At 69.6% G+C, this 55,095-nt stretch carries 52 protein-coding genes and 1 riboswitch (2 of these 53 running past the window's edge); of the genes, 28 read left to right on the top strand and 24 right to left on the bottom strand.

Annotated elements, in window-relative coordinates:
- A protein-coding gene (locus ACWPN5_RS26600) for an AAA family ATPase (RefSeq protein WP_137105960.1) crosses the window boundary here: on the bottom strand, positions 1–420 show its beginning. 609 nt of this gene lie to the left of the window's left edge; 420 of the gene's 1,029 nt are visible here — the first part of the coding sequence; the start codon lies at positions 418–420; its stop codon lies off the left edge, out of view.
- A 227-nt stretch (positions 421–647) separates the two neighbouring features.
- Between ACWPN5_RS26600 and ACWPN5_RS26595 the strand changes: the two genes are divergently transcribed.
- The 6 genes from ACWPN5_RS26595 to ACWPN5_RS26570 all read left to right on the top strand — a co-directional run bounded on the left by ACWPN5_RS26595 (position 648) and on the right by ACWPN5_RS26570 (position 6,335).
- The gene (locus tag ACWPN5_RS26595; RefSeq protein WP_103039471.1) at positions 648–1,283 is read left to right on the top strand and encodes a class I SAM-dependent methyltransferase; all 636 of its coding nucleotides are present in this window, start codon (positions 648–650) and stop codon (positions 1,281–1,283) included.
- Positions 1,284–1,373: 90 nt separating this feature from the next.
- A complete protein-coding gene (locus ACWPN5_RS26590; RefSeq protein WP_492298352.1) occupies positions 1,374–2,645 on the top strand; it encodes an ABC transporter substrate-binding protein in 1,272 nt (423 codons plus the stop codon).
- Positions 2,642–3,544 (top strand): carbohydrate ABC transporter permease, encoded by a 903-nt coding sequence (locus tag ACWPN5_RS26585; RefSeq protein WP_492298350.1) that lies wholly within the window; start codon positions 2,642–2,644, stop codon positions 3,542–3,544. Before ACWPN5_RS26590 ends, ACWPN5_RS26585 begins: the two co-directional genes overlap by 4 nt.
- Before the next feature lie 19 nt (positions 3,545–3,563).
- The gene (locus ACWPN5_RS26580; protein WP_492298349.1) at positions 3,564–4,382 is read left to right on the top strand and encodes a carbohydrate ABC transporter permease; all 819 of its coding nucleotides are present in this window, start codon (positions 3,564–3,566) and stop codon (positions 4,380–4,382) included.
- Positions 4,383–4,386: 4 nt separating this feature from the next.
- On the top strand, positions 4,387–5,463 hold the full coding sequence (locus ACWPN5_RS26575; protein WP_492298347.1) for an ABC transporter ATP-binding protein: 1,077 nt from the start codon (positions 4,387–4,389) through the stop codon (positions 5,461–5,463).
- Between the two features lie 74 nt (positions 5,464–5,537).
- Complete coding sequence (locus ACWPN5_RS26570) at positions 5,538–6,335, top strand: DeoR/GlpR family DNA-binding transcription regulator (protein WP_200476349.1); 798 nt, start codon at positions 5,538–5,540, stop codon at positions 6,333–6,335.
- Positions 6,336–6,338: 3 nt separating this feature from the next.
- Here ACWPN5_RS26570 and ACWPN5_RS26565 read toward each other — a convergent pair whose 3' ends face one another.
- Together ACWPN5_RS26565 and ACWPN5_RS26560 are read right to left on the bottom strand one after the other, a co-directional pair.
- A complete protein-coding gene (locus tag ACWPN5_RS26565; protein WP_492298345.1) occupies positions 6,339–7,838 on the bottom strand; it encodes an L-lactate permease in 1,500 nt (499 codons plus the stop codon).
- Between the two features lie 104 nt (positions 7,839–7,942).
- Positions 7,943–8,524 (bottom strand): NADPH-dependent FMN reductase, encoded by a 582-nt coding sequence (locus tag ACWPN5_RS26560; RefSeq protein WP_145681834.1) that lies wholly within the window; start codon positions 8,522–8,524, stop codon positions 7,943–7,945.
- 369 nt (positions 8,525–8,893) lie between these two features.
- Here ACWPN5_RS26560 and ACWPN5_RS26555 point away from each other — a divergent pair, with 369 nt between their 5' ends.
- The gene (locus tag ACWPN5_RS26555) at positions 8,894–10,891 is read left to right on the top strand and encodes a methyl-accepting chemotaxis protein (protein WP_492298343.1); all 1,998 of its coding nucleotides are present in this window, start codon (positions 8,894–8,896) and stop codon (positions 10,889–10,891) included.
- Positions 10,892–10,969: 78 nt separating this feature from the next.
- Here ACWPN5_RS26555 and ACWPN5_RS26550 read toward each other — a convergent pair whose 3' ends face one another.
- The 9 genes from ACWPN5_RS26550 to ACWPN5_RS26510 form a co-directional block, all read right to left on the bottom strand.
- Entirely contained in the window at positions 10,970–11,473 is a 504-nt protein-coding gene (locus ACWPN5_RS26550) for an L-2-amino-thiazoline-4-carboxylic acid hydrolase (RefSeq protein WP_492298341.1), read from the bottom strand.
- A gap of 24 nt (positions 11,474–11,497) precedes the next feature.
- Positions 11,498–12,223, bottom strand: a complete 726-nt coding sequence (locus tag ACWPN5_RS26545; protein ID WP_492298340.1) for an ABC transporter ATP-binding protein — start codon at positions 12,221–12,223, stop codon at positions 11,498–11,500.
- The gene (locus tag ACWPN5_RS26540; protein WP_492298339.1) at positions 12,220–12,987 is read right to left on the bottom strand and encodes an ABC transporter ATP-binding protein; all 768 of its coding nucleotides are present in this window, start codon (positions 12,985–12,987) and stop codon (positions 12,220–12,222) included. Before ACWPN5_RS26540 ends, ACWPN5_RS26545 begins: the two co-directional genes overlap by 4 nt.
- Positions 12,984–14,012: a branched-chain amino acid ABC transporter permease gene (locus ACWPN5_RS26535; RefSeq protein ID WP_247876894.1), complete on the bottom strand. Its 1,029-nt coding sequence runs from the start codon at positions 14,010–14,012 to the stop codon at positions 12,984–12,986. Before ACWPN5_RS26535 ends, ACWPN5_RS26540 begins: the two co-directional genes overlap by 4 nt.
- Positions 13,999–14,913, bottom strand: a complete 915-nt coding sequence (locus ACWPN5_RS26530; protein WP_040136279.1) for a branched-chain amino acid ABC transporter permease — start codon at positions 14,911–14,913, stop codon at positions 13,999–14,001. Before ACWPN5_RS26530 ends, ACWPN5_RS26535 begins: the two co-directional genes overlap by 14 nt.
- 54 nt (positions 14,914–14,967) lie before the next feature.
- Positions 14,968–16,098, bottom strand: coding sequence for an ABC transporter substrate-binding protein (locus tag ACWPN5_RS26525; protein WP_200476356.1), 1,131 nt, complete (start codon positions 16,096–16,098; stop codon positions 14,968–14,970).
- 82 nt (positions 16,099–16,180) lie between these two features.
- Entirely contained in the window at positions 16,181–16,693 is a 513-nt protein-coding gene (locus ACWPN5_RS26520) for an L-2-amino-thiazoline-4-carboxylic acid hydrolase (RefSeq protein ID WP_035683038.1), read from the bottom strand.
- A 2-nt stretch (positions 16,694–16,695) separates the two neighbouring features.
- Positions 16,696–18,021 carry an NAD(P)/FAD-dependent oxidoreductase gene (locus ACWPN5_RS26515; RefSeq protein ID WP_492298336.1) on the bottom strand — a complete coding sequence of 442 codons (1,326 nt, stop codon included), beginning with the start codon at positions 18,019–18,021 and terminating at the stop codon, positions 16,696–16,698.
- Positions 18,022–18,324: 303 nt separating this feature from the next.
- Positions 18,325–19,497, bottom strand: coding sequence for a M20 aminoacylase family protein (locus ACWPN5_RS26510; protein WP_492298334.1), 1,173 nt, complete (start codon positions 19,495–19,497; stop codon positions 18,325–18,327).
- Positions 19,498–19,672: 175 nt separating this feature from the next.
- Between ACWPN5_RS26510 and ACWPN5_RS26505 the strand changes: the two genes are divergently transcribed.
- Both ACWPN5_RS26505 and ACWPN5_RS26500 read left to right on the top strand, forming a co-directional pair.
- Positions 19,673–20,254 (top strand): TetR/AcrR family transcriptional regulator, encoded by a 582-nt coding sequence (locus tag ACWPN5_RS26505; protein WP_492298333.1) that lies wholly within the window; start codon positions 19,673–19,675, stop codon positions 20,252–20,254.
- A 3-nt stretch (positions 20,255–20,257) separates the two neighbouring features.
- On the top strand, positions 20,258–23,668 hold the full coding sequence (locus tag ACWPN5_RS26500) for an acyl-[ACP]--phospholipid O-acyltransferase (RefSeq protein WP_492298331.1): 3,411 nt from the start codon (positions 20,258–20,260) through the stop codon (positions 23,666–23,668).
- A 12-nt stretch (positions 23,669–23,680) separates the two neighbouring features.
- Here the strand turns inward: ACWPN5_RS26500 and ACWPN5_RS26495 are convergent, their stop codons facing one another.
- Entirely contained in the window at positions 23,681–24,274 is a 594-nt protein-coding gene (locus ACWPN5_RS26495) for an O-methyltransferase (RefSeq protein ID WP_145681821.1), read from the bottom strand.
- Between the two features lie 126 nt (positions 24,275–24,400).
- Complete coding sequence (locus tag ACWPN5_RS26490) at positions 24,401–25,222, bottom strand: tellurite resistance TerB family protein (protein ID WP_492298329.1); 822 nt, start codon at positions 25,220–25,222, stop codon at positions 24,401–24,403.
- Positions 25,223–25,490: 268 nt separating this feature from the next.
- Between ACWPN5_RS26490 and ACWPN5_RS26485 the strand changes: the two genes are divergently transcribed.
- Positions 25,491–25,685 (top strand): hypothetical protein, encoded by a 195-nt coding sequence (locus ACWPN5_RS26485; protein WP_247888194.1) that lies wholly within the window; start codon positions 25,491–25,493, stop codon positions 25,683–25,685.
- A gap of 65 nt (positions 25,686–25,750) precedes the next feature.
- Here ACWPN5_RS26485 and ACWPN5_RS26480 read toward each other — a convergent pair whose 3' ends face one another.
- Entirely contained in the window at positions 25,751–26,440 is a 690-nt protein-coding gene (locus tag ACWPN5_RS26480) for an alpha/beta fold hydrolase (RefSeq protein WP_145681814.1), read from the bottom strand.
- 279 nt (positions 26,441–26,719) lie between these two features.
- Between ACWPN5_RS26480 and ACWPN5_RS26475 the strand changes: the two genes are divergently transcribed.
- Positions 26,720–27,088 (top strand): hypothetical protein, encoded by a 369-nt coding sequence (locus tag ACWPN5_RS26475; protein WP_492298327.1) that lies wholly within the window; start codon positions 26,720–26,722, stop codon positions 27,086–27,088.
- A 59-nt stretch (positions 27,089–27,147) separates the two neighbouring features.
- A complete protein-coding gene (locus ACWPN5_RS26470; protein WP_492298325.1) occupies positions 27,148–27,573 on the top strand; it encodes a hypothetical protein in 426 nt (141 codons plus the stop codon).
- 22 nt (positions 27,574–27,595) lie between these two features.
- On the opposite strand, the gene ACWPN5_RS26465 is transcribed toward ACWPN5_RS26470, so the two are convergent.
- Positions 27,596–28,159, bottom strand: a complete 564-nt coding sequence (locus ACWPN5_RS26465; RefSeq protein ID WP_114856783.1) for a manganese efflux pump MntP — start codon at positions 28,157–28,159, stop codon at positions 27,596–27,598.
- A gap of 58 nt (positions 28,160–28,217) precedes the next feature.
- Positions 28,218–28,364, bottom strand: a riboswitch (yybP-ykoY riboswitch).
- A gap of 333 nt (positions 28,365–28,697) precedes the next feature.
- On the opposite strand from ACWPN5_RS26465, the gene ACWPN5_RS26460 reads away from it, so the two are divergent.
- The 3 genes from ACWPN5_RS26460 to ACWPN5_RS26450 all read left to right on the top strand — a co-directional run bounded on the left by ACWPN5_RS26460 (position 28,698) and on the right by ACWPN5_RS26450 (position 31,008).
- Positions 28,698–30,272, top strand: coding sequence for a methyl-accepting chemotaxis protein (locus tag ACWPN5_RS26460; protein ID WP_492298322.1), 1,575 nt, complete (start codon positions 28,698–28,700; stop codon positions 30,270–30,272).
- A gap of 16 nt (positions 30,273–30,288) precedes the next feature.
- Entirely contained in the window at positions 30,289–30,633 is a 345-nt protein-coding gene (locus ACWPN5_RS26455) for a hypothetical protein (RefSeq protein WP_492298320.1), read from the top strand.
- 78 nt (positions 30,634–30,711) lie between these two features.
- Positions 30,712–31,008, top strand: coding sequence for a DUF1289 domain-containing protein (locus tag ACWPN5_RS26450; protein ID WP_492298318.1), 297 nt, complete (start codon positions 30,712–30,714; stop codon positions 31,006–31,008).
- A gap of 44 nt (positions 31,009–31,052) precedes the next feature.
- Here ACWPN5_RS26450 and ACWPN5_RS26445 read toward each other — a convergent pair whose 3' ends face one another.
- Positions 31,053–31,235, bottom strand: coding sequence for a hypothetical protein (locus ACWPN5_RS26445; RefSeq protein ID WP_145673622.1), 183 nt, complete (start codon positions 31,233–31,235; stop codon positions 31,053–31,055).
- A 267-nt stretch (positions 31,236–31,502) separates the two neighbouring features.
- Here ACWPN5_RS26445 and ACWPN5_RS26440 point away from each other — a divergent pair, with 267 nt between their 5' ends.
- From ACWPN5_RS26440 to ACWPN5_RS26420, 5 genes are all read left to right on the top strand, one after another.
- On the top strand, positions 31,503–32,459 hold the full coding sequence (locus tag ACWPN5_RS26440) for a DMT family transporter (protein WP_247888192.1): 957 nt from the start codon (positions 31,503–31,505) through the stop codon (positions 32,457–32,459).
- A gap of 73 nt (positions 32,460–32,532) precedes the next feature.
- Positions 32,533–33,318, top strand: coding sequence for an SDR family oxidoreductase (locus tag ACWPN5_RS26435; protein WP_145681806.1), 786 nt, complete (start codon positions 32,533–32,535; stop codon positions 33,316–33,318).
- 10 nt (positions 33,319–33,328) lie between these two features.
- The gene (locus ACWPN5_RS26430) at positions 33,329–34,957 is read left to right on the top strand and encodes an alpha-amylase family glycosyl hydrolase (protein ID WP_492298316.1); all 1,629 of its coding nucleotides are present in this window, start codon (positions 33,329–33,331) and stop codon (positions 34,955–34,957) included.
- Positions 34,954–35,250, top strand: coding sequence for a GNAT family N-acetyltransferase (locus ACWPN5_RS26425; RefSeq protein WP_014242492.1), 297 nt, complete (start codon positions 34,954–34,956; stop codon positions 35,248–35,250). The genes ACWPN5_RS26430 and ACWPN5_RS26425 overlap by 4 nt, the downstream gene beginning before the upstream one ends.
- Positions 35,251–35,260: 10 nt before the next feature.
- Complete coding sequence (locus tag ACWPN5_RS26420; RefSeq protein WP_145681804.1) at positions 35,261–36,055, top strand: DUF3108 domain-containing protein; 795 nt, start codon at positions 35,261–35,263, stop codon at positions 36,053–36,055.
- A 28-nt stretch (positions 36,056–36,083) separates the two neighbouring features.
- On the opposite strand, the gene ACWPN5_RS26415 is transcribed toward ACWPN5_RS26420, so the two are convergent.
- The 5 genes from ACWPN5_RS26415 to lldP all read right to left on the bottom strand — a co-directional run bounded on the left by ACWPN5_RS26415 (position 36,084) and on the right by lldP (position 43,851).
- Positions 36,084–36,743: a LutC/YkgG family protein gene (locus ACWPN5_RS26415; RefSeq protein ID WP_492298313.1), complete on the bottom strand. Its 660-nt coding sequence runs from the start codon at positions 36,741–36,743 to the stop codon at positions 36,084–36,086.
- Entirely contained in the window at positions 36,736–38,160 is a 1,425-nt protein-coding gene (locus tag ACWPN5_RS26410; RefSeq protein WP_492298312.1) for a LutB/LldF family L-lactate oxidation iron-sulfur protein, read from the bottom strand. Before ACWPN5_RS26410 ends, ACWPN5_RS26415 begins: the two co-directional genes overlap by 8 nt.
- The gene (locus ACWPN5_RS26405) at positions 38,153–38,923 is read right to left on the bottom strand and encodes a (Fe-S)-binding protein (RefSeq protein WP_492298310.1); all 771 of its coding nucleotides are present in this window, start codon (positions 38,921–38,923) and stop codon (positions 38,153–38,155) included. The genes ACWPN5_RS26410 and ACWPN5_RS26405 overlap by 8 nt, the downstream gene beginning before the upstream one ends.
- Before the next feature lie 19 nt (positions 38,924–38,942).
- On the bottom strand, positions 38,943–41,816 hold the full coding sequence (locus ACWPN5_RS26400; protein ID WP_492298308.1) for an FAD-binding and (Fe-S)-binding domain-containing protein: 2,874 nt from the start codon (positions 41,814–41,816) through the stop codon (positions 38,943–38,945).
- 346 nt (positions 41,817–42,162) lie between these two features.
- Positions 42,163–43,851 carry an L-lactate permease gene (gene lldP, locus ACWPN5_RS26395; RefSeq protein WP_145681798.1) on the bottom strand — a complete coding sequence of 563 codons (1,689 nt, stop codon included), beginning with the start codon at positions 43,849–43,851 and terminating at the stop codon, positions 42,163–42,165.
- 372 nt (positions 43,852–44,223) lie between these two features.
- Here lldP and ACWPN5_RS26390 point away from each other — a divergent pair, with 372 nt between their 5' ends.
- Both ACWPN5_RS26390 and ACWPN5_RS26385 read left to right on the top strand, forming a co-directional pair.
- On the top strand, positions 44,224–45,033 hold the full coding sequence (locus ACWPN5_RS26390; protein WP_247888190.1) for an FCD domain-containing protein: 810 nt from the start codon (positions 44,224–44,226) through the stop codon (positions 45,031–45,033).
- Between the two features lie 74 nt (positions 45,034–45,107).
- Positions 45,108–45,926 (top strand): cytochrome c oxidase assembly protein, encoded by an 819-nt coding sequence (locus ACWPN5_RS26385; protein ID WP_492298306.1) that lies wholly within the window; start codon positions 45,108–45,110, stop codon positions 45,924–45,926.
- 5 nt (positions 45,927–45,931) lie between these two features.
- Here ACWPN5_RS26385 and ACWPN5_RS26380 read toward each other — a convergent pair whose 3' ends face one another.
- Positions 45,932–46,525 carry a class I SAM-dependent methyltransferase gene (locus ACWPN5_RS26380; RefSeq protein WP_200476391.1) on the bottom strand — a complete coding sequence of 198 codons (594 nt, stop codon included), beginning with the start codon at positions 46,523–46,525 and terminating at the stop codon, positions 45,932–45,934.
- 145 nt (positions 46,526–46,670) lie between these two features.
- Positions 46,671–49,337 (bottom strand): ATP-dependent chaperone ClpB, encoded by a 2,667-nt coding sequence (gene clpB / locus ACWPN5_RS26375; RefSeq protein ID WP_145681794.1) that lies wholly within the window; start codon positions 49,335–49,337, stop codon positions 46,671–46,673.
- A gap of 280 nt (positions 49,338–49,617) precedes the next feature.
- Here clpB and ACWPN5_RS26370 point away from each other — a divergent pair, with 280 nt between their 5' ends.
- From ACWPN5_RS26370 to ACWPN5_RS26345, 6 genes are all read left to right on the top strand, one after another.
- On the top strand, positions 49,618–50,457 hold the full coding sequence (locus ACWPN5_RS26370) for an IclR family transcriptional regulator (protein WP_040136541.1): 840 nt from the start codon (positions 49,618–49,620) through the stop codon (positions 50,455–50,457).
- On the top strand, positions 50,421–51,413 hold the full coding sequence (locus tag ACWPN5_RS26365) for a 2-dehydro-3-deoxygalactonokinase (RefSeq protein ID WP_492298303.1): 993 nt from the start codon (positions 50,421–50,423) through the stop codon (positions 51,411–51,413). Before ACWPN5_RS26370 ends, ACWPN5_RS26365 begins: the two co-directional genes overlap by 37 nt.
- 5 nt (positions 51,414–51,418) lie before the next feature.
- On the top strand, positions 51,419–52,069 hold the full coding sequence (locus tag ACWPN5_RS26360) for a 2-dehydro-3-deoxy-6-phosphogalactonate aldolase (RefSeq protein WP_492298302.1): 651 nt from the start codon (positions 51,419–51,421) through the stop codon (positions 52,067–52,069).
- 103 nt (positions 52,070–52,172) lie between these two features.
- Positions 52,173–53,138, top strand: coding sequence for a Bug family tripartite tricarboxylate transporter substrate binding protein (locus ACWPN5_RS26355; protein WP_492298300.1), 966 nt, complete (start codon positions 52,173–52,175; stop codon positions 53,136–53,138).
- Positions 53,139–53,196: 58 nt separating this feature from the next.
- On the top strand, positions 53,197–53,724 hold the full coding sequence (locus tag ACWPN5_RS26350; protein WP_137117596.1) for a tripartite tricarboxylate transporter TctB family protein: 528 nt from the start codon (positions 53,197–53,199) through the stop codon (positions 53,722–53,724).
- Between the two features lie 18 nt (positions 53,725–53,742).
- Positions 53,743–55,095, top strand: partial view of a tripartite tricarboxylate transporter permease gene (locus ACWPN5_RS26345; protein ID WP_014241796.1) — the 5' portion only. It continues 183 nt past the right edge of the window; 1,353 of the gene's 1,536 nt are visible here — the first part of the coding sequence; its start codon is at positions 53,743–53,745; its stop codon lies off the right edge, out of view.

Raw genomic sequence — 55,095 nt, 5'->3', positions numbered from 1 at the left:
GGTCAGGGTCGCCTTGGCCAGCTCCCGCTCGTGCGGATCGACGCCCAGATGCACGGTGGCGTTGGCCTGCGGGTCGCAGTCGATCAGCAGCACGCGCCGTCCCGACTGGGCGAGCAGCCACGCGACGTTGACGCAGGTGGTCGTCTTGGCGACGCCGCCCTTCTGGTTGGCGGCGCAGAACACCACCGGGGCCGCCCGCACCGCCGCCGCGGCGGGGATGCCCACCGGCTCCGTCGCGGTCTTCAGGGCGCCCGCGACGTTCTGCGGAATCCGCTCCGCCCCGGTTTCCCAGCGGGAGATCTTGGCGCGGTCGTAGCGCCGGTTCAGCCGTTCGTTCAGCCAGCCGACCAGTGCCTGCTGGTTCATGCCGCGCTGTTCGCGGTAGCGGCGCAGCTCCTCGCCGCTCATCTCGTGGGCCACGGGGGCATCCCTTATTTGGGGTGATCGCGCGGGCACCATGAGTCATGTTGATGGTGGTGTCAACCGCCGTGCTTCACATGTGATGACGCTTCGAAACGGACGGGAACGTGCGCCCAGGCGTGGAACCCGGTATGGAACAAGGAGGCGCGCTGCGGCTTTCCTGTGGTGCGAAAGGCCGCTATGGTCGCGGCCGAAAATCCTGCGCCAGGAATCGTGAGGGAGACCCAATGGACGCCGACTCCATCCGCGCCGCCTACCGGCGCTACGCGCGCTTCTACGACCCCGTCTTCGGAAACCTGCTGGCGTCCGGCCGGCACGCCGCCGTGAAGTGGATCAACCGGCGGGGGGGCTTGCGCGTTCTGGAGGTGGGCGTGGGCACGGGCATCTCCCTGTCCGACTACCGCAAGGACAACCGCGTGGTCGGCATCGACCTGTCGTCGGAGATGCTGCGCGTCGCCCAGGACCGGGTGGACCGCGAGCGCTTGGAGAATGTGGACGGCCTGCTGGAGATGGACGCCGGCAAGCTCGCCTTCGCCGACGGCAGCTTCGACCTCGTGGTCGCCATGTACGTGATGACGGTGGTCCCCGACCCGCAGGGCACGATGAACGAGCTGGAGCGCGTCTGCCGTCCCGGCGGCGACATCCTGATCGTCAACCACTTCGCCGCCGACAAGCCGGGCATCCGCCGCTCGGTGGAGAACTGGATGGCGCCCTTTTCCAAGAAGCTGGGCTGGCGGCCCGACTTCACGCTGGACACGCTGATGTCCGGCTCCCGCCTGAAGGTCGAGGAGTTGCAGACCGTTCCGCCCTTCGGCCTGTTCAGCCTGCTGCACTGCCGCCGCGAGGCCGCCACCCCCGCCTGACGGGCCGGGGGCATAAGCGTCAGGGAACTCGACCGCGGCCATTGCAGTTTCCCTTCCGGACCCGGATCGACCGGGAATGGAAGGGGCTCCATGGCGCGGCGGTGCGCGTTGCTCTTGGCGGGGATGCTGACGGCCGTCTCGGCGCTGCCCGCCGCCGGGGCGACGGTGACTCTTGCCTGCAGCGGGCTCGGCATCAGCTTCGACCTGTGCCGCGACGGCGCCCAGGAATGGGCGCGGCGCAGCGGGAATGAGGTGCGCTTCGTCTCCCCGCCCAAGGGGGCGAGCGAGCAGCTGGCGCTCTACCAGCAGCTTCTCGCCGCCGGCTCGCCGGACATCGACGTCTTTCAGATCGACGTGGTCTGGCCGGGCATCCTCGGCAACTACTTCATCGATCTGAAGGACCGCGCCGGGCCGGACGTTGTTCGCCAACATCTTCCGGCGATGGTCGAGGCGGCGACGGTCAAGGGCCGGCTGGTCGCGATGCCCTGGTTCGCCGACGCCGGGGTCCTCTATGCCCGCAAGGATCTGCTGGAGGCCCACGGGCGCCCCGTGCCGCAGACCTGGGAGGAGCTTCGGGACACCGCCGCCCTGATCCAGCGGGAGGAGCTCGCCGCCGGGCGGGACCGGATGTGGGGTTATGTCTGGCAGGGCCGCGCCTATGAGGGGCTGACCGTCAACGCGCTGGAATGGATCGCCAGCCGCAACGGCGGCACCATCGTCTCCCCCGACGGCGCCATCACCATCGACAACCCGCAGGCCGCCGAGGCGCTGGCCATGGCCCGCGGCTGGGTCGGCTCGATCAGCCCGCCCGGAGTCCTCAATTACATGGAGGAGGAGGCGCGCGGCGTCTTCCAGTCCGGCAACGCCGTTTTCATGCGCAACTGGCCCTACGCCTGGACGCTGGTCAACGCGGCGGACAGCGCGGTCGGTGGCAAGGTCGCCGTGGTGCCGCTGCCCAAGGGCGGACCGGAGGGACGCCACACCTCCACGCTGGGCGGGCAGTTGCTGGCGGTCAGCAAATTCTCCGCCCATGCGGACGAGGCCGCGGACCTGGCGCTGTACCTGACCGGTTTGGCTGAGCAGAAGCGCCGGGCTATCCACGGCGCGTCCAACCCGACCATCCCGGCGCTCTACGAGGACGCGGAGGTGCTGGCCGCCAACCCCTTCTTCGCGGCGCTGGCCGACTCCATCGCCAACGCGGTCAACCGCCCGGCCCAGGCGACGGGCATGCGCTACAATCAGGTATCGGCGGAGTTCTACGCCAACGTCCACGAGGTGCTGTCCGGACGGCAGGACGCCAAGGCGATGTTGCCCGATCTCAAGGAGGCTCTGGTCCGCATCAGTCGGGGAGGGCGCTGGTGAGCGGTCTTCCGCACTCCAGTCTGGAGCGGCAGAGACGCCGCGCGGCATGGCTGTTCCTGCTGCCGATGCTGATCGTGCTGGCGGGGGTGGCCGGGTGGCCGCTGTTCCGCACCGTCTTCTTCTCCTTCACCGACGCGACGCTCGCCACGCTGGACGGCTTCCAGGGAGTCGGGCTGGACAATTACCTGTGGCTGATGCGCGACCCCGTCTGGTGGCGGGCGGTGTGGAACACGCTGGTCTTCACCGTAGTGTCGGTGGGGATCGAAACGGCGCTGGGGCTGGGCATCGCGTTGATCCTGAACGCGCATCTGCCGGGGCGCGGGCTGCTGCGCGCCGCCGTGCTGATCCCCTGGGCGATCCCTACGGTGGTGTCGGCCCAGATGTGGGGGTGGATGTTCCACGACCTCTACGGCGTGGTGAACGCGATCCTGATGGGATTGGGGCTGATCGCCGAGCCGAGGGCCTGGACTGCCGACCCCGATCTGGCCCTGCCGGTGGTGATCGCGGTCGATGTCTGGAAGTCCACGCCCTTCATGGCGCTGCTGATCCTGGCCGCGCTCCAGATGCTGCCGCGCGACCTCTACGAGGCGGCGCGGGTGGACGGGGTGCATCCGCTGAAGGTCTTCTTCCGCATCACCCTGCCGCTGATCCGTCCGGCGCTGATGGTGGCGGTGCTGTTCCGCACGCTGGACGCGCTGCGCGTGTTCGACCTGATGTATGTGCTGACCGGCAACAGCCGCTCGACCATGTCGATGTCGGTCTATGCCCGGCAATATCTGATCGACTTCCAGGACGTGGGCTACGGCTCCGCCGCGGCGACCCTGCTCGTCCTGGTGCTGGCGGTGGCGACGGTATTGGCGGTGACGCTCGGCCGCGTCCGCGTCGACGCGGGGAGGTGAGGGGATGGACCCGAAACGCATGATTGGCCGCATAGTCTTCGGCCTGCTGGTTCTGGGGATCGTCGTCTGGGCGGTGTTCCCCTTCGCCTGGGCCATCATCACCTCGCTGAAGGCGGGCAGCGCGCTGTTCACGGTGGAGGCATGGCCGTCGCAGCCTTCGCTGGCGAACTACGCGGCGATCTTCAAGGAGCAGCCCTTCGGGCGGAACATCCTGAACTCCCTGCTGGCCGCCTCGGCGGTGGTGGCGCTGTCGCTGGGGCTGGCGGTGCTGGCCGCCTACGCGCTGGGGCGGGTGCGCTTCCGCGGGCGGGGGCTTCTGCTGTTCGTGGTGCTGGGCGTGTCGATGTTCCCGCAGGTCGCCGTGCTGTCGGGCCTGTTCGAGTTGGTGCGCTGGCTCGGCCTCTACAACCGGATCGGCTCGCTGGTGCTGTCCTACCTGATCTTCACGCTGCCCTTCACCGTGTGGGTGCTGACCACCTTCATGCGCGAGCTGCCGAAGGAGCTGGAGGAGGCCGCCATGGTGGACGGCGCCGGTCCCTTCGTGATCGTGACGCGGGTGTTCCTGCCGCTGATGGGGCCGGCGCTGGCAGCGACCGGGCTGCTCGCCTTCATCGCCGCCTGGAACGAGTTCCTGTTCGCCCTGACCTTCACCCTGACCGACGACGCGCGCACCGTGCCGGTGGCGATCGCGCTGATGTCGGGGGCCAGCCAGTACGAGCTGCCCTGGGGCCAGATCATGGCGGCGTCGGTTGTGGTGACGGTGCCGCTGATCGGGCTGGTGCTGCTGTTCCAGCGGCGGATCGTCTCCGGCCTGACCGCCGGCGCTGTGAAGGGGTAGGGCGATGGCGGGCGTCACGCTGCGCGGGGTGCGCAAGAGCTTCGGGCGGATCGAGGTCATCCACGGCGTCGATCTGGAGGTCGCAGACGGCGAGTTCGTCGCCTTCGTCGGCCCGTCCGGCTGCGGCAAGTCCACGCTGCTGCGCCTGATCGCCGGGCTGGAGGAGCCGAGTGCCGGGGACCTGTCCATCGGCGGGCAGCGGGTGAACGATCGGCCGCCGGCGGCGCGCGGCATCGCCATGGTCTTTCAGTCCTACGCGCTTTACCCGCACATGACAGCCTACGAGAACATGGCCTTCGGCCTGACGCTGTCGCGGACCGACAAGGCGGCCATCGCGGAGCGGGTGCGCGACGCCGCGCGTCTTCTTCAGATCGAGGACCTGCTCGACCGCAAGCCGCGCGACCTGTCCGGCGGTCAGCGCCAGCGCGTCGCCATCGGGCGGGCCATCGTGCGCGAGCCGCAGGTCTTCCTGTTCGACGAGCCGCTGTCCAACCTCGACGCCGGCCTGCGCGTCCAGATGCGCCTGGAAATCGCCAAGCTGAAGGCCGACCTGCGCGTCACCATGATCTACGTGACCCACGATCAGGTGGAGGCGATGACCCTGGCCGACCGCATCGTCGTGCTGAACGCCGGGCGGGTGGAGCAGGCAGGCACGCCGCTGGAACTTTACCACCGCCCGCGCAACCGCTTCGTCGCCGGCTTCATCGGCTCGCCGGCCATGAATTTCCTGGATGTGGTCTCGGAGGGGCGGACGGACGGGTCGGTGCGGGTGTGGCTGCCCGGCGGGGTGCCGCTGGACGTCGCGGTGGACGGCGCCGCGCCGCCGGCGGGCACGCCCGTGACGCTCGGCGTCCGGCCGGAGCATGTCGGTTTGGCCGACGGCGGGGTCGGGCTGCTCGCCACCATCCTGGCGGTGGAGCGGCTGGGCGGCGAGACGCATTGCCACGCCGCGCTGGAGGACGGGCAGCGGCTCCTGGTTCGTCTCGACGGCGACCGGCCGGTGGCGGCGGGGGAGCGTTTGCGCTTGAACCTGCGGGGCGAAACCGCGCATCTCTTTGGTCCGGATGGGCAAAGGCTCTGAGCGCGGGCATGGGGTGAGCCGCTCTGCTTTCGAATGAACTTGCGGGCGAAGCGGCGGTCCGCTTGAATGCCGCCATGGACATCATGACCCCCCGGCAGACCGACATCCTGGCGCTCGCCCGCACGCAGGGGCGCGTGCTGGTCGACGATCTTGCCGCCCGCTTCAACGTCACGCCGCAGACGATCCGCAAGGATCTGAACGAGCTGTGCGACCGCCGCCTGCTCCAGCGGGTCCACGGCGGCGCCGTCGCCGGATCGGGGGTCGAGAATCTCGGCTACGAGGCGCGGCGGCTGATCGCCCAGGACGAGAAGCGCGCCATCGGACGCCGCGCGGCGGAGCTGGTGCCCGACAGCTCCTCCCTCTTCATCAACATCGGCACGACGACGGAGGAGGTCGCCCGCGCCCTCCAAGGGCGCAGCGGGCTGGTGGTCATCACCAACAACATCAACGTCGCCAACCTGCTGCGCCCCGAGCCGCACATCGAGGTGATCGTGGCCGGCGGCGTGGTGCGTCGGTCGGACGGCGGCATCGTCGGCGAGGCCGCCATCGACTTCTTCAACCAGTTCATGGCCGATTTCGCGGTGATCGGCGCCTCGGCCATCGACGAGAGCGGAGCGCTGCTCGACTTCGACTACCGCGAGGTGCGGGTCTCGCAGGCGATCATGGCGAACGCCCGGCACGTCATCCTGGTCGCCGACCGGAGCAAGCTGGAGCGCACCGCCCCGGTGCGCATCGGCCACATCTCGCAGGTCCACACCTTCGTCACCGACGTCCTGCCCTCCGACCGGCTGGCCCGCATCTGCCGGGACGCGGGCGTGCGGGTGGAGGAGCTGTTCCCCGACCGCGCGACGGAGCCGGAACCCCAGGACTGACCCTTAAACCAGCCAGACCCAGGCGGTGACGACGAGGAGCAGCGACGCCGTTGAGGCGACGCCGATGGGCAGCGCCAGCCGGTAGATCGCGGATTCCGCCTTGGTCAGCCCCAGCAGGCTGGAGGCCAGCACGATCCGGCCGGGGGTGAGCAGCGTGCAGACGCTGCCGGCCACCACCTGGATCGCGGCGGCGGCGATCAGCGGCAGGCCGCTGCCCGAGGCCAGATTGACCTGGATGTGCATCATCAGGGCATTCGACGCCGTGTTGGAGCCGGTCAGCATCCCCGTCGCCGCCCCCAGCACCGGCACCGCCAGCACGGCGGCGGACCCGGCCACCGCCTGCCACGCCTGCCCGAAGGCCGCCGCCCCGCCGGAGGCGGCCATGAAGGCCGCCAGTTCCACGAAGACCAGCGTCGCCGCCATCGGCACCAGCGCCGCGCGCAGCGCGGGACCCGCCACCGCCAGGGCGCGCCCGCTCGGCAGGCCCGCCAGCATGACCAGGGCGATGGCGACCAGCCAGGTCGAGGGGTGACGCAGCAGGGGCATCGGGGCCAGCCCGCCGAACGGATCGAGCACCAGATGGTCCGCCGTCCAGCCCGACAGCGGCGGCACCAGCCGGGTCGCCATCAGCCCGCCGACCAGAACCACATAGGGCCACAGCAGGGCGAGCAGCCGCGACAGGCCGGCGGCGTCGCGCGGCAGCCGCCGCGCCTCCACCGCCAGCAGAAGCACTGCCGTCGCCAGCCCGCCGCCCAGCTCCGGCGCCACGAAACGGTTGGTCAGCCAGAGCAGCCCGGCCAGCGCCAGCATCAGGGCGAGGTCCCGGACCCGGTCGATCGGGCCGGAGGTCAGGCCGGCGCCGTGGATCAGCCGCCAGAACACCAGCAGCAGGCTGGGCAGCACGACCACCATCAGAGCGGCGCTGGCCGTCCCCAGCTCGGTGAAGGAGACGCCGATCAGCTCCGCACCGACTCGTGTGCCGACTCCCAGCGCGCCCCAGGGGGCGAGCATCTGGCTGAACAGGCCCAGCGCCGCGGCGTGGGCCGGCGGCAGGTTCAGCGGGCGCAGCAGGGCGAGCGCCACCACCAGCCCGACGCCGAACCCGGTCACCGATTCGGCGAAGGGACCGGCGAGCAGGCAGGCGACGAAGACGGCGCGGCGGCGCTCGGCCGGAGTCTTCGCCTCGCTCCGGGCCTCGGCCTTGACGGCGCGCGCCTCGAAGGCGCGGTGGAACAGCAGGCCCGCCGCGATGATCGACATGGCGTGCCACGCCAGCCACGCCCCTTCGCCGGCCTTCAGCGCCACGGTCGGGAGCAGGCCGGGCAGTTGGGCCAGCCAATCCGGAGCGGTGGCGCCGCTCGGCTGCGCCACCATCAGGGCCGCCAGGAGCACCCCGGCGGCCAGCGCCATGCCCGCGGTCCCGGCGGTCAGCATGCTGACGCGCCGCGACACGAGCAGGGCGACGGTGGCGGCGAGCGGCAGGAGATGGAGGGTCAGGGGCATGATCGACACAGGGGACCGTGGAAGAAGCGTGCTGATATACTAATATTGACACGCTTCGGCCAGCCTCATCGGTCTTTGCGCGGCTGCCCCGCTCTCCGGGAGGCTCAGGCCCCGCGCAGCAGGGCGACTTCCGCCAACAAGTCATCGATGGCGGCCAGCGCGAAGTCCAGCGCGGCTTGGTCGGTCAGCCGGCCGTCCTTGATCTTTTCATGCACCATGCCGATGACCACCTGCGGGCGGGCGATGACCCGGCCCATCATGCCGGACAGCGTCTCGCGCATCTCGTGCTGGGCGCGCACGCCGCCGGTGAAGGCGGGGGACGCCGTCATGATGAGGATCGGCTTGCCCCGCACCGGCGATTTCATGGCCGGGCGCGACGCCCAGTCCAGCGCGTTCTTCAGCACGCCCGACATGCCGTAATTGTATTCGGGGGAGATGATGACCAGCCCGTCGGCTGCGGCGATGGAGTCGCGCAGCGCGCTGGCCGGGGCCGGCGTGTTCTCCGCGTCCAGGTCGGGGTCGTAGGGCGGGATGTCGTTCAGCGGGAAGAGCGTCATCTCCGCCGTGGCGCCCGCCTTCTTGCCCAACGCGTCGGCGAGGGTGCCCAGCACCGCGGTGCAGTGGGAGTGGCGGCGGATGCTGCCGGAAAGGCCGAGAAGGCGGACGGGCTTGGCGGTGTCGGTCATCGTGCTTGTCCTGTCGCGGTTTGAGGGTGATGCCCGTTCCAACGGTGCGCGTGGAGGATGGTGCCGTCCCCGTCCCCGCGCCGCAACCCGCGGGATCGGGGACCGGACCCGCGCCTCCGCTCCGGATCGGGGCGGACTCCGTAGAATCCACAATAGGGGAAAGCAGCGCTGCGAATACGCTTAAAATGCAAGATAAATCGCTGCTTTTTCCAGCGCCTGCAAGGCTCTAGCGGGTCGGCTCCGGCTCAAGCGAGGCTGGCGACGGGCTGAGACGGTGCGACAATATGGTGATGTTTTTCGCCCATTAATACAGTAGAAGTAGCACTTAAGTAGTGTTTGTGCGTGTTCTCCGCGACGGGGTGCTGGCTTATGCGCGACAATGGACCGGTTACGAACCGCGAAATCGAAATGGCCGACGACATGCTGCTTGTGTCGCGGACCGACACCCGCGGCAAGATCACGTTCGTCAATAAAGCGTTTGTTGATATTAGCGGTTTCTCAGAAACGGAATTACTCGGCTCGCCGCATAATCTTGTGCGCCATCCGGACATGCCACCGGCGGCCTTCGCCAACCTGTGGGAAACCATCAAGGATGGCAGGCCGTGGGAAGGGCTGGTCAAGAACCGGTCCAAAAGCGGCGACCATTATTGGGTCAAGGCGAACGTCACCCCGATCACCGAGAAGGGCGTGGTGACGGAGTACATCTCGATCCGCACCAAGCCGAGCCGCGAGGCGGTGGCGGAAGCGGAGCGCATCTACGCCGAGATCCGCGCCGGGCGCGGCCAGCAGTACGGGTTGCTGGACGGCCAGATCGTCCGCCGCGGCTTCGGGGTCTGGCTGGGCAATCTGGTGTCCAGCATCGCCGGGCGCATCCTGGCGACCACGGGCCTTCTCCTGCTGACCATCATGATTCTCGGCTGGCTGAGCCTGACCGGCAGCGACAGCGTGGAGATTTTCAGCGGGCTGATGCTGTTCGGCCTGCTGGTGGCCGGCATCGGCACGCTCAGCGTTCTGGGGACGGTGCGCCGTCCGCTCGGGCTCGTCGAAACCCATCTCGACGCCATCGCCCGCGGCGACCTGATGACCAACGTCCCCAGCTCCGGCGTGGCGGAGTTCGCCCGCATCCGCTCGCAGATCCGCGCCGTGAAGGCGAAGCTGAGCTATTCCATCCAGGAGCGCGCGGAGCGTCAGCGCCAGGCCGAGGAGGAGCGCATCACCGCCCTCCAGGCCATGGCCGAGACGGTGGAGCGTGAAGCCAGCCACGCCGTGGAGCAGGTGGCCCTGCGCACCGGCGGCATGGCCCAGGACGCCGACGCCATGGCGACCTCCGCCGAGCGGGTCAGCATCAACGCCCAGAACGTCGCCGCGGCGGCCGAGGAAGCGCTGGCCAACGCCCAGACCGTGGCGGCGGCGACCGAGGAGCTGGCGGCCTCGATCCGCGAAATCTCCGCGCAGATCGCCCATTCCAGCGCGGTCACCCGCCGCGCTGTGGAGAACGGCCAGCGCACCCAGGGCACCATCCAGTCGCTGTCCGAGGCCGTCGGCCGCATCGACGAGGTGGTCAAGCTGATCACCGACATCGCCAGCCAGACCAACCTGCTGGCGCTGAACGCGACCATCGAGGCGGCGCGTGCGGGCGAGGCCGGCAAGGGCTTCGCGGTGGTGGCGCAGGAGGTGAAGAACCTCGCCAACCAGACCGCCCGCTCGACCGAGGAGATTACCCGCCTGATTGCGGAAATCCAGGGGGTGACCGGCACCGCCGTGGGTGCTGTGGCGGAGATCGGCGACACCATCGGCGAGATCGACCAGATCTCCAGCGCCATCGCCGCGGCGATGGAGGAGCAGGCCGCCGCCACCCAGGAAATCAGCCGCAACGTGGTGGAGACCTCCAACGCCGCGCAGGAGGTGTCGGTGCGCATCGCCGCCGTCTCCAGCGACGCCGACCAGACCGGATCGCAGGCCTCGGGCGTGCGGGCCGGTTCGGACGAGGTGGCGACCAGCATCGACGAGCTGCGCCGCGTGCTGGTGCGCGTCGTCCGCACCTCCACGACCGACGCCGACCGCCGCCGCAGCCCGCGCTACCGGGTGAACGAGGGGTGCATCGCGGTGGTGCACGGGCGCGACCAGTCCGGCACCCTGACCGACCTGTCGAACGGCGGCGCGATGCTGAACGGGATCGCCGGCCTCGGCGTGGGCGACCGCGGCACCCTGCGGCTCGACCGCTTCGGCCTGACCGTCGCCTTCGAGGTGCGGGCCATCGACAAGGCGGCGGTCCATGTCCGCTTCGCCGAAAGCGACGTGGCCCAGCCGCGCTTCCGCGACGTCTTTGTCCAGCTCACCCGCGGTCTTCAGCCGGTGGCCGCCTGACGAACCGCAGCCTGCCCTGAAAAAGCGACGGCCCGGCGTGCGGAACGCCGGGCCGTCGTCGTTTCGGGCCTGCCCCCGTCAGTCCTGCGGCTTGTCCACGCGGTAGCGGAAGTCGCAATGGCTGGCGCCCTGCATGATGGTCTGCGTCCGCTCCATCGTGATCGACGGGTCGTAGCCCGTGCAGAAGGCGGCGTCGCGGTTGCAGGACAGCAGATGGCCGATGTGACCCAGCCCCATCTCCCGGTACATCTCGGCGTAGCGGCAGCGGGTGACGTTGTAGTCGAACCGCGTCTCGTCCTGGTGCAGCACCTCCAGCCGCAGCGCGTCGTCCTTGGTCCACAGCGGCTGCAGGTCGGCGAAGCTCGTCAGGCTGGTGCCGTTCGGCTCGGCCGCGGCGAAGGCCGCGGCGGATTCCACCGCGGCGCGGGTGATGGCGGCGCCCAGGATCTCCTGCGCCACCGCCTCGCCCAGCCGGGCGGCCATCTCCTCATAGACCGGCTTCAGGATCGCCGCCTCGATCCCGCGGCGCTCCAGCATGCCCATCACCGGCTTGGCCGGCGGCGTGTCGGTCGGTTCGGTCATCACGGTCTCCGTCTCAAATGGCGGTCAATGCGCGTGGCCGCCGAGATAGGCTTCGGCGATGCGGGGATCGTCGCGGAGCTGGGCGGCCGGGCCGGCCAGCACGATGCGCCCGTCCTCCATCACCGCCGCGTGGTCGGCGACCCGCAGGGCGGCGCGGGCGTTCTGCTCGACCAGCAGGATCGACACGCCCTCCGCCCGGATGCGCTGCACCAGATCGAAGATCTGTGCGACCACCATCGGGGCCAGCCCCAGCGACGGCTCGTCGAGCAGGAGCAGGGCCGGGCGGCGCATCAGGGCGCGGGCGATGCACAGCATCTGCTGCTCGCCGCCCGACAGCGACCCGGCGTTCTGCCGCAGCCGCTCGCGCAGGACCGGGAACATGTCGAGCATCCGGTCGAGTTCGCCCAAGCCCACGTCGCCGCCGCCGAGCACCAGATTCTCCCGCACGCTCATGTTGGAGAAGATCTGGCGGCCTTCCGGCGCCTGCGACAGGCCGAGCTTGACGATGCGGTGGGCGGGCAGGTTGGCGATGGGCTCGCCGCGGAAGGCGATGCTGCCCCGGCTCGCCCGGTAGACGCCCGAGATCGCCCGCATCAGCGTCGTCTTGCCGACACCGTTGGAGCCCAGCACGGCGACGATGGCGCCCTGCGCCACGCTCAGGTCGATGCCGTGCAGGATCTCCTGCGGCCCCATGGTGACGTGCAGGTTCTCGATCGCGAGGATCGGCGCGTCGGCTTGCGGCTGGCTCATGCGTCCACCCCCAGATAGGCTTCCAGGACCGCTTGGTCGCGGCGGATGGCGTCGGGCGGGCCGTCGGCGATCTTGCGGCCGGAGGCGAGCACCAGGATGCGCTGGCAGATGCTCATGACCAGGGTCATGTCGTGCTCCACCAGCATGATGGTCAAGCCGGTGCCGTGCAGCCGCTTGATGAAGTCGGCCAGCGCGCGGGTCTCGGTATCGTTGAGTCCGGCGGCGGGTTCGTCGAGGATCAGGAAGCGCGGCTGCATCGCCAGGGCGCGGGCGATCTCCAGATACTTGCGCTGGCCGTAGGGCAGGTTGGCCGCCAGTTCGCCCGCCACATGGGTCAGGCCGACGGCCTCCAGCGCCTCCCAGGTGCGGCGGCTGATCTCGGCGGAGCGGGCGCCGCCCCCGGCGAGGGAGCCGAACAGGGCGCCGAACGCCCCCTGCGGCAGCGCGCCGACCGCGCCCACCGACACGTTGTCGAAGACCGACATGTTGGGAAAGACGCGCAGGTTTTGGAAGGTGCGGCTGATGCCCAGCCGGGCCACTTGGTTGGTCTTCAGCCCACTGATGGTCTTGCCGTCGAAGGAGACGGTGCCCGACGACAGCGGCGTGAAGCCGGAAATCAGGTTGAACAGGGTGGTCTTGCCGGCGCCGTTCGGGCCGATCAGCCCGACCAGCTCGCCCTCGTCCACATGGCCGGTCACGTCGTTCACCGCCAGCACGCCGCCGAAGCGGCGGCTGACGTTGCGGATGTCGAGAAGATGGGTCATCGCCAGCCGATCCCTTCGCCCTTCACGGTGTTGCGCCACGCCGCCCCCAACTGGCGCCGCGCGAGCTGGAGCGCGGAGACCTCGCCCAGCAGGCCCTTGGGCAGCAGGAGGATCGACAGGAACATCACCAGACCGACCATGATGTTGCGGAAGTCGCCGAAGGCGCGCAGCCCCTCCGGCAGCAGGATCAGCAACAGCGCGCCGATCACCGCGCCGGGCAGGCTGCCCAGGCCGCCCACCACCACCATCGCCAGGATCAGGATGGATTCGGAGAACTTGAAGTCGCCCGGCGAGATGTAGCCGGTCATGTGCGCCCACAGGCTGCCCGCCACGCCGGCGAAGAAGGCCGACAGGGTGAAGGCCTCCATCTTCAGGCGCGCCGTGCTGACGCCCATGGCGTCGGCGCACTGGTCGTCCTCTCGGATCGAGCGCAGGGCGTTGCCGTAGTAGGAGTGGCTGAGCCGCCCGATCGCCAGCACGCACAGCGCCACCACCGTCGCCACCGTGTAGTAGGTGGCCAGCCGGCCCGACAGGCTGAAGCCGAACAGCTCCAGACCCTTGGTGACGATGATGCCGTTGGGGCCCTTGGTGAACTCCACCCAGTTCAGCATGACCAGATAGAGCATCTGCCCGATGGCCAGCGTCGCCACGGCGAAATAGATGCTGACCAGCCGCATGGTCGGCAGCGCCACCAGGAAGGCGATCAGCGCCGCCACCACACCGGACAGCGGCAGCGTCACCGTGAAGCCCAGCCCGAACTTGGTCGAGAGCAGGGCGGCGGTGTAGGCGCCGACCCCGTAGAAGGCGGCGTGCCCGAGATGCAGCAGCCCGGCCACCCCGGTGACCAGATGCATGGAGGCGGACAGCAGGATGAAGATCAGCGCCAGATTGGCGATCTGGTAGAAATAGCCGCGGTCGAAGCCGGCCAGCATGGCCGGCAGCCCCACGAAGACCAGCAGGGCGAGCAGGAGCGGTATCAGCAACCCCCGCCCGCGCGGCGGCGCCGACAGGTCAGACACGTTCACGGCGCGCTCCGAACAGTCCGTTGGGGAAGAAGATCAGGGTCAGGATCAGGAAGCCGTAGGCCACCATGTCCGACCAGCCCGACGACACGAAGGTCGTCGCCATGCTCTCCGAGATGCCCAGGATCAGGGCGCAGATGACCGCCCCCGGAATCGAGGACAGCCCGCCCATCACCATGGCGACGAAGGCCTTGATGCCGGGAACGAAGCCCATGGCGGGGAAGATCGCCCCGTAATAGAGCCCGGTCAGGATGCCGGCCGCCGCCCCCATCATCGAGCCGACGACGAAGGTCATGATGATGGTGCGGTCGGTGTCGATGCCCACATACTTGGCGCCCAGCGGGTTGTTCGACACCGCCCGGATCGACAGGCCGATGCGGGTGCGGGTCAGCAGATACTGGAGGCCGATCAGCATCGCGGCGGCCACGCCGAAGATGATGAAGTCGCCGGTCACCAGGATCACCGGCCCGATGCGCACCGGCGTGTTGATGAGATATTCGAACGGGACGGAGCGCATCTGCGACCCGAACACGATCTCCAGCGCCTCGCGCACCACGATGGACACGGCGAGCGAGGAAAGCAGGGTGGATTCGCGCATCGCCCGCGACTTCAGCGACGCCTCGTCGGTGAAGCGGCGGAAGGGTTTGAAGGCGATCCGCTCCAACGAGAATCCGGCCATGGCGCCGATCGCCAGGGCGATGAAGATCACCGCGAAGATCGGCGGGGCCGTCGCGGAAATCAGCACCAGCCCGGCGAAGGCGCCCAGCGTGTAGACCTCGCCATGGGCGAAGTTGACGACGTTCAGCACGCCGAAGATCAGCGTGAAGCCGATCGCCATCAGCGCGTAGGTCATCCCCAGCGACAGCCCGATGGCGAGCTGCTGGAGGTAATAAGGGTCGATCATGCGGGCCGTTCGCTGGAGATCGTTAGGCTATCGGGTCGGTAGGGCGTGCGCCGGTCAGTCGGCGACCGGCACGAAGGCGCCGCCCTTGACCTCGACCTTCACCAGCTCCTTCTCGGCCTCGCGGTCGGCGCTGAAGCTGGTCTTGCCGGTCACGCCGGCGAAGTCCTTGGTCTCGGCCAGGGCGTCGCGCACCTTCTCGCGGGTCGGGTTCGGGTAGGCCTTCTCGACCGCGGCCAGCATGATGCGCACGGCGTCATAGGCCTGCGCCGGGAACTGGCCCGGAACCGCGCCGTTGGAGGCGGCCTTCCACTCCGTCACGAAATGCTGGATGTGCGGGGCCGGGTCGGTCGGCAGGAAGTTGGAGGTCAGGTGCACGCCTTCCGCGGCTTCGCCGGCCAGCTCGATCAGCTTCGGGCTGTAGGCGGCCGAGGTCGAGTAGACCGGGGTCTTGATGCCGAGCTGCTGCACCTGACGCAGGAACTGCGCGCCGTCCTCGTAGAAGAAGCCGGTGTAGATGGCGTCCGGCTTCGCGCGCTCCAGCTTGCTGATCAGCGAGCGGTAGTCCTTCAGGCCGCGGTTGAAGAACTCGGAGAAGACCACCGTGCCGCCGTTGGCCTTCACGCCGTCGCTGAAGCCGGAGACGACGGACTGGCCCCAGTCGGTCTGCTCGGCGATGACGGCGATGTTCTTGTAGCCCTTGGACAGCATCCACTTGGCGTTGTAGGGGCCTTCCTGCGCCTGGGTGGCGATGTTGCGGAACTGGTACTTGGAGATCTTCGTGTAGTCCGGATGCGAGGCCGTCTGCGAGAGCTGCGGCATCCCGGCATCCTTGTAGACCTGCGCCGAGGCCATCGACACGCCCGAGGTGAAGTCGCCCAGCACGCCGACGATTTCCTTGTCGTCCACGAACTTGCGGGCGATGTTGGTGCCTTCCTTGGCGTCGGAGCGGCTGTCCTCGAAGACGATCTCGGCCTTGAAGGGCTTGCCGGACGCGTTGAACTCGGTCAGCGCGATCTCGGCGGCCTTGCGGAAGTCCTGGCCGTACTGGGCGGTCTCGCCGGTCAGCGGCAGCTGGTAGCCGATCTTCACGGTGTCGGCGGCCAGGGCGGTGCCGGTGGTCAAAGCGGTGCCGGCCAGCGCGGCCGTCATGAGGGCGGCGAGGGAGGCGGTCTTCAGGGCGGTCATCGCAGGTGAACCTTTCTTGTGAAGGCCGGCTTCGAGGCCGGTGTTGGGCAGCGTCGTACGGTTGGGTGGCTTAAGCGGCGGATCAGGCGGCCTTCGGGCCGGGCAGGACCTTCAGGCGGCAACAGCCCTCGTCGCCGGGCTTCCAGGTCTCGCCGCGGAAGACAAAGCCGGCCGCCTCGAACAGGCCGCCGTCGATGGCGCCGGCCATGTTGCAGAGCAGCTCCAGATCCTCGTCGGACTTGCCCTGGGCCTGCCACGCCTCCTTCAGGGGGCAGCGGTGGAAATGAATCTCCAGCGCGTCGCCGTCGCAGCGCTTGATCTCCGGCGCGAACATGGAATCGCGGTTCGGGATGCCGTCGAGGAAGGCGTGGCACAGGCCGGCGAGGTCGTCGGGGCCGTGCGCCGCGTATTTCACGCCCATCGCCTCGCCCAGGCGGCGGGTCGCCTCGCGCCCGATGTCCAGCGCCGTCTCGGTGCCGTAGCGCTCGCGCAGCACGTCGAACATGTGGGCGTAGGACGCGGCCCGCATGGCGTAGGCGTTGCGCAGCTGCGTGGCGTGGTCCGGGGCGGCAGGCGGCTTGGTGTCTTCAGTCATCGTCAGATTTCCCGGATGTCGTTCCAGCGGTATTGCAGGAGTTTGAACGGGCCGATGCGTTGCAGCAGCTCGTTGAAGGGCAGGGGGCGCGGCTCGGTCAGCGGCAGCGCCAGCTCCGCCGGATCGCTGCCCAGCGCCGCGTGGGCCAGCTCCCGTCCCAGCGAGACGGAGAGGGCGACGCCGCGTCCGTTGCAGCCCGCCCAGGTGAAGGCGTTGGGGCCGAGCTGGTGGACCCGCGGGGTGTAGTCGGTGGTCATGGCGATCCGCCCGTTCCACACATGATCGAAGCGCAGGCCGCGCAGCGTGGGGAACATGGAGGCCAGCCGCAGGCCGACGATGCGCCGCAGCCGGTCGGCCCCGTCGACGGGGACGAGCAGCGCGCCGCCACTGACCAGCCGGTGGTCGGCGGTGTAACGCATGAAGCGCAGGTCGCCATGGGTGTCCGACATGGCCTGACGGCCGGGCAGGATGCTGCGCCGCTGCGCCTCGTCCAGCGGCTGGGTGGCCATCTGCCAGGACAGGACGGGGACGACCTCCGTGCGGATTTCGGGGAAGACGGCGGCGGTGTAGCCGTTGGTGCCGAGCACCAGGGCATGGGCGGTCACCGTGCCGTCCGGCGTGCGGGCGACCCAGCGGTCGCCGCGCCGCTCCACCGACAGGACCGGAGAATTGATGAAGACCGATGCACCGGCCTCCACCGCCTTGCCCGCCAGCCCGCGGGCGAGCGCCAGCGGGTTGATGTGGCCGCCGCTGCGGTTCATCCAGCCGCCATGGTAGGCGTCAGTGCCCAGCAGCGCCGAAATGCCGGCGCGGTCGAGCAGCTCCACCGGGGCGCCGCGGCTGCCCCACTGCTTGGCCCGCCGCTCGGCGATGGCGATGCGGCCCGGCGAATGGACCGGCTGCACCCAGCCGGTCTGCTCGGCCGCGCAGTCGATGCCCAGACGGCGAATCAGGGCGAACAGGGTCTCGGCGCTGTCGCGGATCAGCGCGACGAAGCGCTCGCCGCGCTCCGGCCCGAACTTCGCGACGAGATCCTCGGGGTCGGGGCGGGTCAGGGTCGGGATGACCTGTCCGTTGTTGCGCCCGGACGCGCCGCGCCCGATCTCCGACGCCTCCAGGACGACGGCGCGCTTGCCCGATTCGGCGGCGTGCAGGGCCGCCGACAGGCCGGTGAAGCCGCCGCCGATGACCAGCAGGTCGGTGTCCACCGCGTCTTTGAGCGCCGGAAGGGCCGGCGGCGGCGGGGCCGTGGCCTCCCACAGGGAGTCGGGCCGTTGCCAGATGCCGCCGGTTCCAGGAACACCGGTCTTCTTCTCTATCGCCTTCACCGTGCCTTGTCCCACGTCTGTCGGGTGAAATCGGCCCGATCATGGGACAAATTGCATACCCGGGCAATTACCATAGCGAGGACGCGGTAATTTTCCTGTTTCATACACAAACCATAGGGAGATAGGGATGGTTTGTACAAGGCTGCCGGAATGACGGCGGTGGCCTTTGTAAACCCTCTCCCCTCCGGGGAGAGGGTGCCCGGAGGGCCGGTGAGGGGGATGCGCTTTTGCCGGACGTATGGACACGCGCAACCCCCTCACCCTAACCCTCTCCCCAGAGGGGAGAGGGGATATCGCCCGCCATCACGCCGCGCGCGGCAGCACCGTTTCGGCCAGTCGCACCCAATAGCTGAGGCCGATGGGCAGGACCGCGTCGTTGAAGTCGTAATGCGGGCTGTGCAGGTTGCGCCCGCCGTCCGACGGCCCGGCGCCGACCCAGACGTAGCAGCCGGGCCGCCGCTGCAGCATGAAGGCGAAATCCTCGGCGCCCATGCTGGGCATCGGGTCCAGGTCCAGCCCCGATTCGCCGACGACTCCGGCGGCGGCGCGGCGGGCCAGCTCGGTCGCCCCGGCCTCGTTCACCGTGGACGGATAGCGGCGCTCGTAGCGCATCTCCGCCTCGATCCCGAAGCCTCCCGCGATGGCCTTGGCCAGTTCGCCCATGCGCCGCTCCACCATGTCCTGCACCTCCTTGCGGAAGGTCCGGACGGTTCCACGCAGGACGGCGGTGGCCGGTAGGACATTCCACGTGTCACCCGCGTGGAACTGCGTGACGCTGACCACGGCGGAATCGACGGGATGCACGCTGCGGCTGGCGATGGTCTGCCAGGCGTTGACGACCTGGGTGCCGGCCAGGATCGTGTCGGTGCCCAGATGGGGCATGCCGGCGTGGGTGCCCTTGCCGGTCAGGGTCAGTTCGAAGATGTCGTAGGCCGCCATGATCGGGCCGGAGCGCAGCGCGATCTTGCCGACCTCCAGCCCCGGCCAGTTGTGCATGCCATAGACCTGCTCGACGGGGAATTTCTCGAACAGCCCGTCCTCGACCATCACGCGCCCGCCGCCCTCGTTCTCCTCCGCGGGCTGGAAGACGAAGGCGATGGTGCCCTGGAAGTTCGGATGCGCCGACAAATGGCGCGCCGCGCCTAGCAGCATCGCCGTGTGCCCGTCATGCCCGCAGGCGTGCATGCGCCCGGGATTGCGCGAGGCGTGGGGCAGGTTGGTCTGCTCGTGGATGTGCAGGGCGTCCATGTCGGCGCGGAAGGCGACCGCCGGACCCTCGCCGTTGCGCAGCAGGCCGACCACGCCGGTCTTGGCGAGGCCGCGGTGAACCTCCAGCCCGAAGGAGGCCAGCTTCTCCGCCACAAAATCGCTGGTCCGCTCCTCCTCGAAGGCCGTTTCCGGGTGGGCGTGCAGGTCGCGCCGCCACGCGGTCATGTCGGCCGTCAGCGCCTCCGTCCCGTCGATCGTCCTCACCATGTCCCTGGTTCCCTGTGTTTCATGAGTGTGTGCGAATGATCTTGCCCAAAAAAGCACCCGTCGTGCAAAGCGCACGACGATGCGGTGCCGTCACATCACCCTTGCAGCGCGGACCGGTTCCGTGCAGGATGTGAGTGAACGTTCACTCATGACGAACGCCACGAACGGAAGCGCCATGTCCAAAGATGCCCGCAGCGACGCACGCAACAAGGTCCGGGACGCCGCCATCGCGCTGTTCGCCCAGAAGGGGGTGAAGGCCACCACCATCAAGGACATCGCCCGCGCCGCCGGGGTGTCGGAGGGGGCGCTGTACCGCCATTGGGCGAGCAAGGAGGAGCTTGCCGCCGCCCTGTTCGCCGCCGAATACACCGCCCTGTCGCATGACCTGCGCGCGGCGGCGGGGAGCGGCCCGGCGCCGCAGCGGCTGCGCCGGGTCATCGCCTGGGCCTTCGGGCTGGTCGAGGCGGCGCCGGACCGCGCGCGCTTCCTCCTGCTGTCGCAGCACGACGCGCTGCCGCTGGTTCCTGACGGTTTGGAGACGCCGGTGGACGCGGTCTGCGCCATCGTCGGCGACGGCATCGCGGAGGGGAGCATCGTCGACGCCGACCGCGAGGCGCTGGCCCACACGGTGATCGGCGCCATCGTCCTCAACATCCAGTCGCACGTTTACGGACGGCAGACGGCCCCGCTCGGCGCGCTGGCCGACACGGTCGCCGACGCGCTGCTGCGCGGCCTGTCCACCGGAAAGGGAGCCTGACGCATGAGCGGATTCGGCCTTCTCGCCACGCGGCGCTTCCTGCCGCTGTTCGTCACCCAGTTCCTCGGCGCCTTCGGCGACAACGTGCTGCGCGGCGCCATCGCGGTGCTGGCGGTCTATGGCATGGCGGGGACGGCGGGCGACGGCGCGCTGATCTCCACGCTCGCCGCGGCGGCCTTCACCGTGCCCTTCCTGCTGTTCTCGGCGACCGCCGGCCAGTTGGCCGACCGGTTCGACCGCACGCTGATCGCCCGCGCCGTGAAGGTGGCGGAGATCGGCCTGATGGCGATCGCCGCCTGGGGCATCATGCGCGCCGACCTCGGCGTGCTGATCGTCGCGCTGGTCGGCATGGGCGCCCATTCCACCGTCTTCGGGCCGGTCAAGTACGGCCTGCTCCCCGACCTGCTGAAGCCGGAGGAGCTGACCGCCGGCAACGGTCTGGTCGAGGCCGGGACCTTCGTGGCGATCCTGCTGGGCACCATCGCCGGCGGCTCGCTCGCCCTGGCCCACCCGCTGGCGCTTCCGGGGCTGCTCGGGGCGACGGCGCTGGGCGGGCTGGCGGCGTCGCTGCTGATCCCGCGGGCGGGCAACGCCGACCGGACGGTGCGCGTCGGGCTGAACCCGGTGTCGGTTACCCTCCGCGTGCTGCGTGCCACCGCGCAGGACCGCGTGTCGATGCTGGCGATCTACGGCATCTCCGTCTTCTGGGGCGTCGGCGCGGTCGTCATGGCGCAGTTCCCGGCCATCGCGCGGGAGACGCTGGGCACCGACAGCGAGGGGGCGACCCTGCTGCTGGCGGTCTTCGCGGTGGGCGTGGCGGTCGGCTCCGTCTACGCCGGGCTGGGACACCGGGTGCCGTCGCGCGCCGACGCGCGGCGTGCCGCCCTGGCCGGTCTCGTCGCGGCCGTGGCTGGGGCGGCGTTGCCCTTCCTGACGCCCGACGCCCCGTCGGCGGAGCCGCTGTCGGCGCTGGCCCTGCTGGCCCAGCCCTGGGCGATGCCGCTGCTGGCCGACCTGTTCCTGATCGCCGCGGCGGGCGGCGCCTTCGCCGTGCCGCTCTACGCGCTGATCCAGCATCGCGCGGCGGTCTCGGCCCGCGCCCGGGTGATCGCGGCGGCCAACGTGGTCAACGCGCTGTTCATGGTGGTCGGCTCCGGCATCGCCGCGGCCATGCTGGCGCTGGGCGTGACACCGCTGACCGTCGCCGCCTGGGGCGGGGCGAGCATGCTGGCCGCCGTCGTCCTGGCGCTCGCCATCGACGCGGTGGGCATGGGGCGGGCGCTGGCCCGCGCCTTCTTCCGGCTGGCCTTCCGGGTCGAGCTGCGCGGCGCCGAGCATCTGGAGCGGCTGGAGGGTGCGGCCGTCGTCACGCCGAACCACCAGTCCTTCCTCGACGGCGCTCTGCTCGCCGCCTTTCTGCCGGGGATGCGCTTCGCGGTGGACAGCTTCATCGCGCAGCAGGCCTGGGCCAAGCCCTTCCTGGCGTTGGCCGACCATGTCACCATCGACCCGACCAAGCCGATGGGCACGCGCCTGCTCGCCCGCACCCTGGCCGAGGGCCACAAGATCTGCATCTTCCCGGAGGGGCGGATCACCGTCACCGGCTCGCTGATGAAGATCAACGGCGGTCCCGGCATGCTGGCCGACAAGGCGGGCTGCCCCATCGTGCCGGTCTGCATCGAGGGCGCGCAGCGCTCCATCCTGTCGCGGATGCACGGGCGGCTGCGGCTGGGCCTGTTCCCGCGCATCACCATCACGGTCATGCCGCCGGTCGCCACCCCGGACGTGACCGGGCTGGCCGGAAAGAAGCGGCGGGCGGCGCTGAAATCCTGGCTGTCGCGCGTCATGACGGAAACCGTCTTCGCCGCCGGGCAGCGGCCCGACACGCTGGCGCTCGCCCTGCTGGAGGCCGGGCGGAAGACCGGCTGGGGCAAGGCCGCGGTGCAGGACGGCGACTTCACGACTTTGTCCTACCGCGCCCTGACCGCGCGTTCCCTGGTGCTCGGCCGCATCCTGGCCCGCGGCACCGAACCGGGGGAGGCGGTGGGTGTGCTGCTGCCGACCGCCTCGCCGACCGCGGCGGTGTTCTTCGGGCTGGCGGCCTATGGGCGGCCCGCAGCGATGCTGAACTTCACCGCCGGGGCGGAGGCCGTGAAGGCGGCCTGCCGCGCCGCCGGGCTGCGCCGGATCGTCACGTCGGCCCGCTTCGTGGAGATGGGGCGGCTCGGCCCGTTGGTCGAGGCGCTGGCCGCCGACCACAGCATCGTCTATCTGGAGGACGTGAAGCGCGGGCTGGGCATCGGCGACAAGCTGCGGGCGCTGGCCGCCTCGGTGGCGCCGGAGCGCTTCCTGCCCCCGCAAGGACAGCCGGACGACGTGGCGGCGATCCTCTTCACCTCGGGGTCGGAGGGGCCGCCCAAGGGCGTGGCGCTGACCCACGACAACCTGCTCGCCAACATGGCGCAGGTGGCCTCCGTCGTCGACTTCACGCGGCAGGACGTGGTGTTCAACTGCCTGCCGGTCTTCCACTCCTTCGGGCTGCTCGGCGGGATGCTGCTGCCGATCCTGAACGGGGTGAAGACGGTGCTCTACCCCAACCCGCGCCATGTCCGGCTGATCCCGGAACTGGTCTACCAGACCAACGCCACGGTGCTGTTCGGCACGGACTTCTTCCTGAACGCCTGGGCGCGGGCGGCGGACCCCTACGACTTCCGCTCGCTGCGGCTCGTCTTCGCCGGTGCCGAGCGGTTGCAGGAGGAGACGCGCCGCACCTACACGGAACGGCTGCGCGTGCATCTGCTGGAGGGCTACGGCACCACCGAGACCTCCCCGGTGATCGCGGTCAACACGCCGGCGCGCTTCCGCCCCGGCACGGTCGGGCAGGCTTTGCCGGGCATCGAGACGGAGCTGCTGCCGGTCCCCGGCGTGCCGGTCGGTGGGCGGCTGCGGGTGCGCGGGCCGAACGTCATGAAGGGCTACATGCGCGCCGACAACCCCGGCGTGGTGGAACCGCCGGAGGACGGCTGGCACGACACCGGCGACATCGTGGACATCGACGCCGACGGCTTCATTCGCATCGTCGGGCGCGTCAAGCGCTTCGCCAAGGTGGCCGGCGAGATGGTCCCGCTGGGGCTGGTCGAGGAGCTGGCGCTCCAGGCCGCGCCGGACGCCGCCCACGCCGCCGTCGCCCTGCCGGACGCCCGGCGCGGCGAGCGGATCGTTCTGGTCACCGCCGGCACCGGCCCGACCCGCGACGCGCTGGCGGCGGCGGCCAAGGCCAAGGGCGCCCCGGAGATCGCCATTCCTCGCGATGTGCTGCGGGTGGCGGCGATCCCCCTGCTCGGCACCGGCAAGACCGACTACCCCGCCGTCAGCCGGCTGGCCGCGGAAATGCTGGCGAGCGAAACGGCCTGACGTGTGGTGAGGTCAGGGGCGGCAGGCGACGTGCAGCCCCTTGCCCACCGGGAAGATGGTGGAGCCGAAGCCGGGCAGGGCCTCCACCGCCGCGATGTAGCCGGCGATCTCCTGCGGGTGCGACAGGGCGTTGTCGGCCAGCAGCAGGCAATCCGGCTCCAGCTTCGGCAGCAGGAGGCGAAGCTGCTCCGGGGCGCTCCAGCGGTCGGCGTCGAAGAACACGCAGTCGAAGGGGCCGTCCAGCCCCGCCACCGTCTCCGTCGCGTCGCCGACCAGCAGGTTGACGCGGCTGGCCAACCCGGCGCGCTCCAGGTTGGTGGCGGCCTGGGCGCTCTTGCCCGGATCGCGCTCGATGCTGGTCAGCGGGTCCGTGGCGCCGACGGCCTGCAGCGCCGCGGCGAGCCACAGGGTGCTGACGCCGTTGGAGGTGCCGATCTCCAGCACCCGGCGGCGGCGCCCGCTGCGCACCAGGATGTGCAAAAGCTCCGCCGTCTCGCGTTCCAGATTCAGCATCTTGCGGGCGCGGTCGCCCTCGCGCGCGTCGTTGTCGCGGCCATAGCTCTCAAGATCGCGGAGCACGCGGTCGACGGCGTCATCCAGCAGCATGGTGGTGGTCCCGGTGGCGGAGAGTGGGACAAGACCCTGCGCCGAGTGTGGCCGTGGGGTCAAGAGATTGGACCACAGAAAACCCTCTCCCGCCGGGTGCGGGAGAGGGTTTCGCGACGGGAAACGTCACGCCGCCTGGTTGAGCTGCTCGGCGCGTTGCGGGGCGATCTTCAGGCGGGTGGCGAGGTAGGAGAGATAGGCGCGTTCCGCCTCATGCTCGCGGTCCACCGCCATCAGCGAGGCCAGATAGACCTGCTCCGCCATGTCCGGATCGGTGACGGAGCGGACCAGCGAGTCGAGCGACTGCGGCTGGGACAGTTCCTGCTCCACGATCCGCCGCTCCTCCGGGCCGCCGCCGGCCTCGTCCAGGGCGGACATGACGCGCTGGCGCTCGACCGCGGAAATCTCGCCGTCGGCGTTGGCGGCGGCGATCATGGCGCGGATCAGCAGCAGGGCGTGCTGGTCCTCCATGGCGAGTTCGGGAAAGGCGCCCTCGCCGGCCCCGGACGGGGCGGCGTCGGGCGGGGGAGCGGTGCGCTGCTGGAAGACCTGGGACAGCCGCTCGCCCAGCGAGCCGCCACCGGAAGCGCCGGCCCCGCCGAGAATGCCGCCGAGGATGCCCCCCGGCGTGTTGCCCGAGCCGGACGGCGGCGCCCCCCACGGGCTGCTCCCCGGCTGCCCGGAGCGGGCGGGGGCTTGTCCGGAGGAGGGCTGTCCGGAGGGCGGCATATTCTGCTGCCGCTCCTGATAGGCGCGGTAGGCGAGGTAAGCAAGCGCGCCCAGCCCGGCCATGGGGCCGACGCCCATGCCACTGCGGGCGTGCATCGCCGATCCCGAGCCCATCCCTGACCGGCTCAGGATCGACCCCAGATCCTGCGGGCTCCTGCGGCTGTGCCCTCCCATGCCGGTCGCCAGAAGGGTGCCGAGGATGTTCTGAAGATTCGCCATGACGCGCCTCTCTCCTAATCGGTGTCCGTGTCGATGCAGCTTTGCGCCTCATCAACAGACGAAAGGGATTGGCGTCACGGCACAGCTAAGGGTGCCAATGATGGGCCTGACCAGCCGACCCTTCTTCTATGACGGCTTCTATGCCGGAGGTGGAGTGGCTTTCGAACAGGCTGTGCGGAACACTGACTTCCGCTATCGTGGCGCGCATCAGAGCGCAGCAAGCGCCGACGCCCGCCGGTCGGCGGGTGGCATTTTGGAGGAGACGCCCATGACCTTCGACCGGATCGCGGAACCGCCCCCGCCGGACCTGTCGCCGACGCCGTTCGTTCCGCCGCCGGCCCCGGCCTGCGGGTCGCTGTGGAACGACTATCTCCATCGCCTGCTGGGCACGGCGCACGGCTGCGTCGCCGCGAACGACGACGAATCCGATCCGGAGCCCGCCTGCTGCTGCGCTGCCGGGTGATGCCGTGAAACCGTGGCCCTGAAATCGTGGCCCTGAAATCGTGATTGGGAGCGGTCGGGTGCCCGTCAGCGGGCGCCCGCCGCCTCGATGATCACCGCCGCCACCGCGTCGGGCCGGGAGGCGTGCGGGACGTGGCTGGTCCCGACCTCGACCGTCCGCGCGCCGATGCGCTCGGCGGTCGCCCGCAGGAAGGCCGGGGGAAGCATCCGGTCCTCGCCGGCGACGACGTACCAGGACGGCTTGTGCTCCCACGCCGCGGCGGTCACGCGCGTGCGGAAGCAGCCGGCATGGACCGGCCCCTGCGTCGCGGCCAGCAGCGCCGCCTCCGTCGCCGGCACATCCTGGGCGAAGTTCGCCGCCAGGCTCTCCGCCGACAAATGCAGATAGCCCGCGCGGTCCATCGACACGCTGGACAGGCCGGGCGAGGGCGGGAAGGGCTTCAGCGTGTCGTTCGGCGACTGGCCGACCCCCGGCGCGAAGGCCGCCACATAGACCAGCGCCTTCACCTTGTCCTGATTCCCGATCTGCGTGATCACCGCCCCGCCCCAGGAGTGGCCGACCAGCACAACCGGCCCCTTGGCGCGGTCGATGGCGCGCTGGACATGGGCGACGTCCTCGTCCAGCGAAGTCAGCGGATTCTGTACGGCGATCGCCTCCAGCCCCTGGGCCTGGAGCAGGGGGATCACGCGGCTCCAGGCGGAGCCGTCCGCGAAGGCGCCGTGGACGAGGATGACGGAAGTGGCGACCGGGTCCATGGACCGATTCCCGTGACAGTGACCGACCCTATCCTCTGAGCACGCCCGCGCCCGCCTGTCCAGCGCGGAGGCTGCGCTTTTCCTCCCTGTGGAAAAGCCGCCCGGACTCTGGGGTCAAAGGATGTCTTGCTGCGGAGCGGGATGAAAATTTCGCGAAATCGCCCTTGAAGCTAAGATTGTTCTGGGATACGGTATACCAACAGTGAGGCGAGGCGATTGTCCGCCCCCTCCGCCAAGCCAGTCCGTCCGTATCGCCAGCCCGAGCCCTTGAGGTGAGCCATGGTCAAGACCCTTTCCGCCGTCCGTCCCGGAAGCCGCCCGAACGCCCTCCGCGGTGTCGACGATGCCGCTCCCGCCGGCGTCGTGGTCGCCCTGCGCCCCGATCATCGGCCGTCCGATCATCGCCATTCTGATCATCGGCAGCGGGCCGCGGTGCTGGCGGCGACTACCGGCGGGCGCGGCCCGCGCATGGACATGCTGACGATCACCCACAGCCGCGGCGCGGCGGAGGATCGCGGGGCGGAACTCATCCACATCGACGGCCCTTACGCGGATGTTCTGGCCTACATCGCCAACTCGCCGGAGTGCGTGGTCTGCTTCGACACGCTGCACGGCGGCATGGCCCGCGCGCAATTGTCCGTGCCCTGACCGGGCGCCGGGGCCTGCTGGAGAGCGAACCGATGAACGCCTGTATGATGAGTGATTGTGTGACGACGCCCTTTTCCGGGCAGGAACTGGCCTCCGCGATCATCGCGGCGGCGCTGTCCTACCCCTCCGCCAACGGCCGGCTGTGCCTGCCCGACGGCGCGGTGCCGTGCGATCCGGCGGCGCTGGAACGGGAGTTCACGGTGGCGTCGCAGGGGCTGTCCCACTGGCTGGCGCAGAACGACCAGGAGATCGCCGGCGCGGCGCGGGCCAGCCGGTTGAAGATCGCGGCCGGAGTCATCCGGGCGGCCCTGGCGACCCTGGAGCACGCCGGGCGGCGCTGCGGCGACTTGCGCGATCGCGGAGAGCGGACGCTGTCCGTCGACTTCGGCGCGGTCTGCGACCGGGTTCAGGAGCGTCCGGGCCTGCTCGCCCAGACGGTGGCCGCCGCCGCGGCCGGCCACATCGTCCAAGCGGTCGCCGCCTGAAAACGGGCGTGATTGCCCGGCGTTAAAGAAGGGTGTGCTCGACCAGGATCTTGGTGCCGATGGCGAGCAGCCCGAGGCCGCCGATCAGTTCGGCGCGGCGGCCGAGCAGCGGGCCGGCGGCCCGGCCCAGCAGGACGCCGCCGAAGCCCATCAGGAAGGTGACGACGCCGATCAGGCTGGCGGTCACCGCGATGTTCACGTCCGCCATGGCGAGGCCGACCCCCACCGCGCTGGCGTCGATGCTGGTCGCCACCGCCACGGTCAGCAGGGCCAGCCAGCCCGAGCGCGCGGCCGCCGCCTCGTCGTCCTCTTCCCCGGCCAGCGCGTTGCGGATCATCGATCCGCCGATCAGCAGCAGCAGGCCGAAGGCAATCCAGTGGTCCACCGCCTGGACGAAGCCGGCGAAGGCCGAACCCACCGCCCAGCCGATCGAGGCCATCGAGAGCTGGCAGAGGCCGAAGGCGAAACCGACCCGCAACGCCTCGGACAGGCCCGGACGCTTCTGAACGGCGCCACGGCCCAGCGCTGCGGCGAAGCTGTCCATGGAAAGGCTGACGGCGAGGACGAGGGAGGTCACACCGAGCATGGCAACGAACTCCGGCCAAACGGACACGACAGCACGGCTACCCCCGGTTGGCCTTCGGGAACATCCGCACCATCGGTCTTGCCGAACCGGCCGGACGCTGTCCGGCTGCCGCGTGCACCACGGGACGTCCGGAGAAAGGATGGTCCCGAGTTTGTTGGCGCACGCCCCTCTCGCAGGAGGGTGGCTACTCCCCAATGACGAGGCGGACCCTAACGCCGCAGAGTGTGGGTGTCAATCTATATGAACAGCTGTTCATATATATTTGAATCACTCTAAAACGGCATGCGTCGTGCCCCGCCAGGGGCAGGGCATGGTGCAGTGCGGAACGATTTGTTAAGAGCCTCTGACGCTTTTATGCCTCTGCGGTTCGTTGGCGTACGAAACGCTGGGATTCACTGGGCATCATTGGGGGCGGGGGTTCGCCATGGGGTTGCTGACGGGGGTCGGCTCGCTGTCGCTTTCGGGCAAGACGGTGTCGCTGTGTGTCGGTGGATTGGCAGTGTTGACGAGCAGCACCTTTGCTGTCAACGAAACGTTGTTGAGCCGCTATGCGGAGCGCATGGCGGTCGAGCGGCAGGAAACGAACATGCGCGTCGCCTGGGACGTGCTGAACCAGTACGGGCGGGACATCAGCGTCCGCGACGGCACGCTGTACGCCGGCGACCGTGCGTTGAACGGCTTCTTCGAGCCGGTGGACCGGGTGAAGGCGCTGGTCGGCGGCACCGCCACCCTGTTCATGGGCGACACGCGCGTCACCACCAACGTCCAGAAACCGGATGGCGCGCGCGCCGTCGGCACCCAACTGGCCAAGGGGCCGGTCTACGACGCCGTGCTGGTCCGGGGCGAGCCGTACCGTGGGCAGGCCGACATCCTGGGCGTTCCCTTCTACACCGCCTACGACCCGATCAAAGACCGCTCGGGCAAGGTGGTCGGCGTGCTCTATGTCGGTGTGCCGCGGGCGGAGTTCTTCGCCCCGATCCGCGACACCCAGACGATGATCGGTGGGCTGGGCGCCGCGGTGACGCTGCTGGTGGCCGGCGGCAGCCTGCTGTTGTCGCGACGCATCTTCCGCCCGCTGTCCGCCATGCGCGGCGCCATGGAGCGTCTGGCGACGGGGACCCTGTCGGTCGAGATTCCGGCGCTCGGCCGCAAGGACGAGATCGGCGGCATGGCCCGGGCGCTCAGCGTCTTCAAGGAGAACGCGCAGCGGGTGGCCCGGCTCGACGCCGCCCAGGCGGAGGAGCGCGCCCGCGCCGAACGGGACCGCCGCGATGCGCTGGACGCGGTCGCCCGCAACTTCGACGAAACCATGCTGAGCGTGGTCGAGACGCTGAGCGCCACGACGGCCCAGCTCGAAGCCAACGCCCAGCGCCTGCATGGCATCGCCGAGCGCAGCAGCGGGCAGGCCGCCGCGGTCAGCGGCGCGGCGGGCGAGGCCAGCGACGACGTGCGGACCGTGGCCGGCGCCACCGAGGAGCTGACGGCGTCCATCGTCGAGGTGTCCCGCCAGATCGACGAGTCCTCCCGCATGGTCCGCAACGCGGTGGAGGAGGTGGAGCGCACCAACCACACGGTCGAGGGCCTTGCCGCCGCCGCCGGCAAGATCGGGGAGGTGGTGACGCTGATCCAGAGCATCGCCGCGCAGACCAACCTGCTGGCGCTGAACGCGACCATCGAGGCGGCGCGGGCGGGGGAGGCCGGCAAGGGCTTCGCCGTCGTCGCCAACGAGGTGAAGGGGCTCGCCAACCAGACCGCCAGGGCGACCGACGAGATCGCCCAGCAGGTGGCGGAGATCCAGGCGGTGACCGGCAGCGCGGTGACGGCTATCGGCGGCATCGGGCGCACGGTGATCGCGGTCAACGATCTGGTCGGCCGCATCGCCGAGTCCGCCGACCGTCAGAACGCCACCACCGGTGAAATCGCCCGCAGCGTCCAGCGCGCCGCCGACCGCACGTCGGAGGTGACCCACAGCGTTCGCGACGTGTCGGCCTCCGCCCACGAGACCGGCACCATGGCGTCGGAGGTGCGCTCCGCCGCTGCCGATCTCGGCCGGCAGGCGCTGGCCCTGCGCGAGCAGGCCGGCGCGTTCCTCAATCAGGTGCGTTCGGCATAAGGGGAGGCTTCCGCCCGTGTTCCGCAACCCGCGTTCGCTGCTGTTCGTCTTCTTCTTCGCGTCGCTGGCGGCGCTGCTGGTCTTCAGCGGCGACCCGCCGGACGGCGGGCGGACCGACGCGAACCGGGATTTCCTGGCGGCCTGCGAGACCAGCCCCTTCGCCGCGCAGAACACCGGCTCCACCGAGGTGGCGGTCCGGGTCTGCTCCTGCATCCTGTCCTGGCACCGCAAGGAGGGCGAGGCCACCGGCCGGCCGCTTCCCGCCGCGCTCTATCGTGGGGATGGAGCGGCCGGCGCCGCCGCCGCGGCGGTGGACGAGCGGGCGCGGGCTTCCTGCCTGTCCGGGCGCGTGGCGCCCTGAGCAATTTCTGAGAATCGTCCGCAGGACGGGGTGGCGGGGGCTTTTCCTTCGGCACCGCAGCACCCATCCTATGGCGCTATGGGCACACACGACACCCGCAATCCCTGCACGAAGCTCTGCCGCTTCGACGCGGCGGACCGTTGCTTGGGCTGCTTCCGCACCCGCGCCGAGGTGAAGCACTGGAAACGCCTGCCGGACGAGACGAAGGCGGCGATCAACGCCCGCATCGCCGCGCGCGGCGGCACCGTCTCAAAGAAGGACGGCAAGCGCGCGAAGAAGCTCGACAAGAAGATTCGCAAGCTGGAGGCGAAGCTCGCCACCCTGCGCGCCCGCCGGTCGGGCCTGGAGGGGCCGGTCGCCAGGGCGGCGGAGTGAACGCCGCCGCCCGCGGCCTTGACGGCCGGACTATGGGCGCCGTGTCAACCGATCCCGGCGTGCCGTTCCACGTACAGCAGCAGGGCAGGGTAATAGTGCTTCTGTGAAACCGTCAGTTCCTGGCAGTAACGGCGGGCCATACCGTTCGAAAGCCAAGCATCAAGCTCGCCGGTCTCACGCTTCTGGGCGATGACGCGGTCGATCTTGTCCATGATCTTGTGGATCACGTCCGTTCCTTTTCGGGTGTTGATTTGTCGTGGAAGAGGTGAACGCCGCAACAGCGGCGCCATCGATTGCCCTTTCAATATGAACCACGGGACGGCGGTGAGCTGCGCATTGTGGGCATGCCTGCGTACCGCATTGCACAAAAGTCCAAGGAGGCCAGCGCGCCCACGCGCGGGTCTGCCCTTCGCAGGCGTTCGTTGACCGGCTTCCCGGCGGCGCCCCATTCTGCGCGCTGAAGGAAGAATGAACGGGGGAGGACGTGCGGTGGGATGGCGGCGGACCGCCGCGCCGCCGCGGCCATCATCATGAGCGCCATCGCCATCAACGAACGCCGCGCGGAGCTGGACGGCGCCGCCTCCGCCACGCTGGTCCTGCTTTGCCTGCTCTGGGGCCTGCAACAGGTCGCCATCAAGGTCGCCATGACCGGCTTCTCGCCGGTGCTCCAGGGCGGGTTGCGCTCGCTGGGCGCGTTGGCCCTGCTGTGGGCCTGGGCGGCGCTGCGCGGCATGCGCCTGTTCGAGCGGGACGGCACGCTGGGGCTGGGCCTGCTGGCCGGGCTGCTGTTCGCCGGGGAGTTCCTGCTGGTCTATGCCGGGCTGTCCTACACCACGGTGTCGCGCAGCATCCTGTTCCTCTACACGGCCCCCTTCCTGGTGTCGGTCGGCGCGCATCTGCTGCTGCCGGGGGAGCGGATGCGCGGCGTCCAGGCGGCCGGGCTGGCCTGCGCCTTCGTCGGGGTGGCCGTCGCCTTCGCCGACGGGCTGCGCCTGCCGACGAACCGCGAAGTGATCGGCGACCTGATGGTGCTGGCCGCGGCGGTGCTGTGGGCGGCCACCACCCTGGTCATCAAGGGCAGCCGGCTGGTCCGCGCCAGCTCGACCAAGGTGCTGTTCTACCAGCTCGCCGTGTCCGGGGCGGTGATGCCGGTGGCTTCGCTTCTGATGGGCGAGGCGGGGGTGACCGCGCCCGGCCCGCTGGCGCTGGCCTGCCTCGCCTTCCAGATCGTGGTGGTGGCCTTCGCCTCCTACCTCGCCTGGTTCTGGCTGGTGGCCCGCTACCCGGCGGCCCGACTGTCGGCCTTCACCTTCCTGACCCCGCTGTTCGGCGTGCTGTCCGGCGCCCTGCTGCTGGGCGAGCGGATCAGCGTGAGCCTCGCCGCGGCGATGCTGCTGGTCTGCGCCGGCATCTGGCTGGTGAACCGCCGCGCGCCCGCCGTGGGTGCTTAGAAACACGGGAACCGCCCCGGCCGCCATCGGTTGGCTCTGCTGTCCCAGCACAAGCAGCGGAGCCGGTTTCACCATGGATTTGAACGGAAAAGTCGCCCTCATCACCGGGGCTGGATCGGGCATCGGCAAGGCGTCCGCCACCCTGTTCGCCGGCGCCGGGGCGAGCGTCGGCGTGCTCAGCCGCACCGAGGATGAGATCCGCAAGACGGCGGAGGAGATCACCGCGGCGGGTGGCAAGGCGATTCCCTTGGTCGCCGACGTCGCCGACAGCGAGGCGGTGAAGCGGGCGGTGGACCGGCTGGTCCAGGAGTACGGGCGGCTGGACATCGTCTTCGCCAACGCCGGCATCAACGGCGTCTGGGCGCCGATCGACGAGCTGACTCCGGAGGAATGGGACCGCACCATCAACATCAACCTGCGCGGCACCTACCTGACGCTGCACCACGCGGTGCCGCATCTGAAGAAGGCGGGCGGCGGATCGGTGCTGGTGACCGCCTCGATCAACGGAACGCGGGTGTTCAGCAACGCCGGGGCCACCGCCTATTCCTGCACCAAGGCGGCGCAGGTCGCCATGGTCCAGATGCTGGCGCTGGAACTGGCCAAGCACCGCATCCGCGTCAACGCCATCTGTCCGGGAATGATCGACACCGCGATCCAGGACAACACCCAGGCGCGCAACACCGCGGAGGCCGAGGAGGCCGCCGAATATCCCGACGGCGAGATCCCGCTGACCCGTGGCAAGCCGGGCAGCAGCGCCGACGTGGCGGAGCTGGCGCTGTTCCTGGCGTCCGACCGGTCGAAGCACATCACCGGCACCCCCGTCTGGATCGACGGTGCCGAATCCCTGCTGATCGGCTGAGGACCCGCTCATGGCGGACGGCATCATGGCGGACGGCGTCGCGTGGTGGCAGAGCGGGGTGATCTATCAGGTCTACCCGCGCTCCTTCCAGGATTCGAACGGCGACGGGGTGGGCGACCTGCCGGGAATCCTGGCCCGGCTCGACCATCTCCAGGCGCTCGGGGTGGACGCGCTGTGGGTGTCGCCGATCTACCCGTCGCCGATGGCCGATTTCGGCTACGACGTGTCGGACTACACGGGCATCCACCGGCTGTTCGGGACGATGGCGGATTTCGACCGGCTGCTGGCGGAACTGCACCGCCGGGGCATGAAGCTGATCCTGGATTTCGTGCCCAACCACAGCTCCGACCAACACCCGTGGTTCCAGGCCAGCCGCTCGTCGCGCGACGATCCCAAGCGGGACTGGTACATCTGGCGCGACCCGGCCCCGGACGGGGGACCGCCGAACAACTGGCTGTCGGAGTTCGGCGGCGGCGCTTGGGAATGGGACGCGGCGACCGGCCAATACTATTACCACGCCTATCTGAAGGAGCAGCCGGACCTCAACTGGCGGAATCCGGCGCTGCGCGCGGCCATGCTCGACGCGCTGCGCGTCTGGCTGGAGCGCGGGGTGGACGGCTTCCGGGTGGACGCCATCCATCATCTGATCAAGGACGCGCAATTCCGCGACAACCCGCCGAACCCCGGCTGGCGGGAGGGCATGTCGCCGGTCCGCCGGCTGATCCGCCTGCACACGGTGGACCAGCCGGAGGTGCACGATGCCATCGCCGCCATGCGCCGGGTGGCGGACGGCTACGGCCCCGACCGGCTGCTGATCGGCGAGGCCTATCTGCCCATCGACCAGCTCATGGCCTATTACGGCGCCGACCTGACGGGCTTCCAGCTTCCCTTCAACTTCCATCTGCTGTCCACCCCGTGGGAGGCCAAGGCGCTGGCCGCGCTGATCCGCACCTACGAGGCGGCCCTGCCGCCCGGCGGCTGGCCGAACTGGGTGCTCGGCAACCACGACCGCTCACGCGTGGCGAGCCGGCTGGGGATGGGCCAAGCGCGGGTGGCGGCCATGCTGCTGCTGACGCTGCGCGGCACGCCGACGCTCTACCAGGGCGACGAGATCGGAATGACCGACGTGGCGATCCCGCCGGACCGCGTGCAGGACCCGTGGGAGAAGAACATTCCCGGCCTGGGGCTGGGCCGCGATCCGGTGCGCACGCCGATCCCCTGGGACGGCGGTCCGCGGGGCGGTTTCACGACGGGTGAGCCCTGGCTGCCGCTCGGTCCCGACCATGACCGGGTGAACGTCGCGGCACAGGCGGCCGACCCGTCCTCGATGCTGGCGCTGCACCGCGCCCTGCTGGCGCTGCGGCGGGCGGAGCCGGCCTTGTCGGTCGGACGCTACGAGCCGGTGTCGGCGGAGGACGACGTCCTGGTCTACGAGCGCCGCCATGAAGGCGACCGCTTCCGTGTCCTGCTGAACCTGTCGGCGGCGGAGCGAAAGGTGGACGCGGTGCCCGACGCTGCCCATATCCGGCTGTCCACCCATCTCGACCGTGGTGGGGAGCCGGTGTCCGGCACCCTGCGCCTGCGGCCCGACGAGGGGATGGTGATCGGTTTCGACGACAAGGGAAAGGGTGGGGAATGAGCGGGGACGTGAAGAACAACGCGGCCAAGAACCGGTACGAGCTGACCGTGGGCGACGCCACCGCGGTGGTGGAGTACGAAAAGCGCGACGGGGCCATCGTCTTCACCCACACCGAAGTTCCGGAGAGCATGGCCGGGCAGGGCATCGGCTCCGCGCTGGCGCGCGGCGCGCTGGAGGACGCGCGCTCCAGCGGGCAGAAGGTTGTGCCGGTCTGCCCCTTCGTGGCCAAATACATCCAGCGCCACCCCGAATACCAGGATCTGGTCGTCGCGGAGGGCGGACCATCGACGTGAGGCGTTCGCCGTGAAACGGATTGTCCTAACCGCCGGCTTGCTGTGTCTTCTGCCGGCGGCTGGATCGGCCGCGACGCTGGAGCTGGACTTCGCCGCCTATGGCGGCGGCGTCTCCCTGGCGCGCGGCAGCGTCGTGCTGACGGAGGAGGCGGAGGGCGCCGCCAGCCGCTACCGCGCAGCGCTGGAGGCGGAGGCGGTGCCCTGGCTTGGCCTCTTCACCAACTTCCGCTACCACGCCGAATCCGCCGGCCGGCTGGAGGCCGGCACCGCCCAGCCCGACCGCTTCCGCGGCGAGCGCCGCCTGCGCCGCAAGCAGGACATCATGACGCTGACCTTCGGCTCCGACGGGGTGGACGTGGAGGCTGAGCCGCCGCTGAGCCCCGACAAGGCGGCGCGGGTGCCGCCGGACAGCCGCCGAGGCAGCATCGATCCGCTGAGCGCCGGGGCGGCGGTGATCCTGACCGCCAGCCGGGCGGGTGGCTGCGGCGGCCGCTACCCCGTCTATGACGGGCGCCGCCGCTACGACATCATCATGACGCCGCAGGGCCAGGGCAACCTGCCCTCGTCGCGCTACCGCATCGCCACGGGATCGGCGGAGGTCTGCGCGGTCACCGTCCGCCCGGTGGCCGGCTTCGAGGGCGACCGCGACCGGGACCGCTTCTTCGCCGAAGGGGTCGAGCGCAAGGCGACCGTGTGGTTCGCCCGCGCGCCGGAGAGCGGGCGCGTCGTCCCCGTGACGGTGGAGGTGCCGACCGACACGATGACGGTGCTGGTCCACACCGTCGGCGTGAAGGCCGGCCTCTGACCCGCTGCTTCCGTGAGCGCCGACGCCGTCAGCGGATAACGACCACCACCAGCCGCTTCGGCCCGTGGACGCCGTAGGCCAGCGTCTGCTCGATGTCCGCCGTCTTCGACGGGCCGGAGATCAGCAGGGCGTTGGTCGGCATGCCGTCGGCCCAGCGGTTCTCGGTCATCGCCTGCCAGAAGGTGTCGTACAGCGCGTCGGCGCGCAGCAGCGCCACGTGCATGTGCGGCACCAGCGACATCAGCCGCGGCTCCTCCGGCGTCGGCCAGACGATCAGGCTGCCGGTGTCGGCGATGGCGCCCAGCGTCGTGGTGATGCCGGCGTCGATGCCGTCGAACAGCCGTTCCTTGAAAGTCTCGACCCGGTCGGCGTAGGGGATCAGCTCCGGCCCGCCCTCCGCCCATTCGGCCGACAGGCGCCCCCCGGCTTCGGTCGCCGGGCCGAACAGCAGGTTGCGGGTGCCCTGCGCCTTGAGGAAGGCCTGGACGTCGGTAGGCCAGTCGGCCTCCGTCGTCTCCAGGAACTCCGTGTGGACGGCCTCCATCATGCGCTTGATGCGCTCCAGCCGTTCCGCGCCGTCCCAGCGCTTGTTGCGCAGGACGGCGAAGTCGGACTCCGGTGGGGTCAGCGGGTGGGCGTCGCGCCCGGCGCGCAGCTTGCCCAGGATCGCGTTTCTGGACTCAGACATCGGGAATCCCCTTCTCGCGGGCGAGGGCGTGGAGCGTGCGGTTGGCGAAGCGCGGCTTGGCCCGCACGTTCGTCCACTCCTTGAGCAGCGGCAGGCTGGCCGGCGCGGCGTTGCCCAGCTTGGCCAGAAGCGCCGTGGCGAACTGGTAGGCGAGCGGTGAGGCGTAGGTCATCGACCAGCCCTTCCAGACCATCGCCTCCGCCTTGCTGGCGTGCGATCCGGCGCCCCGCACCGCGTCGCCGGGATGAACGGCCTCCGACCGCAGGCGGCCCATGATCTCGACGATGGGGATCTTGACCGGGCAGATCTCGACGCAGGCGTTGCACATGGTGCAGGCGTGCGGCAGCTCGCCCCGCTTCTCCAGCCCTTCCACCTGCGGCATCAGGATCGAGCCGATCGGGCCGGGGTAGGGCGCCTGATAGGCGTGGCCGCCGACCTTGGTGTAGACCGGGCAATGGTTCATGCAGGCGCCGCAGCGGATGCAGCGCAGCGTGTTGCGGAGCTCCTCGTCGGCGTAGATGCCCGACCGCCCGTTGTCGAGGATCACCAGATGGATCTCGTCCGGGCCGTCCTTCTCGCCCGCCTTGCGGGGGCTGGAGATCATGTTGACGTAGGTGGTGATCGGCTGGGCGGTGGCGGAGCGGGTCAGCAGGCTGATGACCGGCGGCACGTCTTCCAGCTTCTCGACGACCTTTTCCAGGCCCATGACGGCGATGTGGACGGGCGGCACGGTGGTGCTCATGCGCCCGTTGCCCTCGTTCTCCACCAGACAGAGCGTACCCGTCTCAGCCACCGCCATGTTGACGCCGGAGATGCCGACGTCGGCGGTCGCGAACTTCTTGCGCAGGACGCGGCGGGCGAGGTCCGTCAGCTGGGCCACGTCCTCGGTGTATTCCGCTTCCTTGATCTTCTGCTTGAACAGATGGGCGATCTGCTTGGTGTTCATGTGGATCGCCGGCATGATGATGTGCGAGGGCATCGCTTCATCAAGCTGGACAATGTATTCGCCGAGGTCGCTTTCCAGGCACTCGATGCCGCGCTTCTCCAGGAAGGCGTTGAGGTGCATCTCCTCCGACACCATCGACTTGCCCTTGACCACCAGCTTCGCGTTCACGCGCTGCATGATGGACAGGACGATGGCGTTGGCCTCGTCGGTGGTGGAGGCCCAATGGACCTGGATGCCGTTCTTCGTGCAGTTGGCTTCCAGCTTCTCCAGCAGTTCCGGCAGCTTGGACAGGGCGCGCAGGCGGACCGAGGCGCCGAGCGCGCGGACCCCGTTCCACTCGGCGGTGTCGGCGAACTGCACCGCGCGCTTGGACATCAGCCCGTCCATGGCGCGGCGGAAGTTGCCGCGGAGCTGCTGGTCCTGGAGCGCGGCGCTGGAGGCCTTCGCGAAGTTGATGCTGGTCTCACCCATGGGTGCGCTCCTTCAGGAACTGGGCGATGTGGACGCCCCGGACCGGCTTTTGGCCGCCCTCCAGCGCGCCGGAGATGTTCATCAGGCAGCCGCAGTCGCCGGACACCACGGCCTTGGCCCCGGTGTTCTCGATGTCCGCCACCTTATCGCCGACCATGGCGGCGGAAATCTCCGGATGGCGCACGGCGAAGGTGCCGCCGAAGCCGCAGCATTCCTTCTCCCGCTGCAACTCGACCAGCTCGACGTTGGCGAGCTGGCGCAGCAGGGTCTTCGGCTCGTCGGTCACGCCCATTTCGCGCTGGGCGTGGCAGGAGGCGTGCCACGTGATCTTCACCGGCGGCCCCTGGTCCTCGAACTTGACCTTGAGGACCTGGACGAGGAACTGGGTCAGCTCCCACACGCGCGACGCCACCTGACGGGCGCGGGCCTCGTCCGGCTCGCCCTTGAACAGGTCGGGCCAGTGCTTGCTCATCATGCCGGCGCAGGACCCCGACGGCACGACGATGGGCCAGTCGCCGGGGAAGTAGTCCAACTGCGCGCGGGCGACCTTCAGCGCCTCCTCCCGGTAGCCGGAGTTGTAGGCGGGCTGGCCGCAGCAGCTCTGCCCTTGCGGGAAGACGACGCGGACGCCCTGCGCCTTCAGCAGCTCCATGCCGGCCATGCCGGCTTCCGGGTAGAAGAGGTCGACCAGACAGGTGCCGAAGAAATAGACGCTTTCGGGCCGCTCGATGGCGGGCCGGCTCGTGGTGCCGTCGTGGCTCATGATTTTCCTCCCTCCCGCCTCAGAACGCGGGTTCCGACGCGCGCGCGGAAGCCGTGGCGGGAGCCTTCGGCGTCGAGCAGGCATCGACCAGATAGACGATGGAACGGTAAGGCAAGCCGGAGTGGTCGGACAGGCCGATCTCGCAGGTCCGGCTGTTCGAATAGCCGGCCTTGGCCCCGGCGGGGATGTCCTTGGACAGGTGGCGCAGGGCGTGGGCGTTCAGCTCCGGCGTGGTGAAGCCTTTGTCGCCGGCGAAGCCGCAGCAGCCGACATCCTCCGGCACCACCACCTGGGTGGCGCAGGCGGCGGCCACCGCCTTCATCTTGGCGTCCAGCCCCATGCGGCGGGTGGAGCAAGTCAAGTGCAGCACCACCGGCTCCGTCTGCTTGGTGAAATTCAGACGATCCAGCAGATGGTCGTGGATGAACTCGACCAGATCCAGGACCTGGAGCCCGGCGTCCTTCAGGTGCTTCTTCAGCCGGAAAGAGCAGGGGCTGGTGTCCAGGACCACCGGGGCCGTGCCGTCGGCGCTGGCCGCCCAGATGGCGCGGACCATCTCCTCCGCCTTGGCGTCGGCCTGGGCGGCGAGCCCCTTGCTCTCCAGCGGCATGCCGCAGCACAGCGAGGCCAGCTGCTCCGGATAGGCGACGCGGTAGCCGGCCTTCTGGAACAGCGCCTCCACCTTCACCGGCAGCGGGGTCTTCTCCGGGTCGTTGGCGGCCGGCCCCATGCTGCGGCTGGTGCAGCTCGGCACATAGACGACGGTCGGCGCGTCGGCGGACGCCTTGGCCTGAGGCAGCGGCGTGAAGCTGGTCGGGGTGGGCAGCGAACGGGGGAGATGCGGTAGGCGCTGGCCGGTGACGGTGCGCAGTTTCTCGAACAGCCCGTTCGCCGTGTCGTCGCCGAGCGTCCGCTTGGCCAGATCGGCCAGCTTCAGGCCGGTGCGGGCGACCGACAAGGCCCCGGCGGTGTGGTCGGCGACGTAGCTGCCGAACCCATGGGCGACCGCCCCGCGACGGTCGCCGCGGATCGCCTTGATGAGCAGCCCCGTCTCGATCCCAACCGGGCAGGCGGTGGAACAGAGGCCGCAGGCCGCGCAGGTGTCGATGCCCTGGTAATCGTAGGCGTCGTGCAGAGCGCTGAGCCGCGCCGCGTCGGCACCGGTGGCCTCAAGGCGCGAGATTTCGCGCCAGCCGACGATGCGCTGGCGGGGGGAGAGCGTCATCTTGTGCGACGGGCAGGTCGGCTCGCAGAAGCCGCACTCGATGCAGGTGTCCACCAGCGGATGGGCGGCGGGCATCGCCTTCAGGTTCTTGAGATGCGCCTCGGGGTCGTCATTCAGGATGACGCCGGGGTTCAGCAGGCCCTGCGGGTCGAGCAGAGCCTTGATCTCCTTCATCAGGCCATAGGCCTGCGGACCCCACTCCATCTCCACGAAGGGGGCCATGTTGCGGCCCGTGCCGTGCTCCGCCTTCAGCGAGCCGTCGTACTTGCGCACCACCTGATCGCACACCGCGTCCATGAAGCGGCGGTAGCGGTCCACCTCCTCGTCGGTGTCGAAGGCCTGGGTGAAGACGAAGTGCAGGTTCCCTTCCAGCGCGTGGCCGAAGATGATCGCCTCGGTGTAGCCGAACTCCAGGAACATGGCCTGAAGCTCGACCGTCGCCTCGGCCAGCCGGTCGAGCGGGTAGGCCACGTCCTCGATGATGACCGTGGTGCCGACCTTGCGCATGGCGCCGACCGCCGGGAACAGGCCCTTGCGGATCTTCCAGTAGCTTTCGCCCAGCTTGGCGTCGGTGGTGAAGGTCGGCGGGAACAGGGTCTGGGTCTGGGCGATCACCGCGCTGACCGCGGCGATATTGGCGTCCAGCGCCGCGGCGTCCTCGCCGCGGATCTCCACCAGAAGGGCGGAGGCGTCCGGCCCCAGCCCGCCGATGAAGTCCGGCATGCCCGGCTTGCCCTCGACCGAGCGCAGCGAGGCGCGGTCCATCAGCTCCACCGCCGAGACCGGCGTCGGCTTCATCAGCGCGACGGCGCGGCAGGCCTCCCCGATGTCCGGATACATCAGCAGGGCGTTCGCCTTGTGGGCGTGTTCCGGCACCGTGTTGTAGGTGATCTCGGACAGGAAGCCGAGCGTGCCCTCCGACCCGATCATCAGGTGCTGGAGGATCTCGATGGGCTCCTCGAAGTCGACCAGGGCGTTCAGGCTGTAGCCGGTGGTGTTCTTGATGCGGAACTTGTTGCGGATGCGCTCCGCCAACTTCTCGTCGGCGCGGGTGCGGGCGGCCAGATCGGACAGGCCGGACAGCAGGGCGCCGTGGCTGACCGCGAAGGCGGCGCGGCTGGCGGCGTCCCCGGTGTCGAGCAGCGTGCCGTCGGCCAGCACCAGCCGCATGGAAGCCAGCGTGCGGTAGCTGTTCTGCGCGGTGCCGCAGCACATGCCGCTGGCGTTGTTGGCCGCGATGCCGCCGATCTTGGCGGTGGCGATCGAGGCCGGGTCCGGACCGATCTTGCGCCCGAAGGGAGCCAGCTTGCGGTTCGCCTCCGCCCCGATGACTCCGGGCTGGAGGGTCACCGTCGCGGCACCCGGCGGGATGGTGCAGCCGCGCCAGCTGTCGCCCAGCAGAACCAGGACGGAATCGGTGACCGCCTGGCCCGACAGGCTGGTGCCGGCGGCGCGGAAGGTCACCGGGGTCTTCATCTCCCGGCAGAGGTTGAGCAGCCGCACCACCTCGCCCTCGGCCTCGACGATGGCGACGATCTTCGGGATCAGACGGTAGAAGCTGCCGTCGGTCCCGTAGGCCAGCGTGCGCAGCGGGTCGGTGACGAGGCGTTCGTCCGGCATGAACTCCCGGAGGGCCGCGTGCAGGCGGTCATAGGGCGCGGGCAGCATCGGTTCTCGGGGCCTCCGGATCTGGGACCGCGCGACGACTCCTCCGTGATCGCCGGTCCGGGTTGCGGGTGCTGGGGCGACGTTTGTTTCCGCCCGTCGGGGGGACGGCTTGTTGGGTGCCACAGTCAGTACGTCGGATAATCGATTTGCTGGGCGGCCGCAATGGTAAAATGAATTGACCAAACGCAGCGCTGTGATGCTGCAATGCATAAAAAACAAGGCGCACAAAGAAAGCGGCGCCACCCGACCGGATGGAAGGCCGAGCGGCGCCGTAGGGAATAAAGCTCGGCAGTGGATGACGCCCCTTCTCCCCGGGGGAGGGGGAAGGGGGGTCGGACGTCGACGCTTACGGGATCATCCAGGGCAGGATGTAGGCCTGGATCATGGTGATGACGCCGATGATCGCGACGAAGAACAGGCTGTGCTTCACGGTGAAGCGGAACAGTTCGGACTCGCGGCCGACCAGACCCACCGCGGCGCAGGCCACGGCGATCGACTGCGGGGAGATCATCTTGCCGGTGACGCCGCCGGTCGTGTTGGCCGCGACCATCAGCACGTCGGACACGCCCACCTGCTGCGCCGTGGTGGCCTGCAGGCCGCAGAACAGCGCGTTGCTCGACGTGTCGGAGCCGGTGAGGAACACGCCCAGCCAGCCCAGGATCGGCGAGAAGAACGGGAACAGGCCGCCCGTGCCGGCCAGCAGCAGCGCCAGGGTCGAGGACAGGCCCGAGTAGTTGGCGATGAAGGCGAAGGCCAGGACCATGCCGATCGAGTAGATCGGGCGCTTCAGCTCGCCGACCGTCTCGACGAAGGTCTTCACGCCGTCGGCCGGGCGCATCTTCAACATGACCATCGTGATGATCGCGGAGATCAGGATGGCCGTGCCGGTGGCCGACAGCAGGTCGAGCTTGTAGACGGCCTCGATGGGCTTGGGCGAGGCGACGATCGGGGCGGCCTTCAGCACCAGCTTGTCCAGCCCGGCGACCGGGAAGTACAGCACCGTGTCGGCCAGCGCGCCGCCCTTGGCGAACAGCGCCTTGAAGGGCTTCAGGCTCCAGATCGTGACGATCACGGTCAGGATCAGGAAGGGCGACCAGGCCTTGGCGATCTCACCGGCGCTGTAGCCGCGCTGGGCGTTGAACTCGCTCGACGCCATGGCGCCGACCGACTGCGGCACCGGGCCGGCGGGCAGCGGGGAGTTGGGGAAGCGGAAGATCGCCTTGGGCTTCCAGAACTTCAGGAAGACGGTGATGCTGACGAGGCTGACCAGAGCGGAGGTGATGTCCGGCAGCTCCGGCCCGATGAAGTTGGCGGTGAAATACTGGGTGACGGCGAAGGTGCCGCCGGCGACCAGGATGGCGGGCCAGGTCTCGCGCACGCCCTTCCAGCCGTCCATGATCATGATGATCCAGAAGGGCACGAAGACGGACAGCAGCGGCAGCTGGCGGCCGGCCATGGCGCCGATCCGGAACGGGTCGAGCGAGGTGACCTGACCGGCGACGATGATCGGAATGCCCATGGCGCCGAAGGCCACCGGGGCGGTGTTGGCGATCAGGCAGAGACCGGCGGCGTAGAGCGGGTTGAAGCCCAGCCCGACCAGCAGCGCCGCGGTGATGGCGACCGGCGCGCCGAAGCCCGCAGCCCCTTCCAGGAAGGCGCCGAAGGAGAAGCCGACCATCAGCATCTGAAGACGCTGGTCCTCGGTGATCGACACCACCGACGAGCGGATGATCTCGAACTGACCGGTCTTGACCGTGATCTTGTAGAGGAACACGGCGGCCACGATGATCCAGGCGATCGGCCACAGGCCGTAGAGGAAGCCGTATCCGGCGGACGCCAGGGCCATGCCGACCGGCATCTTGTAGAACAGGATGGCGACGGCCAGCGAAATGGCGACGGTGATGGTGCCCGCGACGTGGCCCTTCATGCGCAGCATCGTCAGCGCGATGAAGAAGAAGATGATCGGCAACGCGGCCACAAGTGCCGAAAGCCAAAGGTTACCCGCGGGATCGTAGACTTGTGTCCAGGGCTGCATGTTTCCTACCTATGCCGCAGATTCTCGGTTCTGCGCTTTGGCCAGCGACCATGAGTGGAGCCCGGATCCGCACGTCTTATCCGGACGCGCGCCGCCTGTCATTCCATGGCCGTTCGACCGTGGAGATCAGTTTTTTCTTGGGTTGGGCTCCGGTCAAAACATATGACCAAAGGCTCTGAACGGATACATTGGGTCGCAATGGTTGGCAATAGGGAAAATTCAATTTACCGTCGGCGTCGTGAGAGACTTTTTCTTGCCCGTGGTATTACCACCTGACCCCCTTCGATAGCGCTGCGATCGGGAAACGGTGCCATGGGGTGCGGTTGGGCTGGACGCGCGGAAGCCGTGACGATATCTAACCTTCGGGATCGGATGGGATTTCTGCGGATGCAGGGCAAGGGGCAGGGCAAGGGAATGATCAAGCCGGCCAAATTGGCGGACGCCATCGCCGACCATCTGGAGACGCTGATCCGGGAGGGCGTGCTGCGTCCGGGGGAGAAGCTGCTGCCGGAGCGGGATCTGGCGCTGAAGCTGGACGTCTCGCGCCCGTCGCTGCGCGACGCCCTGGAGAAGCTGGAGGAGCGCGGGCTGCTCGTCTCCGGGCGCAACGGCACCCACATCGCGCAGTTCCTGGCGCCCATCGCCGCCCCGCTGGCGGCGCTGCTTCAGTCCGACCCGGACGCGCCCTTCCATTACCTGGAGTTCCGCACCTCCATCGAGGCGGCGGCGGCCAAGCTGGCCGCGCAGCGGGCGACCGACCTCGACCGTCAGGCGATCCGCGCCCTGGCCCAGCGCATGCGCGACGCTCATGGCAAGGACGATCCGTCGGAGGAGGCCGACGTGGACGCGCAGCTTCACCTCGCCTTCTACGAGGCGGCGCACAACACGGTGATGCTGCACATCATGGGCGCGCTGTCGGAGATGCTGCGCAACGACGTCTTCTACAACCGCGACCGGCTCTACACGCGGCCCGGCGTGCGCGACCTGCTGCTGGAGCAGCATCTGGCCATCGTCGACGCGGTGCTGGCCGGCGACGCCGAGGCCGCCCACACGGCGGCGGAGGCGCATGTGATGTTCACGCTGCACACCCTGCGGGAAATCCGCGAGGACGACACGCGGCTTGAGGCCTCCCTGCGCCGTATCGGGCGCACCGACCTGATCGAAACCGCCGAACGGGCCTGAGCCAAAGGGCGGCGTTTGGGAACCCGAGGGCCATTCCCGGTTTTACACGGCTGTCGACCAAGGGAGGTCCAGCCGTGTCCACCGCAACGCCGCTCGCCGAAACGCTGCCGTCTATCATTCCCTATTGCGGCGCCCCACCGGTGCCGGACGGGTTCTGGAGCGCCTGGAACGGCGACCCGGTCCTGCTGTCCGTCTTCGCCCTGGCCGCCGCGGGATACGCGATGGTGGTGCGGCGGCATGGAGCGGGGATGGCGCGGCACCAGCCCTGGTGCTTTGCCGCCGGCTGGCTGGTTCTGTTCGCCGCCTTCGTGTCGCCGCTGTGCAACCTGACCTCCGCCCTGTTCTCGGCGCGGGTGGTCCAGCATCTCCTGACCATCCAGGTCGCGGCGCCCCTGCTGGTCCTGTCCTGGCCGATGGGCGAGCTCCGCTGGCCCAACTGGGCGCGGGTCCTGGCGTCACCTTTGGCCGTTCCGGAAATCGCCTGGGGGCTGTTCGGGCTGTTCCTCTGGGTGTGGCACCTGCCGGGACCCTACATGGCGGCGCTGCGCTTCGACGCGGTGCTGTGGGTCATGCACGCCAGCCTGCTCGTCGGCGCGGTGGCCGCGTGGCGGACGGTGCTGGCCCCCGACGATGGGGCGATGCGGGGGCGGGGGCTGCTGTCGGCCTTCGGCACCTCGGTGCATCTCGCCATCCTGGCGGCCCTGCTGATCTTCGCCCCGCAGCCGCTGTTCGTCTACCATCTGGAGACGACGGCGCCCTGGGGCCTGTCGGCGCTCGCCGACCAGCAACTCGGCGGCCTCATCATGGGGGTGGTCGGGGCGGCGGTCTATGTGGGGATTAATCTCTACGCGCTGGCGCGCTGGCTGATGGTGCCCGAGCGGCAGAGGTCGTAAGGCGGTCAGCGCGCCTCCAATCCGAGGAAGCTCCAGGACACGTCGCCGCGGCCGAGCATGTCCTCCCGGTCGTTCCGATGGATGCAGCGAAGGCCGACGGACGCGGCAAGCGCGATGGTCTCGGCGGCCGAGATGTCGTACATGGTCCGCCCCGCCGGCACCGGGCCGTGCCGCAAGGACATGACAACCCGGCCGTTCGGGTTCAGGAGGGACGCGATGTGCGGCATGGCGATGGCTCGCTGGGCCTCATCGAGGTGCATCCACACGGCGGTGAGCAGGACGACGTCGTAGCGTCCGCCGTCGCCTCGCAGCACGGTCAGTTCCGGCAGGCTGTCGTCGAGCCAGCGGATCGGCGTCGCGGCGTGGATGCGCATTCCCGCGCTGCGAAGCTCCGGCGTCGGTTCGACGGCGGTCACATCATGACCGAGCCGCGAGAGGGCGGCCGCGTCCCGTCCGGTGCCCGCGCCGATGTCCAGGACGCGGCTCGGCCGGGAGGGAAAGAGGTGGAGCACATCGCGATGCACATCGGCGAAGGCCACGCTCTCGTACTGTTCGGTGAGCGCTGTCGCGTTTTCACCGTATCCGTTCCGTCCGCTCATTCCCCGGCTCTCCGCATGATGCGCCGATGACGGCGCGACCGTCCCCTGCTTACCACAGACAGCCGGAGATCGTCGGTGCGCTGGGGAACGCGCTCAACGAAAAACCCCGGCCCTTGCGGACCGGGGTTCTCGTGTCGCGTCACGCTCAGTGGACGGCGGCGCTGCTCCGTCCGCCGCCGGTCAGGGCGAAGCCCAGCGGCGGCCGTTCCGGGGCCTTGAAGCCGGTGGCGCGGTCCTCCTCGACCGGCACCCCGTCCAGCGTCAGGCGGCCGTCCCGCGCCGACAGGTGCAGGGTCGAGCGTTCGTCCACCTCGCCGTCGAGCAGCCGCTCGGCGATGGGGTCCTCCACCAGATTCTGCACCGCCCTCTTCAACGGACGGGCGCCGAAGGCGGGGTCCCAGCCGAGGTCAGCGAGCCGGGCGCGGGCCGCGTCGTCGGCGGTCAGCGACAGGCCGCGCTCCGCCAGACGGTCGGCGACGCGGGCGAGCTGGATGTCCACGATGTGGGCCATCTGCTCGCGCCCCAGCCGGCGGAAGATCAGCACGTCATCCAGCCGGTTTAGGAACTCCGGCCGGAAGGCGCGGCGCACCGCGTCCATCACCTCGATCCGCGCCCCTTCCAGGCTGTCGTCCTCGCCGAGCGCGGTCAGGGCGTCCGCCCCCAGGTTCGACGTCATGATCAGAATCGCGTGGCGGAAGTCCGCCGTGCGGCCCTGCCCATCGGTCAGCCGCCCGTCGTCGAGCGCCTGGAGCAGCACGTTCAGCACGTCCGGGTGGGCCTTCTCCACCTCGTCCAGCAGGACGACCTGATAGGGCCGGCGCCGGATCTTCTCGGCCAGCGTGCCGCCGTCGTCATAGCCGACATAGCCCGGGGGCGAGCCGATCATGCGGGCGACGGAGTGCTTCTCCATATACTCCGACATGTCGACGCGGGTGACCGCGGTCTCGTCGTCGAACAGGAAGGCGGCCAGCGCCTTGGCCAGCTCCGTCTTGCCGACGCCAGTCGGACCCAGGAACAGGAAGGAGCCGGTCGGGCGGTTCGGGTCCTTCAACCCGGCCCGCGCCCGCCGCACCGCCTTGGACACGGCGCGCACCGCCTCGGCCTGACCGACGACGCGCTCGGCCAGCCGGTCCTCCATGCCCTTCAGCCGCTGCCGCTCGCTGTCCAGCATGCGGTCCACCGGGATGCCGGTCCAGCGGGTGACCACGGCGGCAATGTCCTTCGCCGTGACCTCCTCCCGCTCGGCGTTGGCGCGGGATTCGGCCTCGGCCAGACGCTTCTCCAGGTCGGGAACGACGCCGTAGGCCAGCTCGCCGGCCTTCGCCCAGTCGCCGTCGCGCTGCGCGTGCTCCAGCTTGGTGCGGGCCTGGTCCAGTTCCTCCTTCAGGCGGCGGCCCTCGGTGCGGCGGGACTGCCCGACGCGCCATTCCTCCTCCATGGCGGTCAGCTTCGCCTCGTCCACCGCAAGTTCGGACTCCAGCTTGTGCAGACGTTCCTGGGACGCGGCGTCCGGTTCCGACTTCAGGGCCTCGCGCTCGATCTTCAACTGGGCGACGCGGCGGCCGACGGCGTCCAGCGCCTCCGGCTTGCTGTCGATCGCCATGCGCAGGCGGCTGGCCGCCTCGTCGACGAGATCGATGGCCTTGTCGGGCAGGCGGCGGTCGGCGATGTAGCGGGCGGAGAGCTGCACCGCCGCGACCACCGCCGCGTCGGCGATGCGCACGCCGTGGTGCACCTCGTACTTGCCCTTGATGCCGCGCAGGATCGACACCGCGTCCTCGTCGGACGGCTCGTCCACGTTCACCGGCTGGAAGCGGCGGGCGAGTGCGGCGTCCTTCTCGATGTACTTGCGGTACTCGTCCGGCGTGGTGGCGCCGACGCAGCGCAGCTCGCCGCGCGCCAGCGCGGGCTTCAGCATGTTGGCGGCGTCCATGGCGCCGTCCGTGCGGCCGGCACCGATCAGCGAGTGCAGCTCGTCGATGAACAGGATGATGCGGCCCGCCGCCTGTTGCACCTCCGACAGGACGGCCTTCAGCCGCTCTTCGAAGTCGCCGCGGAACTTGGCGCCGGCCAGCAGGGCGGTGAGGTCGAGCGCGAGCACGCGCCGGTCCTTCAGCCCCTCCGGCACGTCGCCGGAGGCCAGCCGCTGGGCCAGACCCTCCACAACGGCGGTCTTGCCGACGCCGGGTTCGCCGATCAGCACGGGGTTGTTCTTGGTGCGCCGGGCCAGGACCTGGATGGTGCGGCGGATCTCGTCGTCGCGCCCGATCACCGGGTCGAGACGGCCCTGCCGCGCCTCTTCCGTCAGGTCGCGGGCGTATTTGGCGAGCGCCTCGCCCATCTGGGCATCCTCCTGCCGATCGGCCGGGCGGTTTTTGCTCAGCGACTCGACGCCCTCGACCAGCACCGCGGGATCGACACCGGCGCGGTGGAACAGCGCGCGGGTGGCGCCGCCCTGGGCGGCCAGCGATTCGAGGAGCCGTTCGGGGGAGACGAACTTGTCGCCGGCCCCGCGCGCCGTCTCGACGGCGTTCTGGAGCACGCCGGCGAGCGCCGGGGACATGAAGATCGGGTGCGGCCCTTCGCCATCCACACGGGTCTGGCGGTTGAGGGTTTCCTCGGCGGCGGTCTTCAAAAGCTCGGGGTCGCCGCCGGCATCGCGGATCAGCTTGGCGGGCACGCCGTCGGCGTCCTCGACCAGGGCCTTCACGAGATGTTCGGGGACGAGCTGTTGGTGGCGTCCGGCGAGAGCCGCCAGTTGCGCAGCCTGGATGACGCCGCGCGCACGGTCGGTGAACAGACCGAAGTCCATCAGGCACTCCGTTCGTTATGGTTCCCGCCCTTTGCGAAGGCGCGGGAAGACGGCCTGTGTGGCCCGCACCATGCGCGGCCCCGGTCGCCTCAAGGGAACAGATGGGCAGGAGCCCCGCCCCGGTCAAGACGGCCGCCCAGACCGTGGGGCAAGGCTGTCTTGCGCTGCCATTGTCTCACTATATGGACAAAGATTTATTTATTTGACACACTCCGTACGCCTTCATAAAGTGGTGGAAACTGATATGCCAGATATCGGACAACAACGCGGGAGGGAGGATATGGCCGGCATCGGAGCAAATCCGCTCGATGCACAAGCGTCGCCGGAGAAGCCGCAGGCCTCCGGAACCCAGACGCTGATGCGCGGCCTCGCCCTCCTGGAATGCGTGGCGGCGGGCATCGGTGACGTGAAGGGCATCGCCGCCCGGCTGGGCACGCCGCGCAGCACCACGCACCGGATGCTCAACAGCCTGACCCAGGACGGCTATCTGCACCACGTGCCCTACAAGGGCTATCTGCTTGGGCCGAAGCTGATCGCGCTCGGCATGCGCGCGCTGGAGCAGCGCCCGCTGGTCGCCATCGCCCGCCCGCACATCGAGGAACTGGCCCGCCAGACCGGCGACACCGTCCATCTCGGCGTCGTCGAAGGGGCGGAGGTCTTCTACCTCGACAAGATTCCGAACACGCGCGGGCTGGAGATGCGGTCGCGCATCGGCCTGCGCATGCCGCTGGCCTCCACGGGGCTTGGCAAGGCGCTTCTCCTCGGCCTGCCGCGCGAGCGCTGGTCCGAGCTGTACGAACACGCGCTCCGCCTGACCGCGGCGGCGCCGGAACGGCCCCCGCTGGCGCCCTGGCCGGAGTTCGAATCCCGGCTGGCCGCCTATGTGGACCGCGGCTGGTCCTTCGACCTTGAAGAAAACGAAATCGGCATCCGCTGCGTCGGCGCGCCGATCCGTGACGTCCGCAACCAGGTCGTCGCCGCCATCAGCGTGGCGAGCGCCGTGCCCTACATGCCGGACGAACGGATGGAGGAGCTTGGACCCGTGGTCCGGGCGGTCGCCGACGCGATTTCAAAGGATTTGGGATGGAAACGGGACGAACGGGCGTCGGGGCATCGCTGATCGCCCTCGACTGGGGAACGTCGAGCCTGCGCGGCTTCCTGATGGGCGGCGACGGGCGGGTGCTGGACCAGCGCGCCAACGCGCACGGCATCCAGAACCTGCCGATGCCGGGCATCGCCGGCTTCGAGCAGGCCTTCGCCGACCTGTGCGGCGACTGGCTGGCAGCATATCCCGGCCTGCCGGTTGTGGCCGGCGGCATGGTCGGCAGCGCCCAGGGCTGGCGCGAGGCCCCCTATGTCCGCTGCCCCGCCGACACGACCACCCTGGCCTCGCAGGCCATCCCGGTGGAGAGCGCGTCGGGCTCCCGCATCCTGATCGCGCCGGGCGTCCTCTACGACCCGCCGAGCGGCCCGCCGGACATCCTGCGCGGCGAGGAGATCCAGATCGCCGGGGTGCTGGCCGACCGTCCCGACTGGGGCCGCGACGCCTGCATGGTGCTGCCCGGCACCCATTCCAAATGGGTGGAGATCGTCGGCGGACGCATGATCCGCTTCTCCACCTACATGACCGGCGAGACCTTCGCCGTGCTGTGCAAGCACTCGATCCTCGGCCGGCTGATGCCGGCGGACACCGCCCCGGCGGAGGCCGAGTCCGACGCCGCCTTCGCCGAGGGCGTGCGGGCGGCGCAGGCCAGCGGGCCGGGCGACTTCACGCACCAGATCTTCGCCGCGCGCACGCTCGGCATCACCCGCCGCATGCCGGCGGAGCTTCTGAAGGATTACCTGTCCGGCCTGCTGATCGGCCACGAGCTGGTCTCCGGCCTCGGCCACATGCGCAACGAGCTGCATGAGGGCCGTCCGCTTCTGCTGATCGGCGAGGGCGCGCTCTGCCGCCGCTACGTGCGCGGCCTGGAACTGCTGGGCGTCGAGCCCACCGACCGGCTTGAGAACACCGCCCCGCGTGGGCTTTTCCAGTTTGCCGTTGCCGCCGGCCTGATCGCGCTGGCGGGGGAGTGACGAACATGTCGGATGATTCCCTGAAGGCCCGCTTCGACGCCGCCTTTTCCGCCCTGCCGCTGGTCGCCATCCTGCGCGGCCTGACCCCCGCGGAGGCGGAGGGTGTCGCGCAGACGCTTTACAACAGCGGTTTCCGCATGATCGAGGTGCCGCTGAACTCGCCCGATCCGTTCACGAGCATCGCCGCCGTCCGCCGGCTGCTGCCGCGCGACGCGCTGGTCGGCGCCGGCACGGTCCTGGCGGTGGAGCAGGTGGCCCGGCTCAAGGAAATCGGCGCCGATCTGGTGGTCATGCCGCACGCCGACACGGCGGTGATCCGCGCCGCCAAGGCCGCGGGGTTGGTCAGCCTGCCCGGAATCGCCACGCCGACGGAAGCTTTCGCAGCGCTGTCAGCCGGGGCCGACGCCCTGAAGATCTTCCCGGCGGAGCTGGTCGGGCCGCGCATCATCAAGGCGATGCGCGCCATCCTGCCCGCCGGCACCCGCCTGCTGCCCGTGGGCGGCATCGCCCCGGACACCATGGCGCCGTTCCTGGAGGCCGGCGTGGCCGGCTTCGGGCTGGGGTCCGCGCTGTATGCGCCGGGCCTGTCCGCCGCCGAGGTCGGCGTCCGGGCGGACGCCTTCGTCGCCGCGTGGCGGCGCCTCAACCCGCGCTGACCGATCCACGGCACAGCGCATCAATCCGCGGCCGGTCGCAGAACGCGCCGCGGGCTTTCTCCTCCCCCTCCTCACCACAAGCAAAGTTCCAGGGAGAACGCTCATGAAGGGCTATCGTTTCCTCACCGGCGCCGTCGTCGGCGCGCTGACCTCCGCCACGATGATGGTGGCCGCGCAGGCCGCCGGCTATCCGACCAAGCCGATCGAGCTGACCGTCCCCTACGCGGCGGGCGGCGGCACCGATCTGGTGGCCCGCGCCTACGCCGACGCGGCCAAGAAGCACCTGCCCCAGTCGATGGGCGTGGTCAACAAGACCGGTGGCGCCGGCGCCGTTGGCCTGACCGAGATCATGGCCGCCCGCGCGGACGGGTACCGCATCGGCATGGGCACGGTGGAACTCACCATGCTGCCGCACATGGGCATCGCCCGCTTCACCGCGGACGACTTCACCCCGATCGCCCGCCTGAACGCCGAGCCGAGCGCCATCACGGTGAACGTCAACTCGCCGTTCAAGACCTTCGAGGACTTCCTGGCCAACGCCAAGGCCAACCCGGGCAAGGTGCGCATCGGCAACTCCGGCACGGGCGCCATCTGGCACCTCGCCGCGGCGGCGCTCCAGGAGAAGACGGGCGCCAGCTTCAGCCACATCCCCTATGACGGCGCCAACCCGGCGGTGACCGCCCTGCTCGGCAACCACATCGAGGCGGTGAGCGTCAGCCCGGCCGAGGTCGTGAACCACGTCGCCGCCGGCAAGCTGCGCATTCTCGCCGTCATGGGCGACGAGCGTTCGGCGGCCTTCCCGGAAGTCCCGACCGTGAAGGAAAAGGGCATCGACCTGTCGGTCTACACCTGGCGCGGCATCGTCGTTCCGAAGAAGACCCCGCAGGCCGTCGTCGATACGCTGCGCGAGGCGTCCAAGGCGACCGCCAACGAGCCGGCCTTCAAGGAGACCCTCACCAAGATGAACCTGACCCTGGCCTATGCCGACGGTCCCGAGTTCGGTGAGATGATCAAGAAGGACAACGCCTTCTTCAAGGACCTGATGACCAAGCTCGGAATGGCGAAGTAATCAGGAAAGACAGGGGCGCGGGCGTCCACCGCCCGTGCCCCGTGCGTGGAGACGTCCAATGAGCCATTCCTCTGGTGGAACTCCGGGGTCGGGAACGCCGCGTTCGGCCGACCTCTTCGCCGGCGCCGTGGTCGCCGCCGTCGCCGTCGCGGCCATCGTCGTGTCGGGCGGTTTTCCGACGATGGCCGGCCTCGACACCGATGTCGGGCCGGCCCGTTTTCCGATCATTTACGCGGGTGCGCTGCTCGTCCTGAGCGCGATCCTGGTCATCGGCCGGCTGATGCCCAAGCGCGGCGCCCAGGCCGCACCCGCCGAGCCGCAAGCCCCGGCCGAGGCGTTCCGGTTCCACCGGGTGGCCATCGGCGTGGTCGCGACCGCCATCTACATCTACATGCTGTCCCTGATCGGCTACCTGCCCACGACGGTGGTGTTCCTCATCGGCATGATGCGGCTCATGGGCATGCGCAGCTGGGTCCGCGCCCCGATCATCGCGGTGGCGGTCACGGCCTTCCTCTATCTGGTGTTCCTGTACGCCCTGCAGATCCCGCTGCCGGACGGAAGCCTGTTCGAAACGGGCGAGTTCTAGTCAGCGAGGAGATGGAAGATGTATGAAATCGACATGCTCCTTCAGGGCTTCGCCAACTTGGCCAGCGAACCCCTGCCGCTTCTGCTCGCCCTGATCGGCGTCACGCTGGGCATCATCATCGGCGTGCTGCCCGGCCTGACGGCCACCATGGGCGTCGCGATCCTGCTGCCCTTCACCTTCGGCATGGACCCGGTCTCGGCCATCCTGATGCTGTGCGGCGTGTTCTTCGGCGGCATCTTCGGCGGCTCGATCACCGCGATCCTGCTCAAGATCCCCGGCACCCCGGCCGCCGCCGCGACCGCCATGGACGGCTACGCGTTGAGCCAGAAGGGCCAAGCCGGCCTCGCGCTCGGCACGGCGACGCTGTCCTCCTGCTTCGGCGGTTTCCTCAGCGTCTTCATGCTGATCTTCCTGGCGCCGCTGCTGGCCGGCATCGCGCTGGAATTCTCCGCCGCCGAATCCTTCGCGCTCGCGGTGTTCGGCCTGTCGATCATCACCAGCGTGTCGGGCGACTCCCTGGTCAAGGGGCTGATCGCCGGCTTCCTCGGGCTTCTGCTGTCCACCGTCGGGCTCGACCCGATGGCCGGCTTCCCGCGCTTCACCGGCGGTTTCAACGAGCTGCTGAACGTTCCCTTCATCCCGGTGATGATCGGCCTGTTCGCGGCGTCGGAAGCCTTCAAGTCGCTGGGCCAGCCGGAGACGCGGGCCGAGGTCAAGGTCTACATCGGCCGGATCATCCCGCCCTGGAGCGTCTTCAAGGGCCTGATCTTCACCATTCTCCGCTCGTCGGGTCTGGGCATCATCGTCGGCATCATCCCCGGCGCCGGTGCGGACATCGCGTCCTTCGTCGCCTACAACGAGGCCAAGCGCTTCTCCAAGAACCCGGAGAACTTCGGCAAGGGCGAGATCAAAGGCGTCGCGGCCGCCGAATCCGGTGCCAACGCCTGCACCGGCGGCGACCTCCTGCCGATGATGACGCTCGGCATTCCCGGTGACGCGGTGACCGCGGTCATGCTGGGCGCGCTGACCATGCAGGGTCTCCAGCCCGGTCCGCTGCTGTTCAAGGACCACGCCGGTCTGGTGTTCACGCTGTTCGCCGGCATGCTGTTCTGCTACGCGGCCCTGCTGATCATCGGCCTGTCGTCGCTGCGCCTGATGGGCAAGGTGCTGGAGATGCCGCGCGCCATCCTGACGCCGCTCATCCTGGCGCTCTGCGTCGTCGGCGCCTACGCCATCAACAACAGCATGTTCGACGTGGGCATCATGCTGGCGGTCGGCGTGGTCGGCTTCTTCATGCAGCGTTGGGACTATCCGGCGTCGCCGGTCGTCCTGGCCCTGATCATGGGTCCGATGGCCGAGGCGAGCTTCCGC

This window comes from Azospirillum sp. UENF 211521, assembly GCF_058780535.1.
This window is presented reverse-complemented; position numbering and strand designations above follow the sequence as displayed.

What these genes read in the sequence shown, in the direction of transcription:
- ACWPN5_RS26595 (WP_103039471.1), top strand. Translation starts at nt 648, where the DNA reads ATGGACGCCGACTCCATCCGCGCCGCCTACCGGCGCTACGCGCGCTTC.
- ACWPN5_RS26590 (WP_492298352.1), top strand. Translation starts at nt 1,374, where the DNA reads ATGGCGCGGCGGTGCGCGTTGCTCTTGGCGGGGATGCTGACGGCCGTC.
- ACWPN5_RS26580 (WP_492298349.1), top strand. Translation starts at nt 3,564, where the DNA reads ATGATTGGCCGCATAGTCTTCGGCCTGCTGGTTCTGGGGATCGTCGTC.
- ACWPN5_RS26575 (WP_492298347.1), top strand. Translation starts at nt 4,387, where the DNA reads ATGGCGGGCGTCACGCTGCGCGGGGTGCGCAAGAGCTTCGGGCGGATC.
- ACWPN5_RS26570 (WP_200476349.1), top strand. Translation starts at nt 5,538, where the DNA reads ATGGACATCATGACCCCCCGGCAGACCGACATCCTGGCGCTCGCCCGC.
- ACWPN5_RS26565 (WP_492298345.1), bottom strand. Translation starts at nt 7,838, where the DNA reads ATGCCCCTGACCCTCCATCTCCTGCCGCTCGCCGCCACCGTCGCCCTG.
- ACWPN5_RS26560 (WP_145681834.1), bottom strand. Translation starts at nt 8,524, where the DNA reads ATGACCGACACCGCCAAGCCCGTCCGCCTTCTCGGCCTTTCCGGCAGC.
- ACWPN5_RS26555 (WP_492298343.1), top strand. Translation starts at nt 8,894, where the DNA reads ATGCGCGACAATGGACCGGTTACGAACCGCGAAATCGAAATGGCCGAC.
- ACWPN5_RS26550 (WP_492298341.1), bottom strand. Translation starts at nt 11,473, where the DNA reads ATGACCGAACCGACCGACACGCCGCCGGCCAAGCCGGTGATGGGCATG.
- ACWPN5_RS26545 (WP_492298340.1), bottom strand. Translation starts at nt 12,223, where the DNA reads ATGAGCCAGCCGCAAGCCGACGCGCCGATCCTCGCGATCGAGAACCTG.
- ACWPN5_RS26540 (WP_492298339.1), bottom strand. Translation starts at nt 12,987, where the DNA reads ATGACCCATCTTCTCGACATCCGCAACGTCAGCCGCCGCTTCGGCGGC.
- ACWPN5_RS26530 (WP_040136279.1), bottom strand. Translation starts at nt 14,913, where the DNA reads ATGATCGACCCTTATTACCTCCAGCAGCTCGCCATCGGGCTGTCGCTG.
- ACWPN5_RS26525 (WP_200476356.1), bottom strand. Translation starts at nt 16,098, where the DNA reads ATGACCGCCCTGAAGACCGCCTCCCTCGCCGCCCTCATGACGGCCGCG.
- ACWPN5_RS26520 (WP_035683038.1), bottom strand. Translation starts at nt 16,693, where the DNA reads ATGACTGAAGACACCAAGCCGCCTGCCGCCCCGGACCACGCCACGCAG.
- ACWPN5_RS26510 (WP_492298334.1), bottom strand. Translation starts at nt 19,497, where the DNA reads ATGGTGAGGACGATCGACGGGACGGAGGCGCTGACGGCCGACATGACC.
- ACWPN5_RS26505 (WP_492298333.1), top strand. Translation starts at nt 19,673, where the DNA reads ATGTCCAAAGATGCCCGCAGCGACGCACGCAACAAGGTCCGGGACGCC.
- ACWPN5_RS26500 (WP_492298331.1), top strand. Translation starts at nt 20,258, where the DNA reads ATGAGCGGATTCGGCCTTCTCGCCACGCGGCGCTTCCTGCCGCTGTTC.
- ACWPN5_RS26495 (WP_145681821.1), bottom strand. Translation starts at nt 24,274, where the DNA reads ATGCTGCTGGATGACGCCGTCGACCGCGTGCTCCGCGATCTTGAGAGC.
- ACWPN5_RS26490 (WP_492298329.1), bottom strand. Translation starts at nt 25,222, where the DNA reads ATGGCGAATCTTCAGAACATCCTCGGCACCCTTCTGGCGACCGGCATG.
- ACWPN5_RS26485 (WP_247888194.1), top strand. Translation starts at nt 25,491, where the DNA reads ATGACCTTCGACCGGATCGCGGAACCGCCCCCGCCGGACCTGTCGCCG.
- ACWPN5_RS26480 (WP_145681814.1), bottom strand. Translation starts at nt 26,440, where the DNA reads ATGGACCCGGTCGCCACTTCCGTCATCCTCGTCCACGGCGCCTTCGCG.
- ACWPN5_RS26475 (WP_492298327.1), top strand. Translation starts at nt 26,720, where the DNA reads ATGGTCAAGACCCTTTCCGCCGTCCGTCCCGGAAGCCGCCCGAACGCC.
- ACWPN5_RS26465 (WP_114856783.1), bottom strand. Translation starts at nt 28,159, where the DNA reads ATGCTCGGTGTGACCTCCCTCGTCCTCGCCGTCAGCCTTTCCATGGAC.
- ACWPN5_RS26450 (WP_492298318.1), top strand. Translation starts at nt 30,712, where the DNA reads ATGGGCACACACGACACCCGCAATCCCTGCACGAAGCTCTGCCGCTTC.
- ACWPN5_RS26440 (WP_247888192.1), top strand. Translation starts at nt 31,503, where the DNA reads ATGGCGGCGGACCGCCGCGCCGCCGCGGCCATCATCATGAGCGCCATC.
- ACWPN5_RS26435 (WP_145681806.1), top strand. Translation starts at nt 32,533, where the DNA reads ATGGATTTGAACGGAAAAGTCGCCCTCATCACCGGGGCTGGATCGGGC.
- ACWPN5_RS26430 (WP_492298316.1), top strand. Translation starts at nt 33,329, where the DNA reads ATGGCGGACGGCATCATGGCGGACGGCGTCGCGTGGTGGCAGAGCGGG.
- ACWPN5_RS26425 (WP_014242492.1), top strand. Translation starts at nt 34,954, where the DNA reads ATGAGCGGGGACGTGAAGAACAACGCGGCCAAGAACCGGTACGAGCTG.
- ACWPN5_RS26415 (WP_492298313.1), bottom strand. Translation starts at nt 36,743, where the DNA reads ATGTCTGAGTCCAGAAACGCGATCCTGGGCAAGCTGCGCGCCGGGCGC.
- ACWPN5_RS26410 (WP_492298312.1), bottom strand. Translation starts at nt 38,160, where the DNA reads ATGGGTGAGACCAGCATCAACTTCGCGAAGGCCTCCAGCGCCGCGCTC.
- ACWPN5_RS26405 (WP_492298310.1), bottom strand. Translation starts at nt 38,923, where the DNA reads ATGAGCCACGACGGCACCACGAGCCGGCCCGCCATCGAGCGGCCCGAA.
- ACWPN5_RS26400 (WP_492298308.1), bottom strand. Translation starts at nt 41,816, where the DNA reads ATGCTGCCCGCGCCCTATGACCGCCTGCACGCGGCCCTCCGGGAGTTC.
- lldP (WP_145681798.1), bottom strand. Translation starts at nt 43,851, where the DNA reads ATGCAGCCCTGGACACAAGTCTACGATCCCGCGGGTAACCTTTGGCTT.
- ACWPN5_RS26390 (WP_247888190.1), top strand. Translation starts at nt 44,224, where the DNA reads ATGGGATTTCTGCGGATGCAGGGCAAGGGGCAGGGCAAGGGAATGATC.
- ACWPN5_RS26380 (WP_200476391.1), bottom strand. Translation starts at nt 46,525, where the DNA reads ATGAGCGGACGGAACGGATACGGTGAAAACGCGACAGCGCTCACCGAA.
- clpB (WP_145681794.1), bottom strand. Translation starts at nt 49,337, where the DNA reads ATGGACTTCGGTCTGTTCACCGACCGTGCGCGCGGCGTCATCCAGGCT.
- ACWPN5_RS26370 (WP_040136541.1), top strand. Translation starts at nt 49,618, where the DNA reads ATGGCCGGCATCGGAGCAAATCCGCTCGATGCACAAGCGTCGCCGGAG.
- ACWPN5_RS26365 (WP_492298303.1), top strand. Translation starts at nt 50,421, where the DNA reads ATGGAAACGGGACGAACGGGCGTCGGGGCATCGCTGATCGCCCTCGAC.
- ACWPN5_RS26360 (WP_492298302.1), top strand. Translation starts at nt 51,419, where the DNA reads ATGTCGGATGATTCCCTGAAGGCCCGCTTCGACGCCGCCTTTTCCGCC.
- ACWPN5_RS26355 (WP_492298300.1), top strand. Translation starts at nt 52,173, where the DNA reads ATGAAGGGCTATCGTTTCCTCACCGGCGCCGTCGTCGGCGCGCTGACC.
- ACWPN5_RS26350 (WP_137117596.1), top strand. Translation starts at nt 53,197, where the DNA reads ATGAGCCATTCCTCTGGTGGAACTCCGGGGTCGGGAACGCCGCGTTCG.